The sequence below is a fragment of the Salegentibacter haimaensis genome, assembly GCF_054121495.1.
Map to the genome: position 1 here is coordinate 66,944 of NZ_JBSYGH010000005.1, position 57,671 is coordinate 124,614.

Consider the following 57,671-nt stretch of genomic DNA (forward strand, 5'->3'; position numbering starts at 1 on the left):
AAGAACTTGAAAGTCGCTTCGCTCTTTATTTGATTCAAAAAATCTCTTCCTGAAAAATTCCAAAGTCGCTTCGCTCTATATAAAAATACCGGAAAATTTCTTCCTGAAAAATCCCCTCTTCGCTCTTTGGAATTCACCTGACCTATTTGACAAAGAATTTGAAAGTCGCTACGCTCTTTATTTAATTCCGGAAAATCTCTTCCTGAAAAATTCCAAAGTCGCTTCGCTCTTTGGAATCTATTTAAGGGCTTTCTTTAGAGTTACAGCTTTTGAGTACTTAAGATCCCGATGTCGCTTTGCTCATCGGGATAAGCGATTCGCACACTTTACCAGGGCGCCGCGGGCGTCCTGGTAAAGTGGCTCTCTGCTTACATATTCCGTCTATACTGTCCTCCAACCTCAAACATAGCTTTGGTGATTTGTCCTAAAGAACAAACTTTGGTGGCTTCCATTAAAACTTCAAAGAGATTTTCGTTATTCACGGCTGCTTCTCTTATTTGATCCAGAGCTGCTTCGGCTGAAGTTTCTTTGGCTTTATGAAGGGTTTCAAGGGTTTTGATCTGATTTTGTTTTTCCTTTTCGGTGGCTCTTATCACCTCCCCGGGGGTTACGGTTGGAGAGCCGGTAGAGCTAAGGAAAGTATTCACTCCAATTATCGGGTAATCGCCATTGTGTTTCAAAGTTTCATAATACAGGCTTTCCTCCTGGATTTTCCCTCGCTGGTACATAGTTTCCATAGCACCCAGTACGCCACCTCTTTCGGTGATGCGATCGAATTCAGAAAGTACGGCTTCCTCAACAAGATCGGTTACTTCTTCAATAATAAATGCCCCCTGAATTGGATTCTCATTTTTAGTAAGTCCCAGTTCCTTATTGATGATCAACTGAATCGCCATCGCCCTTCTTACCGAAGCCTCGGTTGGAGTGGTAATCGCCTCATCGTAGGCATTGGTATGCAAAGAATTACAGTTGTCATAAATCGCGTATAATGCCTGCAAGGTGGTTCGAATATCGTTAAAATCGATCTCCTGTGCGTGTAGCGATCTTCCGGAGGTTTGAATGTGATATTTCAACATCTGCGCCCTTGGGTTAGCTGCGTATTTATGCTTTAAGGCCTTAGCCCAGATTTTTCGTGCAACACGACCAATCACGGCATATTCAGGATCTACCCCGTTTGAGAAGAAAAATGACAGGTTGGGACCAAATTTGTTGATGTCCATTCCACGGCTCAGGTAATACTCCACGTAGGTGAATCCGTTAGCCAGGGTAAAAGCCAGCTGCGTAATAGGATTGGCACCGGCTTCGGCAATATGATATCCCGAAATAGACACCGAATAAAAATTGCGCACCTTTTCCCTGATAAAATATTCCTGCACATCTCCCATTAATCGCAAGGCGAATTCTGTTGAGAAAATACAGGTATTTTGTGCCTGGTCTTCTTTTAAGATATCGGCCTGCACAGTTCCGCGAACCACGCTAATGGTTTTTTCTTTTATTTCTGAATAAACTTCGGCAGGTAGCACCTGGTCTCCGGTAAGACCCAATAGCATTAAGCCCAAACCGTTATTCCCATCGGGCAATTCCCCGCGGTACTGAGGTCTTTCAATGCTGTTATCGTCGTAAAGCTCTTTCAGTTTGGCTTCCACCTTATCTTCCAGGCCGTTTTCTTTGATATACTTTTCGCATTGCTGGTCTATGGCAGCATTCATAAAAAATCCCAACAGCATTGGCGCCGGCCCGTTTATCGTCATACTTACCGAAGTAAGCGCATCGGCCAGGTCAAAACCTGAATAGAGTTTTTTCGCATCGTCCAAACAGCAAATCGAAACTCCCGAATTACCAATTTTACCATAAATATCTGGGCGGTGATCGGGATCATTCCCGTAAAGCGTTACCGAATCGAACGCGGTAGAAAGTCGTTTTGCCGGAAGGCCAAGGCTTACATAATGAAATCTGCGGTTTGTACGCTCGGGACCACCTTCACCAGCAAACATTCGGGTAGGATCTTCGCCCTGGCGTTTAAACGGATATAATCCGGCAGCATAAGGAAACTCCCCGGGTACATTTTCCTGAAGACACCATTTTAGAATGTCACCCCAGGCTTTATATTTTGGTAGTGCTACCTTGGGAATTTGAGTATGCGATAGCGATTCGGTATGCGTATCGATTTTGATCTCTTTATCCCGAACCATAAAACTATAAATGGGCTCGCGGTACTTGGTCACTTTCTCCTGCCAGCCTAAAATCACTTCCCAGTGATGCGGATCCAAATCCATCTTCACTCTAACAAATTCAGCGAAAAGCAGGTTCAAAAGTTGTTTTTGAGCAGCTTCAGAATATTCTAAAATTTCATCCTGCTCAATCCCGTTCTTATTTAAGTATTGCTCCTGATTTTTATCCAGGTCAATTCCCGAAACCGATTCGATGGTTTTGAAAATTCCGTAAAGTTTTTGAGCCACTTCAGCCTGAGCTGAAGCTTTCTCGTCATAACTTCGGTTATTTTCAGCGATTTCGCTTAAGTACCTTGTACGCTTCGGCGGAATCACAAAAATCTTTTCACTCATTTCCGCAGAAACCTCATAAGTGGAATTTAGATCGGTACTGGTTTTTTCAACGATTTTATCCATCAAATTACGATACAGGGTATTCATCCCGGGATCGTTGAATTGAGAGGCAATGGTGCCAAAAACCGGCATCTCATCGGGGTTGGCATCAAATAACTGGTGATTGCGCTGATACTGTTTTTTAATGTCTCGTAAGGCGTCTTGTGCACCGCGTTTGTCGAACTTATTGAGAGCCACCATATCGGCAAAATCGAGCATATCGATTTTTTCCAACTGGGTAGCCGCTCCAAACTCAGGTGTCATTACATATAGAGAGACATCTGAATGGTCTATAATCTCAGTGTCGCTTTGACCAATTCCCGAAGTTTCCAAAATAATAAGATCGTACTGCGCCGATTTTAGAATGCTCACAGCTTCAGCCACGTGTTTGGAAAGCGCTAAATTAGACTGCCTGGTGGCTAAAGAGCGCATATATACCCTGGGGTCGTTGATAGAATTCATTCGAATTCGGTCACCCAACAAAGCGCCCCCGGTTTTTCGTTTAGAAGGATCTACCGAGATAATGCCGATAGATTTTTCAGGAAAATCGAGCAAAAACCTGCGCACCAATTCATCGACTAAACTCGACTTTCCGGCACCACCGGTTCCCGTAATTCCCAGCACAGGTGAAGAGGCCTCTCCATTCGAAGAAAAATCAAATCTATTCTGAAATTCTTCAGGATTATTTTCAGCCAGGGAAATAAGTCTGGCTATGCTGTTTACATCTTTATTTTTAATCTTTACGGTTAGTTCACTGGTAGATTGAGGAAGAGTTTCCCCGTCTGGGCTTAGGCTACCGGCTTTTTCTACCATATCGTTAATCATTCCCTGGAGGCCCATTTCGCGGCCATCGTCGGGCGAGTAGATTCGGGTAATTCCGTAGTCCATCAATTCTTTGATTTCTTCGGGAAGGATAACTCCGCCTCCGCCACCAAAAATCTTGATGTGACCTGCACCTTTTTCTTTCAGCAGGTCGTACATGTACTTGAAATACTCCATATGTCCACCCTGGTAAGAAGTCATAGCTATAGCCTGAGCATCTTCCTGAATGGCGCAGTTCACCACCTCATCAACGCTGCGGTCGTGCCCCAGGTGAATCACTTCTACCCCGGTAGCCTGGATAATTCGCCGCATGATATTAATGGCCGCATCGTGACCGTCGAATAAGGAGGCTGCAGTTACAATTCTAATTTTATTTTTGGGTTTATATGGGCATTGTTGTTCCATTTGTAATGATATCGAATTTTTGGTGCTGCAATTTACGAAAATCGCAATGAAAACATTGTTCTGCAATTCAATTAAAAACTTATTAGAGAAATTTAATAGCCGTGCCCCCGGGCTTTCTGCAGAATAATATTTTGATATCTTTACTTGAAAAATCTGCCTTAAATGAAAAAATTTCTATCCCTTTTTATATGTTTTAGTTTATTTTCCTGTGCCGAATTACAGGATATCGCAGGCCAACTTCCACAAGCCGGAGTTTCTGAAGCCGAAATCGCCTCAGGTTTACGTCAGGCTTTAGACTTTGGAATCGACAAGCAGGTTAGTAAACTCACCGAGGAAAATGGTTTTTATAGCAATGAGCTGGTAAGAATAGTACTGCCCCCCGAATTACAAAAAGTAGACAGAACTCTAAGAGATGTGGGGCTTGGTTCTCTTGCCGATGAAGGGCTCAAGGTTTTGAATCGCGCAGCAGAGGAAGCCGTGAAGGAAGCCACCCCGGTTTTTGTCAATGCAGTAAAGGGAATCACTTTTGCAGATGCTCGTAATATTTTGATGGGAAAAGACGACTCGGCTACGCAATACCTAATTACAAATACAGAAGCGCAACTTTACGAAAAATTTAGTCCTGTGGTTAGCCAAAACCTGGATAAGGTTGGTGCCACCAGAGTTTGGGAAGATATCATAGACCGCTATAATGCGCTACCCCTTACCACCAATGTGAACCCCGACCTACCCGATTATGTAACTACCGAAGCTTTAGATGGGGTATATACTATGATTGCCATTGAAGAAAAAGAGATCCGCAACAATTTTGCTGCCCGTTCTACTGCACTGTTAAAAAGGGTGTTCTCTCTTCAGGATTAAGGGTAATAAGCAGATTGTTTAAAGAATTTCTGCGAATTTTAACATTTAAAAGCTTTTTTTGATCAATTTTAAATCAAGCTTAACTGCTTCTTAGTAATTGTTAGCCCAGGCTCTGTCTACCTTTGTGGCTTAAGCCAAGAATATGTTTAAGATTTTTGAGACCAGAACGAAGGAGGAATGCATGTGTGATAAATATTCCCAGCTTATGCATCGTGCTTATAAGGTAGCGCTTACCGATAAGGAGGAAAGCGACCGCCTTAATGCCAAAGCAAAAAAGATTTTGGAAGAACTTCGCAGAATGCGCTATAACAAAATAGATTACTAAAGATCTAATTTTTCAAAATACTCCATTGCCTTTTCAAGCCTGGAACCATACCAGCTAAAAAATTCCCCGTCTACCAATTTTATTTCGGTACCCAGGCCCGAAAATATCTCTTTATGTTTTTCTGAAAACGGAAAAGGTTCTGAAGACAACATAAGCACATCGGGTTTTTTTTGCGATAATTCCTCTAAACTTGTTTCGGGATAGCGGGTTTTGGAAAATACATTATCAAGTCGATTTAACTGAAGTAGCTCATCGATAAAAGTCCCTTTTCCGGCCGCTATCAAAGGATCTTTCCAAATTAAATACGCGACTTTTTTAGGCCGCTTTTCTTTATTTTTCTGCTTTAGATCCTCAAGTTTCTGCTGAATATTATGCACTAAAATTTCTGCAGGTTTTTGTTTCTGAAAAATCTCACCATACTGCAGCATTAGCTCAAAAGCCTCTTGAAGATTGCTTATATCTGAAACGTGAACCGGAGCTATAGCCTCCAGTGCTGCGACCATTTCTTTCGTATTCTCTTCTTTATTGCACAAAATTATATCGGGCTTTAAAGCCTGAATTCTATCTAAATGCACCGATTTTGTGCCGCCTACATTTTTTTTGATCTTACGAAGCCTTTTGGGATGTACGCAGAATTTTGTGATTCCCAGGATATTTTCTTCCAGGCCAAGATCAACCAGCAGTTCGGTTTGGCTGGGCACCAAGGAAATTATGCGTTTGGGAGTTGACTTTAACTGAAGCTGTCTTCCAAGTTGATCCCGAATTTCCATTTTAAAGCTGGCTTAACTCCTCTGCCATTTGTTGTTGGAGCACTTCGGCCTTGGCAGCGGCAACTTCAGCAAAATTGGTGTTTTCTGAAGCATAAATGATTTGACGGGAAGAATTTACCAAGAGACCAACATCTTTGGTCATTCCGTATTTACAAACATCTTCCAGCTTACCGCCCTGGGCGCCAACCCCGGGAACCAGAAGAAAATTCTCTGGAATGATCTCGCGAACCTCCTTAACAAATTCGGCCTTGGTAGCACCTATTACATACATTAACCTATCGGCGTGCTCCCAGGTCTGGGAAGTGCGCAGTACTTTTTTGTATAACTCCTCACCATCGATTTTTTGGGTTTGAAAATCGAAAGCGCCTTCATTAGAAGTCAATGCCAGTAAAATCGCGTGTTTATTGTCTAATTCCAAAAATGGCTCTACCGAATCTTTCCCCATATAGGGAGCCACAGTTACCGAGTCGAAACCGAGATCCTGCAAAAAGGTTTTGGCGTACATTTTTGAAGTATTCCCAATGTCACCCCGTTTAGCATCGGCAATAGTGTACATTTCAGGATACTCCTTATGCAAATATTTTATGGTTTTTTCGAGCGCCTTCCAGCCGTCCAGGCCACAGGCTTCATAGAAAGCGATATTGGGTTTATAGGCAACACAAAATTTATGGGTAGCATCGATAATCGCCTTATTAAAACTGAAAATAGGATCATCTTCAGACAGCAAATATGTTGGGATTTTTTCCATATCCACATCGAGACCTACACTTAAAAATGATTTCTTCTTTAAAATTTGTTCAGTAAGCTCCCGATTGGACATAGTGCTGGTTTTTTCTGATTTATCTTTTTACCAAAATATAAAAAACCTCCGGACTTTCGGTTAAAGTACGGAGGTGATTTTTGTGTGTTTCTACTAAAATACGTCTGAGTTTTCCTTGAGTTTTTCGGTGTTTTCTACCAATTGCAACTCGTCGATAATCTTTTGAATATCCCCATTAATGATATTCCCCAGATCATAAAGGGTTAAATTGATTCGGTGATCTGTCACCCGGCCCTGTGAGTAATTATAGGTACGAATCTTGGCACTTCGGTCACCGCTGGAAACCATTGAATTTCGTTTGGCGGCATCGGCCTCCTGCTTTTTGGCCAATTCCATTTCGTACAAACGTGAGCGTAATACCCTAAAGGCTTTCTCTTTGTTCTTGTGCTGTGATTTTTGATCCTGACATTGCGCCACAAGTCCCGTAGGCTCGTGGGTTAATCGCACTGCCGAATAAGTGGTGTTCACCGATTGCCCCCCCGGTCCCGAAGAACAGAAATAATCTATTCGAACATCTTTTGGGTCGATTTCAACATCGAATTCTTCAGCTTCAGGAAGCACCATTACCGTAGCGGCCGAGGTATGTACCCGCCCCTGGGTTTCGGTTTGAGGCACTCTTTGCACCCGGTGTACCCCGGCTTCAAATTTTAGGGTACCATAAACATCTTCCCCGGTAACTTCAAAAATCATTTCTTTGAATCCGCCGCTGGTACCTTCGCTAAAGTCTACAATATTAGATTTCCAGCCTTTGCTTTCAATATATTTGGTATACATTCGGTATAGATCGCCTGCAAAAATACTGGCCTCATCTCCACCGGTACCGGCACGAATTTCCATCACCACGTTTTTGGCGTCTTCAGGATCTTTAGGAACCAGCATCATTCTAATTTTTTCTTCCAGCTGGGGCAGTTCCTCTTTCGCTTCTTCTAACTGCATTTTAGCCATTTCGGTCATCTCGGGGTCGCTGCCATCGGCGATGATCTCTTCGGCTTCTTTGATATTATTGGTGAGTTCAAGATACTTGGTACGCTCGTCCATAAGCGCTTTAAGATCCTTGTATTCTTTATTTAATTCAATATATCTTTTCTGGTCTGAAATCACATCGGGTTGAATAATAAGGTCGTTCACCTCATCGAACCGCTGCTTTACTATGTTAAGCTTCTCAATCATATAAATCTCCTGGATTTTAGGAAGACAAATTTACGATAAATTGAGGGATTTTCTGAGCACCCTGGTTTATCAAAAAATTCATTGAATTTTTCCCTTTCAACACGTATAGGGTTCTGGTGACAATAGGCATCAATCCCAAATTTGTTCTCAAAACCAGAAACTTTAAATTCGAATATATTCACCTTTGCACGCAGCTTTGCGCAGTAAAACATGAGGTTGAAGTTTTTTGGCAATAAAATGCTGGTTCTCTATTGGAAAATGCGATGATTCATAGTATTGTCACCCCGACAAAGGAGGGGTCTCACCTGAGTGAGTAAAGTAAATCCTCTTTCAACTCTTACAAAATTTTTGCCAGGTACATATTCTTTATTTGACGATTCTTTCCCTTGCATCATTTCGAATGGAACGCAGATTACGCTGATCTTTTGGATGAGTTAGGGATTAAAAGCTTAAGCACTGAAATTATATGAACCTGAATTTCATAGAATTCTAGAAATTGCTCTTATAAATTTTTATAACTTTAAAATAGCACTAAAACAATTAGCTTGATTTTAAAATTAAAAGTCTTTTTTATATTCTACAGAAAATTCCTTTTCCCCAGTCTTATTTTGAATGCATTTCTGGTGTTTATGGAAAACCCGCCGGAAGCAACCTTATTACTTAAGTTTATTCTTTTCGCGGGTTTATTTGCCTGGTTTAGATTCACTCCTGAAGATGATAAACTAATATTCTACAGAAACTTTGGAATTAGTCCTGGGTTTCTTTTCGTTGGAACTTTTATCACAGAATTCTTTCTTGCCGGGCTTTCATATAAATTATTTACACTGGTTTATGGTCTTTGAATTAGAAAATATAGAATTGAGTTTTGGCGGAAAAAATATCCTGTACGGCGTTTACCTAAAAGCCGAAACCGGGAAAGTTACCGGACTTTTAGGCCCCAATGGCTGCGGAAAAACCTCTTTGCTTAAAATTTTCTTCGGAAATCTCACTGCTAATAATCAATTGGTAAGAGTAAATGGGAAGGGTTATCTCAATAAATTTTATCGTACCAAATTGGTTAAATTTCTTTCCCAGAAAAACTATTTACCACCACATCTAAAACTGAAGAACCTGTTCAATATTTTTCAGGTAAACTGGCGTGAATTTGCTGAGACCTTTCCCACTGTGGCTTCCAGAAAAAATCATCGCGTAAAAGAACTTTCAGGAGGTGAAAAAAGATTGGTAGAAACCTGGCTCATTTTAAAATCAGACGCAAAATTGGTGCTGCTCGATGAACCTTTCACGCATCTTGCTCCGCTTTATATTGAGATTATAAAGCAGGAAATCCTAAAGGAAAAGCAACACAAAGCTTTTGTAATCACCGATCATCTTTATAGAGATATACAGCTAATAGCCGATGAGCTATATTTTCTACAAAAAGGTTGCACCCAACTTATCAAAAGCCCATCTCAACTTGAAGAATTTGGCTATATCACTCCAGATTATTCAAATTAGAACCTTATTAATACTCAAACTCCCCAAACTCACTTTGAATGCTAAGTTTTTTGGTTTCGGAAGCTTCTACCCTACCTACAATTTTGGCGTCTACATTAAAAGATTGGGAGATTTCGATGATTTCTGAAGCGATGGCTTCATCTACATACAATTCCATTCGGTGGCCCATATTGAAGACCTGGTACATCTCTTTCCAGTCGGTTTTGCTTTCCTGCTGAATCAACTTAAACAAAGGCGGAACATCAAATAAATTGTCTTTGATAATGTGCAGATTGTCTACAAAATGAAGAATTTTGGTTTGGGCGCCACCGCTGCAATGCACCATCCCATTAATTTCTTTATTGCTGAATTTCGATAAGATCTTCTGAATCACCGGCGCATAGGTACGGGTGGGCGACAACACCAGTTTCCCTGCATCAAGCGGAGAGTTTTCAACCTCATCGGTTAAGTTTTTGCTTCCGGAGTAAATCAATTCCTGCGGAATTCCACTGTCAAAACTTTCAGGATATTTTTCAGCCAGAATTTTCGAAAAAACATCGTGACGTGCAGAAGTGAGTCCATTGCTGCCCATCCCACCGTTATATTCCTTTTCGTAAGTAGCCTGCCCGAAAGAGGATAATCCCACGATCACATTCCCGGCTTTGATATTCGCGTTGTCGATCACTTCGCTGCGTTTCATACGTGCAGTCACAGTAGAATCTACGATTATGGTGCGCACTAAATCTCCCACATCGGCGGTCTCGCCTCCGGTAGAATGAATTTCTACTCCAAATTCCTTTAATTCAGAAATCAACTCCTCAGTGCCATTAATAATTGCCGAAATCACCTCGCCGGGTACCAGGTTTTTATTGCGGCCAATGGTAGAAGAAAGCATAATATTGCTGGTTGCCCCCACACAAAGCAGGTCGTCGATATTCATAATAAGCGCATCCTGAGCAATGCCTTTCCAAACCGAAAGATCTCCGGTTTCTTTCCAGTACATATAAGCCAGGGAAGATTTGGTCCCGGCACCATCGGCGTGCATAATCAGGCAGTGGTCTTTATCGCCGGTTAAATGATCTGGGACGATTTTGCAAAAGGCCTTTGGAAAAAGTCCCTTATCTACATTTTTTATCGCATTGTGAACATCTTCTTTCCCGGCCGAAACCCCTCTCCCGGCATAACGTTTACTGATTTCCTGACTCATAATTGTGTTGTTGTGAGGCCAAAGATAAGGAGATTGAAATTTGAAACGAAACCTAATAAAATAAAAAAGCGGCAGCCCAAAATAGGTGGCCACCGCTTCCCCCGCAATATAAACGAATGTTACTCCCAATCGGGCATTTTGGCATCCTGGTATAGTTCTACTCTATGCGAACCATCTAAATCCTGATCATCCAAATAAGCCGTATATATATCCTGTCTTGACAACCCATCATTCGAGGTATTCACAAAAATGACTTCTGCTTCGTTGGGAGAAAACCTGGGATCCAGATCATTTGTGCCCTCTAATTTTCCTCGACTAATATCTACCCTTTCTCCTGAATCTAAATAATAAATAAACATTCTGGAATTTAGCCGGCGATAATCGGGGCTTTCATAACCGGAAACATCCCTGGTATATAACAAGCGCTTATTATCTACCGATAAATTGAGACCTCCTAAAGCGCCTTCTATATTAGACATAACAGTATGAGTTTTGGACCCATTTTTATCAATTAAATATATCTCGGCCTTATAACCACTAGCATTATTTACAAGAAGGGCTATCTTTTCGTTATCGTTACTAACATCTACTTCGGTAATAAACTTTCCGGAAGGCTCCTGGTAAATAAGATGAGTGCCACTACCCTGAACATTTACTTTATATAATTTCTCAAAATTGGGATATACCAGGCTTTCCCCATCGTCGGACCAGGAATAATCAATTTGTTCTAAGTTAAATCCATTCACAGGTATACTTCCAGTAACCCGGTTTTGTTCAGAACCATCCAGGTTCATTATATAAAGATGAGTTTGATTATTTTCTGTTCGTAAAAATGCAATCTTATCAGTTCTATTATTTTTTCTAGGTCGGAAACTATTATGAGCTTCTGAAGTTAATTGATACTCCGCCTCATTAAAGTCTCTGGCAAAGATCACATTATTACCATTTATCTTTCTTGTATAAAAAATTCGGGTTTTAGGGTATGCGAGGGTTTTAAAGGAATAAATTTCGCTCATTACCGGCTCGTTAATACTATCGGAGGCCTTAATCTGCCAAAAGTATTTATATCCATACGACAACCCCTCTACATTAAAAACCGTATCTCGAATATTCGAATATCGAAGTACTTCATTATTCCTATCATTTCTAATCTCCAGGTCATAACTCAGGGTATCTCCATCGGGGTCATTAGCCTCCCATACCAGCTCAAGGTTAATATTTTGACCTTCACTATTATCTTCAGGGGAAATTAAACGTGGTGCATTTGGAGCCCTGTTATTACCCCGTCCCTCCTTCATTTCTATTACAACCTGAGAAGTATTATTAGATGTTACCGCCACACCCTGAAATGCAGTTACAAAACCTTCTTTTTCCGCCCTAACCGAATAAGAATTTACTAATACGCCTTCCAGCAAAAACACTCCATTTTCATCTGTAAAAGTAGTAGTGGAAGAAGGACTAGTAGTAATTTTCACCTCTTCAAGTGGAAGTCCATCAATTTCAGAAGTAACAACTCCACTTATCGAACCCGTTAATTCTTCCCCTATTGTATCTTCTGAACAGGAAGTAAACAAACCAAAAATAAGGCTTAAAATTATTGAATATAATGTTTTCATGAGTGATAGGTTTAAATTTAGAAGTATAGATTAAGGCCTAATCCAATTTGGTAATAATAATCATTGCGTTTACCCTGGACTATATTATCCAGTTTATCATTAAAAAGAATATTGTGTTCTCCAAATGCTTTTAAACCCACCTTAGGTGAAATAAAATATTGAAGCCCAATTCCATAATTAACTTTCAAAAAGTCTGAAGTTAAGTTGGATTCGACATTGCCTGAAGAAGTTAATTCCCTTAAAAAACCGGAGCCTCCGTATATATAGGGAGCCAGGTCATCATTAGGCAAAATATTTATTTGTGCATTTATATCTATGCTACCAAATTCACTTTTAAAGGCATTAGCATTATTTAATTGAAAATAACTTAAAGAGGTACCGATAGTAAATTGAGGAAATAGAGAATATTGATATTCAAACCTCGTCATAAAACCTGGAAGTTTTTTTTCATAATCTCCATCGATTATGGCCATCCCGCCACTTAAGGAAATATTACTCTTTTCTTCACGATTAACAAGCATTCGCTCATATAGGCCTGAATTTTCATCGGCTTCTTTTTCGTTTAAATATGTATTTACCAGACTTTGATTAACCTCCTGGCCACCCTGCGCATACCATAATCCATCCTTTACCCCCTCAACTACCAGATCATGCACAGCTTTTTCTATCGCATCCTGTATAGCCATTTGAATTGGTTCATTATGCGTTATTCCAGTTTCAGCTTCAAGTAAACGTTGAAATTTTACAAATCGGAAAAAATTCCCGTCCAAAGCCTGAGACAGGATGGTTTTCGAAACATATACTGTTTTTAAAATTTCTCCGCTACTGGTTGAAACTGCTCTGAGATAAACAGTGATTCTGTCCTGTCGGTATTTAGCTGATCCTCCTAACCCAAAATATCTCGCACCTATACCACCGGTAATAATGTTGGTATCGTAAGAAATTATTCCTCCCTCCAATATCAAGCCGGCATAGAGCAAAGCAGGGAGAGGAGGTTCATTGGGATTAAGGTTTTTGATATATTCCTGCTTGGTATTTCTAATAATATTCCTCTCTGTTGAAAGATTGCTTAGATTTTCTCTTTCAATAGGAATAAACCATCCTGAATCTTCCAGAGCTTTAATTAATATAGTTGTTCCACCCTGGGTTATGGCTGTACTAAATGTAGAGCCATTTTCTACCGATTTATACTGCCCGGTTTGGTCACTAAAATTGTACACCGCCACCTCAACCGGGTCCTGTGCCGGGGGCAAAGAGTGTAATATTTTTGTGTGGGAAGTAAATTCACCTGTACGAGCTGAAGCCTTTTGAAACGGCTGATTGAAATATGCTGCACAGGAACTTAAACACCATAAAAATGATACGGCGAAGAGAATTTTTAAAATTTTATACATAGCGCGGGGGGATTAAATTTTACGTATAGGGAATAACTATTTGGGTTTCTTCTCCGGTAGAGGTATCCAGAATATTAATAACCAAACCTTCGAGACTTCTATAAATTTCCAGATTTAAAGTGCCGTAAGTAAAAGTGCCTTCCTGATCAAAATTAAAACCTTCTAACTGGCTCTGTAAAAGACCTCGTGAAATCTGGCTAAGCAACTGCCGGTTTATATTTTCACCAAGGCGACTAAGCTCAGATTGTTGTTCTCTGGTTACTCCAGGAGCTTTAATAGAATTTTGTGCATTGGCAGAACTTATCATCCAGGAATAGTTATAAGGATTGCCGCCAAATGCCGGGTTTTGTGGAGTATAAGTTAATTGCTGTGCAATACCCGGGCTGCTTATAATTCCAAGGAATAAAATGAGTACAAATTTTTTCATCTAATAATGTTTTATGGTGGTGGTTTGTTGTTCAAGTCTTCGCAATTGTATTAAACTGCGTTGCAAGGCAACTTCTGCCATTTGCTTTAGATAATCTCTTCGGGGTTGTGCAAAAAATCTCATCACAAGCTGATCCTGAACATATACCGAGATTCTTGTCATTCTTCCCCTTCCGGGATCTTCATCTATCTTAATATCATAAGGAGTGGTAATTTGTTTATTGTAGTAGTCTGAATAAAAAAAACGATAAAAATCTCTACCAGCTTTTGTCATGGTATTTTCAATTACTAACCCATTTAGTACGAAACCATCCTGGGGTTTCGCTTCATCGGTACTTACTTTTATGACTTTTTTTTCTGATACATCTTTAATTCCCTCCTCGGTAAATTCGAATTCAAGCCGGTCTCTTCCTACGGGATTTCGATCGTCATCATAAATTAAATGCATTATTATTATTCTGCCATTCACAGCTCTGTTAACCTGTGTAGAGGAGAGGATCATTTTTTCATATGCTTTGAGAAAAAATCTATCCCCCTGGCTGGTTCTGGAGCTATTCCCCTGAGCATCGACTTTTAATACTATAAATTCATATTGAAGGTTTCGATCTGCTGAATTCAAATTCTCAGCTACTGCCTGAAAATTCAAAAATTCTCCTTTATCTTCAATTTGAATAGAGGCCTTAATGAACTCATTTAAAATTTGTGCATTGGATGCATTGAAGCTTATCAGGAAAAGAAGTGGTAAATAATATTTCTTCCCGAACTCAATCATAATTAGTAACTGTTAATAATAATTACCGGTGTAGCATTGGTTTGGTTAAACCTGATAGATCTGGTAAGCTCGTTTATTCCATTACGTTCAAATAACTGATCATTCCCGCTTTGTTGAAGCTCCAGGGAAATATCTTCACCGGGTGCATTTACGAAATCTCTAATCACATTATTATCACCGAATTGGCCGAGTTCAGCAAAAGCAGTTCTGGCCACATAGTTTAACTGAGTGTTATTTAAATTACCATTCTGTTCAACCCGAATTTCACTGTTTAGAGTTTGGGTCGCAATATTTACCCGGTTCATATCGCCCACCTGTTCGAGAAAAACTGAATTGCCTCTAATTTCAGCAATACGAGGGTTCATCTCTGTGAAAATACCCAGCTGGGATAACACAACCGGACTTAATTCTTTTCCTTCTTCAACCAAATCTTTATCGGTAGGCTCGATATAAGTTTGAGCCTTGAGATGAGATGTTAGTAAAATAAAAACCCCTAATAATATATAGCTTGCTATGTTCATAGGCTTATGGTTAAAAAGGGGAGAGTAATTGTAGAAATTTCTCTCCCCAATTGAGATTGCTAACCTTTAATTAATTGCAATCCGCACAAATTTCGGGAGTGTTAGGGGCTCTAAAGTTAGTCCAGTTCTGTGGAGTCATCATGTCGATATCACAATCTTCAGCCAACCAATCATTAATAGATTGACTGCCGTCAGTTTGAACAACATCTATTTGATTTCCTCCATTAGGATATCCATCAGTTAAATTTTGTTCGGCTATATAACTTTGCCCATTATGTTGTGAAACAACAATGGCATTATCAAGACCTCTTTGAGCCGTGCTCACCCAGTTGTCATCTCCATATTGGAATGTGAATGCCTTATTAGATTCTCCTCTTTGAGAAGTTAATGTAATATTGTCATCTCCATTTTGATATTGTCTGGCTTTATGACCACTACCGCTTTGTACAATTCCGGCATTGTTATCATTTCCTATTTGTAATTGCTGAGCTTTGTTTCCACCGCCAGCAGGATTACCATATAAGTTTTGCACGATAAATGAGTTGTTATCATCTCCTTGCTGATCTTGCTCTGCGTAGTTTCCAGCGGGCGGAATTCCAGCTAAAACTCCATACTGTCCAATATTAGCCTGGTTATCATCTCCATCTTGTTTTTGGAAAGCCTGCGCTCCTTCTGAATATACAGTGGGACCTGCAGCAGGTTGTGTAGCCACTCCATAAGTAGCATCTCTTAAGTCACCCATTTCTGAATTAAATCCTACAATGGTATATGGTGCATTAGTTCCCTGAGCAATTCTGGCTCTGTTCGCATCACCTGATATAGCATCAGTGGTTTGATATTGATCGGCATAATTACTTAAACCGTCTTGTGCAGTATGCGCATAGTTACGGGCACCAGCGCCTTCTTGTAAAACCCAGGATTCATTATCTTCACCATCTTGATCCACAAATGCCCAATGCCCTTCAGAACCATCTGGAGAAGCTATCTGCCGTATTCTCGATCTTAAATTTTCACCATCCTGATCAGTATAGGCATCATTATTATCATATGTTTGCCGTGTCATTGCCTGGTTATCACTTCCGTCCTGATCTATAGCAGCATAGTTGTCCTCGGCATTACCATTATTTCCTTGTCTAATAAATGCCTGGTTTCGTGCACTGGCATCATCAGTTTCACCCTGCCTGGTAATAGCATTATTTCTATCCCCTTCCTGTATGGTTAAAGATAAGTTTTCATCACCAGTTTGGAATACATCTGCTGCATTTCTACGACCACTATTGGCATTGATGTCACCCGATTGAAGTATTTCAGCTCGGTTAGCCCCAATTAGACCAGAACCATTAGCCTGATAGGTATAAACAGACTGCTGTGTCCCCGCTTGTCTTACCCTAACTCGATGGTCGTCACCAAATTGCTCAGACTTACCCTTGTTAGCCTGAGTATTACTGTTATTTGGAACAGTACTTTGAGATTGAGCTGTCGGAGCCCCGCTCACCTGGGCAAATCCAATTGCCCCAAACATTAGCGCCGCAGCGCTTAAAATCACTTTTTTCATAATACATGAATTTTAAAAAATGGTTAATTAATAAATGAACTTTCAATTTCGATTGGGGCAATAGAAATTTTAGTGTTTTTCAACACAATGCAGGGGAATTAAAATGCAGGGTATGTAGGTGTAGAGATTTGGATTTGAAGAAATAATAGTAGGGTTATCATTTGATCTTCACGGCTAATATAAAAACAATTTAAATCGTTTTTAATATTATTCTAATTTTTCGATGAAATGCATAGTCTTAATTTTCAATATATTAGAGGTAAGCTCAGAAATAGTGATACATTTCCATAAATGTTAAAATTTTAAATTTTATTATAAGGGGTAAAACACCCCCTATAAAATTCCTACAAATGTTAAAACAAAAAAACCACGCCTTTTACAGCGTGGTTTTACTAACAGAAATTTATTTCAAATTATCGGGTAAACAAAAGTTCTCTATACTTGGTTAAAGGCCAAAGCTCATTGTCTACCAACAGCTCCAGTTTATCACAGTGATATCTGATTTCATCAAAAAATGGTTTCACATCATTACAGTAGGCATAAGCTTTCTTTTCAGAATCTTCCATCTTATTGGCTACTTTTCTAGCTTCGATCATTTCGTTTACCTTAGAGTTGATCTTGGCGATATGAGCTGAAATCTTTTCGATAATATCCAGTTGTTCTCCAGAGTGCTTTTTGAAATCTTCGTTGTAGATATGTTTTAGACCTTCCACATTTTCAATAAGCACGTTTTGGTAACGCACTGCCGTAGGAATAATATGGTTTCTGGCGATATCTCCCAGAATTCTTCCTTCAATTTGAATTCTCATCGAGTATTCTTCAAGCTCAATCTCGTGACGGGCGGTGATCTCGGTTTCGTTCATCACATCCATCTCCTTGTAAAGCTCAAGAGTTTTCTTTTCTATCTGAACTTTTAAAGCTTCAGGAGTAGAGCGGTTATTGCTCAGGCCACGTTTTTTAGCTTCTTTTTCCCAGGCTTCCCCGTATCCGTCTCCTTCGAAACGAATCTTCTTGGATTTCTTGATGTATTCACGAAGCACGTTAAAGATCGCATCATCTTTCTTCATCTTCTTGCTCTTGATGAGCTTATCTACTTCTTTCTTGAAATCCTTCAGCTGCTTGGCCACTATGGTGTTTAAAACCGTCATAGGATTGGCACAGTTAGCCGTAGAGCCTACCGCACGGAACTCAAATTTATTCCCGGTAAAGGCAAAAGGTGAAGTTCGGTTTCTATCGGTATTATCCAGCAGAATTTCAGGAATTTTCCCAACCACATTGAGTTTCAATTCGGTTTTTTCCTGCGGAGATAATTTCCCGTCGGTTACTTTTTCAAGTTCATCGAGTACAGCGGTTAACTGACTTCCAATAAATGCTGAAATAATTGCCGGTGGAGCCTCGTTGGCACCCAGTCTGTAATCGTTAGATGCACTGGCAATTGCAGCTCTTAGCAATTCTTCATTATCGTGTACCGCTTTTAGGGTATTGATAAAGAAAGTTAAAAACTGAAGGTTTTTCATCGGGGTCGATCCAGGCCCTAACAGGTTTACCCCTGTATCGGTACTTAGCGACCAGTTATTATGTTTTCCGCTACCGTTAATTCCTGCGAATGGTTTTTCGTGGAAAAGCACACGGAAGTTGTGTCTTTCTGCAACCTTGGTCATCACGTCCATAATCAGGGAGTTGTGATCTACCGCCAGGTTAGCTTCTTCAAAAATAGGAGCAAGCTCAAACTGGTTTGGTGCTACCTCATTATGACGGGTTTTCACCGGAATTCCAAGCTTCATACATTCGATTTCCAGATCACGCATAAAGGCTAAAACTCTCGATGGAATAGAGCCGAAATAATGATCGTCTAACTGTTGCCCTTTGGCTGGAGAGTGCCCTAATAAAGTTCTTCCGGCCAGTTGTAAATCGGGACGGGTAGCAAAAAGTGCTGAATCTATAAGAAAGTATTCCTGCTCCCAACCTAAAGTTGCATTAACTTTAGTTACGTTTTTATCAAAATATTTAGCCACATCGGTTGCTGCGTTATCTACAGCCTGCAGGGCTCTTAGCAATGGTGTTTTATAATCTAAAGCTTCTCCTGTGTAAGACACAAAAATGGTTGGGATACATAAAGTGGTTCCCCAAATAAATGCGGGAGAAGTTGGATCCCAGGCGGTATAGCCACGGGCTTCAAAAGTATTTCTAATTCCACCGCTGGGGAAACTCGAAGCATCGGGCTCCTGTTGTACCAGCTGTCCGCCACCAAATTTTTCGATGGCCTGGGTGGGGCTTATAGTTTCAAAAAATGCATCGTGCTTTTCAGCCGTAGTTCCGGTTAGAGGCTGGAACCAGTGGGTGTAGTGGGTAACTCCTTTAGAGATGGCCCACTCTTTCATCCCGGTAGAAATATGATCAGATACTGTGCGGTCGATACGTGCACCGGTCTTAATTGCGTCCATCACCGAATTAAAGGCTTCTTTGGTAAGAAATTGGCGCATCACATCTTCATTGAACACATTGGTTGCAAAGATTTCAGATCTACGTGCCGGTTCCTCCACCTGCAGAGGCTTTCGGTTCATGGTTTGTTTAAGTGCTTCAAAGCGTAAAGTTGACATATAGTGCTATTTGTAAGTTTAAAACAGCCCCAAATGTATAATTTTTTATCTACACCCCCTTCGAAAATAGGGGTAAGATTACAAAAATTTAACTTTCATTAATATGACCCCATAAAATTACCCCAAAAATGCGAATCCGATAAAAATTACATAACCTACAAATAATACTGCACCTTTATACCTTCCCAGGATGTATTTTTTAGGAATAAATGCCAGCGGAATTAGCACAAATGCATAGGCCAACATCCAGAATATGTCGCTGGTTAAGATGGCTTTAGACTGAATAGCGATAGGTTGAATAATTGCGGTAAGACCAAGCACCGAACCTATGTTAAAAATGTTGGAACCTATCAGGTTTCCAAGCGATATTGCCTTCTCCTGTTTTAACGCCGCTATAACAGATGCAGCCAATTCTGGAACACTGGTTCCTATGGCGATCATGGTAACCGAAATCACTCTTTCGCTTACTCCCAACATCATGGCCAGGTCTACAGCTCCGCTTACCAGCAATTCAGAACCACCCCATAAAGCCACGCCACCAATCACCAGCCAGATGATCATTTTGAAATTTGAAGTTTTTGCCAGGCTTTCATCTACGCCATCAATCGCGGTATCGGCACTTCGGGAACGCCGAATTAAGATTATTAGATACAATACCAGGGCCAGCAGAAATGCTATACCTTCTATACGGGAAAGATTTTCACCGGTTAAAAGAAAAACATACAAACCAAGCGAAAAAAGCATCATTACGGGCCAGTTGAATTTGTAGAAGTCCTGGTCTACCATTAACGGACTAATAAGCGCCGTTATTCCGAGTACCAACCCTATATTGGCGATATTCGAACCTATCACGTTACCCAGGGAGATATCTGAAAACCCGCTGAGGGCAGCCTGTAAACTCACCAGAAGTTCGGGAGCCGAGGTGGCAAAAGAAACCACGCTAAGCCCAATAACCATTCGTGAAACATTGAGTTTAAAAGAGAGCGCTACCGATGATCTCACCAAAAACTCCCCTCCTACTACAAGTAAAACCAATCCAATCAGGATAAAAACTATGCTCATAAATGCTGCTTTTGGGGCGAAGATAAAGGTTTATGCTGTGCCTGATAAAAGCATCAGAAAAATTTTAACAACTACATAATTAGTTTGAGAACTATTTTTTTCGTTATATTTGAATTCAGAAAATAATTTCGGAAATGAAAAAACTAACCAATAAAGAAGAAGAGATTATGCAAATTATCTGGAAACTCGAAAAAGCTTTCGTAAAAGAAATGCTACCCGAGGTTCAGGATAAAAAATTGCATTACAATACCGTATCGACCATTGTTCGCAAGCTTGAGGACAAAGGATTTGTAGGCCACGAAGCCTTTGGGAAAACCCATCGCTATTATCCTTTGGTGAGTATGGAAGAATACCGCAAAAATTTTATGAATCAGGCTACGCGTAAATTTTTTGATAATTCTTTTAAAAACGTGGTTTCTTTTTTCGCCAAAGAAGAAAAAATAAGCGCCCAGGAGTTAAAAGAAATCCTGGACCTCATCGAGAAAAAGAAATAGTATGGAAAGCTTACTCGTATATCTATTAAAAAGTGCCGCAATTTTGAGCATTTTTTATTTGCTCTACTGGGTTTTACTGAGAAAAGACACCAGTTTTCAGGAAAACCGAAAATTCCTGGCTGGCGGTATCCTTGCTTCAGCAGTACTTCCTGCGATCACTTTCACAAGGACCCTGTACCTCGAGCTGCCTGGAAATCCATCAAATATGCTTGCTTCAAACCCCGAGATTTCAGCAGTCGAAAGCGGATTCTCCCCTGGCATTTGGGAAATTCTCGGCGGAATCTATTTTTTGGTCGCAGCATTTTTTGTGATTCGCCTGCTGTATCACCTAATCTGTATTTCGAAATTGATTTCTTCGGAAGTCTACACCAAACAGGATGCGCTAAAATTTATTGAAACCGAAAAACCGCTTAGCCCTTTCTCGTTTTTCAGGTACATTATTTACAACCCTGAATTACATACAGAAAAAGAACTGCAACTTATTCTACTGCACGAAAAAGTGCACGCCCGGCAGTGGCATTCGCTTGATAATTTACTGGCTAATCTCTGCTGTGCTTTATTATGGTTTAACCCTATAAGCTGGTGGTATAAAAAACACATAGAACAAAACCTGGAATATATCGCCGATCATCGGGCAGTACAGGTTGCAGGTCAAAGAACCGAATATCAAAAAGCCCTGGTAAAAGTCTCTACAGGAAATTTTCAACCTGCGCTTAGCAATCAATTTTATCAATCATTAATCAAAAAACGAATCATTATGTTGAATCAAAAACAAAACAAAAATCAGATCTGGAAAATGAGCCTAATTTTTCCATTATTGCTCGCATTTTTGCTAAGCTTCAATACGAAAACTGAAGCCAGGATTTTAGAAAAACAAGCACCTCAGGAGTCAAAAAATCAGGCTCAGGAGTCAAATGCTTCTGAAGAAAATTCGCAGAACCCCGAACCCCTGTACATCCTTAATGGCGAAAAAACCACCAAAGAAATTGTTGATCTTCTGGATAAAGAAAAAATTGAAAATGTAAAGGTGCTGAAGGGTGCAGATGCCACTGCGCTTTACGGCGAGGAAGGCCGCAACGGAGTGGTGATAATTACTACGAAGAAGACTGAAAAAGCCCAGAATACTTCAGAAAAAGTCCAGAAAAAATTATCTGTTAAAAAGGACACCGCAACCTCAAAGGCTGAATTGAAGACGGAATATAAAATTGTAGCGGTCGAATATATTGTAGGAGATCAGGATATTCCTGCCTTCCAAAGAACAGATTTGTCAGAAAAGAAAAAACACCTGGTTGGAGAAGCCTATAAGACAAACCCTCAAATCATCATGGGTGGCCCGGGTCAGCCCTCTCCTCTGGTTGTTATTGACGGAAAAAAAGAAACTGCTGAGGCTATGAAAGCGCTTAAACCCAAAAATATTAAAGGCATAAAGGTTTTAAAGGATGAGGCTGCCATCGAGAAATATGGCGAGGACGCCCTGGAAGGGGTGATTGAAATCACAACCAGAAAACAGGAAGAAAAAGAATAATTTTCACCTCATCAGAATCAAAAAAAGCAGGTTTCGGCCTGCTTTTTTGATTTTACTGATTTTCAATATCTTTGAGAGAAACCAACTAACCACCTATGAAAAAGAAATTTTTCAAAATGCTCTCGAAACTCAACAAGAAAGTTTTGCCAAGTTATTCGAAACAACAATTAGATCTTCAAAAAGCCAGCAAACTGCAAATGGCAATTATCGGCTGGAAATTATGGGTGACCAAAAATTCGCTGGATTAGAATTTCAGCAAAGATTCTACCTGTTGTTCCTGCAGTTTTTCCCTGCCTTTTAAAAATTCGAGTTCTACCAGGAAATTGCATTGAACGATCTCGCCGCCCAGTTTTTCTACCAGATTACAGGCCGCCAAAGCGGTACCGCCCGTAGCCAGCACATCGTCGTGAATTAGAACTTTCTCTCCGGGCCTAATAGCATCCTGGTGAATTTCAAGCGCATCATTACCGTATTCCAAACTATAACTCTCCTTATGTGTTTTATAGGGAAGTTTTCCCGGTTTACGAATTGGGACAAAACCCGCATTCAACTTTTGGGCTAAAAGGGTAGCAAAGAAGAATCCGCGGGATTCAATGCCTACCACCTTGTCTATTTTGGCTCCCTTCAATCTTTCCAAAAAAGCATTTACTGCCAGTTGCATCGCTTCAGGATCCTGAAGCATTGGAGTGATATCTTTATACACCACCCCGGGTTTTGGAAAGTTGGGGACATCCCGAATAAATTTTTCCAGTTCTTTCATAAACGCAAGATAAGAAGATTGCGCTTTTGACTTAAGAACTACTCACTCATTTTTTCGGCCTGCTTTTCGAGTTTTTTCACATCGGTAGGGTATGGATTTTCCCTGAGTGTTTTAGCCAGGTGCACCAGGTTGTGAACCATAAGCAACATCATATTATTCGTAAATTCGTGTTTCCTGCCTTCGGCTTCGATATAGCTCGGGCCCGGGCCTGCTTCCCCAACATAGTAACAAAATCCGTTTACCGGAATGCTAAATCCGTGTTCAGAAAGATCGAACACCATACTGGAAATAGCCTTTTTTGCACCATCCTCATTCCCGTCTACCATCACCCCGGCCACTTTATTATAGGTGGGATATTGGCCGTTTTCTTCATTGCCTTCTTCCATAATTCCGTCGAAACGTTCCCCAACCAGTTTTGCAACCGCGCTGCGGTCACCTCTCCAAATTGGAGTTGCCAGTATCAGGATATCGGCAGCTTTTACTTTTTTGAGAATATCGGGCCATTCATCGGCATCTCCTTCATCTGAAGTGACTCCAAAACTCACCTCGTGATCTACCACCCGAACGATATCGGTATCGACCCCTAGATCTTTAAAGATTTTTTCGGCCTCTTCAATAAAGGCTTCGGTATTGGAAGTTTTGGGAGATTTTTTTAGTGTACAGTTCAAAAATAAAGCTTTCAATTTCATAGCGTCAATTTTTCTTTCCTGCAAGTTCCAGAATTTTAGGCGCTAATGCCGTTAAAGGCCGGTTAAAGAAAATTAAGCATTTGTTATTTAATGAAGCTGAAAATTTACTCCTCCAACCAATCTTTAAATGCCTTAACCCGCTCCCTGCTTACAACAAGCTGTTCCTGTGAAAAATTTTTAAGCTTTAGCTCGAGCCGCTGATTGCTATACCTAAGTATATCGGCTATATCATTCAGTTTTATAATAAACTTCCTATTAATTCTGAAAAATTGAGAAGGATCTAATTCTGTCTCCAGTTTTTCCAGGCTGCAATCGAGCAGGTAACTTCGGTTTTGGGTGGTGTGCAAATAAGTACCTTTATTTTCTGAATAAAAACAACTTATGTTTTCAACTTCAATGAGTTTTATATGTTGGCCTAATTGAATGCTAAAGCGCTTTTTATAATTCTGTTCGGGTTGCTGCAGTAAATTCCTTAAACCCGCAATATCCAGTCGCTCAGTAACCGACTGGTGATTTTGTTTGAATTTCGCCAATGCGGCCTCCAGTTCTTCATCGTCTATTGGCTTCAGCAAATAGTCTACACTGTTTAGTTTAAAAGCTTTCAAAGCATACTCATCATAAGCTGTAGTGAATATTACCGCTGCCTTTACCCTGGTTTTTTCAAAAATTTCGAATGAAAGTCCGTCGCTTAGTTGAATATCAAGAAAAATAAGTTCGGGGTGTGGATTGTTTTCAAACCAGGCCACCGCTTCCTCTATAGAATGCAGGTTAACCAGCACTTTTACATCCAGTTTTTCGAGCATTCGCTGCAGGCGCCTGGCAGCCGGCTTTTCGTCTTCTATGATTACGGCCTGTATCATTTAAATAGTTACTCCCAGGTGCGGGTTTTATCTTTTTCCATTAGTTCTTTGATCTTGCGCTCTTCCCAGGATTTTCCGAAGAAAATATTGGGACCAAAAACCCCGGCCCAATGCGCCATTAGTCCTATTCCCCAGAAAAATGCGGTGCTGTAATTCCAGAAATTACGACCTTCCCAAAAAAACAGGCTGCCAGAATTCATAATTAGTATAGCCAGGTTTACAAAGAGATATACCAGTAAATGAACATAAAAACCTTTGATATCCTTTACTTTTTTCTGGGCATTTTTATAGCGAATGCTGTTTTTATAATTGGTTTCCATTAGTTCCAGTTTTTAGATTGTTGTTCTTCTTTTTCCATCAATTCTCTAATTTTTCGCTCCTCCCAGTTATTTCCGTAGCCAAAAACCGAAAAGGCGTGGATGCTTAGTCCCAGACCCCAGCCAAATAAAGGGAACCAGAACCATTTAAAGTCCCAATAGGTATAATAATTAATAAAGATAATAAAAGGCATCACCAGCGCATAGGTGATAAGATGCCCGTAAAATTCCTTAATTTCTTTTACCCTCTGCTGGGCCTTGAAATAAGAGTTGCTTTCTTCTAATTCTTCTGTTTTCATAATTGATACTTGTTTGGTTAATATGGGAAGTTTTACTTTAAAATTATTTGAGGTTTCTTCAATATACACCTGTCGCCGGGTTAAATGCCCGTATCGGTTAATGATGTTCTGAAGCCCAAGCCCTTTTCTTTGCTGCAGCACTTCCTTCTTCTGAAGATTATTCTCTACCTCCAAATAGCCCTCACTTTGGTGAATTCTTATCTTTAAAGGCTTGCTTTCATTGGCAATATTATGCTTTACCGTATTTTCGAGCAGCAGTTGCAAGGATAGGGGGATGATTTTGGCATCGGGGTTTGAAATCTCTTCTGAAATCTCTAAACTCACCCCATTCTCAAAACGCATTTCCAGCAATTTTACGTAAGTCCTGGCAAAATCGAGTTCCTCCTGAAGCGCTACCAGTTCCTTATCTTTTTGTTCCAACACATAGCGATAAATTTTAGAGAGCGAGGTAGTGAATTTTTGAGCTTTTTCGGGATTTTCTTCAATTAAAGAACTAAGCACATTTAAACTATTGAATAAAAAATGCGGATCTAACTGATTCTTTAAACTTTCGAACTTTGCTGAAGCGGTGCCTGCAATAATCTTTTGCTCGGTAACTTTTTGCTCCTGCAGGGCCTTGTAAAAATAAATGAGATGAAAAAACAGCGAAATTATGGTTGTAAACAAAAGAGGAGCCAGGTAATATTTTAAACTTTCATTCTGAAGAAAAACCTCGATGGCCACTCCCTGAAACACTACCGCATCTACAAGTCGGCTGAAGAAATACCCCAGCATAGTTAAAATTATAGAGCCGGCCGAGGCGATTAAAATTCTCTTTATACCGGCATTCTCCCAGCCTATCTTCGAATTAAAATATGAGAAATAAGCCCAGTTAATCGAGGTTAAAACAAAGGAGTAAAAGAAAAACAAACCAAGCTTGCCTAAACTAAACAGCTCGTCCCAGGGCTCGCTTCCAAAAATGAGATTGAGAAAAGCAACTACCAGGGCGATGATCACCGAGATTTTAAGGATTTTAAACAGATGCTTCATAATCGAAATTTTTGATGTGATGACAAACCGGGTTCGTGAAAAGCTTCTCATCAAACTTAACCTCTGTGTGTTCTGGTTTCAGGATTACCTCAGCAGGCTTAAGCTCAGCTTCCAAACCAAAGATATTACAAAGCAAATAAAGCACGAACAAGATCATAAACTGTTGATTTTATGACCTCAAAATTGAAATAATTCAGGCAAGCTATAAATTATTACTTACCGAGTTGTAGAATTTAAAGGATGAATTGAAGTGGGGAGGTCTTAGTCGGTGACAAAAATTACGGGTTTTCCCTAGTTTCTTTTGGACTAGGTAATTCTTAAATTATAAGCTGACTAAAAATTCTAAACAATAAGGCCTATGCTGCAACATTACTAAATTAAAAGTTATTGTTTTTTTCGGTTTAGAGACGCTTCAGCTTGAGCGATTGATTGGATTTTATAGTCCTGGTGGGAATTATTAACCTTAAAAACCCTGAGCTATGAATCCTCTTTTAATGTTTTTCGAAAATTACCGAAGGGCACTGGCAGGCTTGCATATCGCCGCCAAAATTTTTGTGACCCTGGTACTGGCAGCCATTATCGTTGCCGCCATTTTTGCAATTATCGGTTGGCTAAATATGATTTTCTAAATCTCTGGAAGCATCATACTTTCAATTTCTACCGGGGCAAAGAAAAGGCTTGCCTGAATGTAAATTCAGCGCTTGCAAAAAAACCGTTTTCCAGGCGCAGGCCAGGAGAACGGTTTTTCTGGTTTATAGCTCTTTCATGATTTCCGAAAATATCCTGTAGGAATTCAAACGGGCCTGCTGTTCATAAATATGAGACACCACAACCAGTTCATCTACGCCGGTTTTCTCTAAAAATTCACGGGTTTGGGATTTTACAGTTTCCTTGCTTCCGCTAAAGGAAAATTTCATCATTTGTCGAACTGCGGGATGCTCTGCAAGTTCGCTTAATTCTTCATTCATTTTCACCGGCGGTTGCAGGTAATCGATATTTCCCGTAAGAACTCCAAGAATCATTTTTAAAAGTGAGGTGCTTAGTTTCTCTGCTTCCCTATCGGTTTCAGTAGCGATCACATTGATCCCGGCCAGCACGTAAGGCTTTTCGAGATTTTCTGAGGGCTTGAATTCGTTACGGTAAATATCCAGGGCTTCGAAAAGCTGTCCCGGGGCGAAATGACTGGCAAAAGCATAGGGCAAACCTAATTTGGCAGCCAGGTGTGCACTATCGGTACTCGAGCCTAAAATATAAATAGGCACCTCTACTCCTTCGGCAACTGCAGCTCTTACTTTTGCATTTTTATTATCTTCAGAAAAATACTGCTGAATTTGCTGCACCTCTTCAGGAAAGGCGTAGGCAGCTTTCATTCGATCGCTTCTAATGGCCTGTGCGGTATGCTGGTCGGTTCCCGGGGCCCGCCCCAATCCAAGATCAATACGCCCGGGGTACAAATTCCCAAGAGTCCCAAATTGCTCGGCTACGATGAGGGGAGAATGATTGGGCAACATCACCCCGCCCGAACCTACCCTAATGCTTTCGGTGCCCGCGGCGATATAGCCTATAAGCACAGCCGTGGCCGCACTGGCGATACTTTTCATGTTATGATGCTCGGCAAGCCAAAATCGGGTATAGCCCCAATCTTCGGCCATTTGAGCGAGTTCAAGGCTTTTCGCAAAGGTTTCGGCTACACTGCTATTGCTGGCCACGGTGGCCAGGTCCAGTATGGAATAGGCGGATTTCTTTTTCATAGATTTCAAATTTAGCACAAAACTTGCAACCACTATTTTATAAAGGATTGCTTTTATCTATAGGCTTTATAGAAAAATGCTTCTGAATATAAACCAGAATTTCCTTATTTTTCAGCCTCAATTTTTAATTTATCATGAAAAACCTGTTTTCCCTAATTTTGTTTTTAGCATTTCCGGCAGCCCTTTTGGCCCAGGAAAATTTACCTACCGATTATCTTTCGGCCGATTTTCATAAAGAACGCCGGCAGGCTTTGAGAGAACAAATGCCTGAGAACTCTGTAGCGGTATTTTTTGCCAATCCTGTGCGCAACCGTGCCAACGATGTAGATTTTATCTACCACCAGGATCCAGATTTTTATTATCTCACCGGTTATAAAGAACCCCATTCGGTTTTGGTTATTTTTTCTGAAGACCAGACCGGGGCTCAGGGCCAATCCTACAATGAAATTTTGTTCGTGCAGGAGCGCAATGCCAGGGCCGAACAATGGAACGGCTACCGCCTTGGAGTTGAAGGTGCTCAGGAAAAGCTGGGTTTTGAAACCGCTTATAACGGAAAGGAATTTTTGAATTCAGGAATAGATTTTACCGGTTTTGACCGGGTTTTGTATAAGGAATTCTTCAACGATTATCGCGATAATCCGAGAGACCCGGCCGATCTTTTTAGCCTGGTAGAAAGCTTTAAAACCCAAACCGGTTATTACCTGGAAGAAACTTCAGCTGAAAAACCCAACCGGGAATTGAATTCCGAAGGAAAAATGCCGGTGAAAAGAGCAAAATTAGACAACCGAAGCCTGCGCACTTATATGGCAGGTTTGCGCCAGATCAAAACCGAAGACGAGATGAAATTGCTTAAAAAAGCGGTTCGTATTTCGGCGATGGGCCAGCGCGAGATTATGAAAGCTATGCATCCCGGGATGTCTGAAACCGAAATTCAGGGAATTCACGAATATGTGTACAAAAAATATGGTAGTGAGTATGAAGGCTACCCCAGTATAGTGGGTGCAGGAAACAACGGCTGCATATTACATTATATAGAGAACAATAAAACGAAAGTAGATAATGAGCTGGTCTTAATGGATCTTGGTGCCGAATATCACGGATATACCGCCGATGTTACCCGCACCATTCCTGCAAACGGAAAATTTAACCCAGAACAAAAAGCAATCTACGATCTTGTTTACGAAGCTCAGGAAGCCGGAATCGCTGCTTCTACAGTAGGAAATTCCTTTACCGCCCCCGATAGAGCTGCCAGAGAAGTGATCAACAAAGGCCTGGTAAAATTGGGAATTGTGGCCACCGAAGAGGAAGCAAGACAATATTTCCCCCACGGCACTTCCCACCATATAGGTCTCGATGTTCACGATCCAGGCCTTGGCGGCCCATTTGAACCCAATATGGTGATCACCGTTGAGCCGGGAATCTATATTCCTGAAGGCAGCGACTGTGACCCCAAATGGCACGGAATTGCCGTGAGAATTGAAGACGATATTTTGATTACCGAAAACGGCCCGGTAAATCTTTCGGCTGAAGCGCCGAGAAAATCTGAAGAGATCGAAGCTTTGATGAAAGAGGAAAGTCCGCTGGGTCATTTCCACCTTCCTGAACTGGATTAAGAGAGTTCCAGAAACAACAAAAACCGGCAGAGATTTTATCGCAAAATCCTGCCGGTTTTTTGTTTTTAAAAAAAATTTCGGCGTTTAGGCCAGGCCAGTTGCGGTTTTTGAAAAATCCTTACTTATTGTAAGGAAAATTTTAAGGTGGTATGAAATATAGGTTTTAAGTTTGAACATCTATTAACCTTTTAACCTTAGTTTTATGAGATCATTTCAAATTTTTGGAGTTTTCATTGTATTTTTTCTGGCATGTACTTCGTGCCAGAAAGAAGAATCATATTCGGCCGAAGATTACGACCAGATATATGAAAATTCTGGTGCAATCGATGAAGAAGTATTGAGTAAAATTGAGGACCTGTTCTTTAATACCATCGATGCCGAAGTTACCGAAATCACCCTGCCCGATGGTTCAACCAAAAAAACCTATAAGGTAGAAGGCGATATTTTGCTGGAACCCGAACATTTAAGAAGCCTGCGGCCGGCCGATATTACCAGCAAGCAGTACCGAACCTATAACCTGGTTTACAGCCCCAGGTACATTCATGTAATTGGTTTTACCGGTGGTAACGGCCAGGGTTTAACCGCAAAGCAGCGAACAGCTTTAGAAAGAGCAGTTCAAAACTTTAATGCGCTGGAAATCGGTCTTTATTTTACCCTAAATTTCGGAACCAACTATGATCCTTACGATATAGTGGTATATCAAAATCCGAATGGAGAGGCAGGAGGTGTCGCGGGTTTTCCCAGTGGCGGCGACCCATACAAATGGGTTCAGATCTTCTCGGGGATGGAGAATTACAGCACCGCGGTGAACGAGCACGTTCTAACCCACGAAATTGGGCACAGCCTGGGCCTACGCCACACCGATTGGTACAGCCGTCAAAGCTGCGGACAAAATACCAATGAAGGAAGTTCACCATACGGAGCATTACATATTCCCGGCACACCCACCGGTTATGATTCCAGCTCTTTGATGTCAGCCTGTTTTAATACGAGTGTTAGCGGAAACTTTGGGTATTATGATAAAGTAGCCCTGGAGTATTTGTATTAAATAAAAATTGTTTTTTACTGTTTGTTAATTTGATCTATTAACCACCCTGATAAGGATGTTGCCTCAGGGGAGCATCCTTATCATTTTTTAAATGAAATTAATACTGAAGAGCTTTTATAAAGCTTTTCAAAACCTAAATAAAAAGTCAAACCTAAAACCACAACAAGATGAAAATTTCAAAATTCTTTTTAAGTCTAGCCTTTGTAGCCGCAATGATGATCTCCTGTGAGCCGGAAGAACTTCCACAAGATGAGCAATTAATTGAACTAGACCAGGTGAACCCGGTTAGTGATAATGGAGAAGAATCTAATCCACCAGCCAAGAGAGAAGTGAAGGACTAATAATAAAAACTTCCTTTGTGAAGTTTTTATTATTTTTATTCAAATTTTAAATCTAATTCCAATTAGAGTCCTTTTCCTTTTTTATATTCTAATCATTTTTAGCAGTTGCAAAAATGATCGCTATTTAGTAGAAAAAAATGAAAATAAAATTCGTTTTCAGGAGCAATTAGATTATTATGTAAATTCTAATTTAAGTAATTCCCAAAAGCTAAATAAAGTAATTTCTACTGAACCCGATAGTTTAAAGGAGAAGCTACTTTCCAGATTATCTTATCATTATTTAGAAAAAAATGACTCTATAGATTTTAAATTTTGGAATAAATCTGCTTTAAAAGAGGTGAAAAATCCTCAAAAATTAGGTGAGTTGCATTGGGATCTCGCCTATTATTTTCACGACAGGTATATCCTAGATAGTGCCTTCTACCATTATTATTCAGCATATAAATTATTTTCAGAAAGAAACGAAAATAATAATATGGCGAATATGCTATTGAATATGGCAATCCTACAGGAAAAAATCAATGACCATATTGGAAGTGAAGTATCTACGATCCAGGCACTTTCACTTATAGAAGACTCGAATGACTATGCGTTATTATATCGCATATATAATACTCTAGCAATCATAAATAATGGACTAAAAGATTATAATAAATCCTTAGAATATCATTTTCTGGCAGAGAAAGTTGCAAAGCAAATGAATGATAGCATCTTGCAATCTCGAAATCAAAATAATATTGGGGTCGTATATAAGAATTTAGGTGATTTCGAAAATGCTAACAGATTTTATCAGGTTGCGTTGAATATTGGAGAGATACGAAAAAATGCTCCAGAACTCTACGCCAAAATTCTTGATAACCAGGCTTATGCCGAGTTTCATTTAGATTATGAGCCTGAGGTTTTTTATCCGAAGAGTTGCAACGCCCTGCAGCTAAGGGATAGCCTTAATGATATTCCGGGAAAAATCATCAATCATATTCATTTGGGTGAATTCGACCTGGCAGGCAAAGACACTTCCAGCTCCAAAAATCATTTTTTGCAGGCCTATGAAATGGCGAAAAACACCCGAAACCTGGAGTATCGCCTGGAAAGTCTGCTCTGGCTTTCCAAAGTAGACGAGCAGGCCGGTAAATCTTATCTCGAAAATTACATCGCCCTTAGTGACAGCCTTAAACACGAGGAAAGGCTTATTCAGAATAAATTCGCAAGAATTCGCTTTGAAACCGATAAATACATCGAAGAAGCGGCGATCCTTAGCGGACAAAAAATATGGATAAGCATCGTAGCCGCAGTCACCGCGCTTGGTTTATTGTTGCTTTATCTTTTCAGTGTTCAGCGCGCACGTAACCGCGAATTGAGCCTGGAAAAAGATCAGCAAAAGGCGAATGAAAAGATCTATAAGCTGTTGCTCAAACAACAAATTAAGCTCGAAGAAGGAAGACAGGAAGAGCGCGCCCGAATTTCGCGCGAACTTCACGATGGGGTGCTGGGCAAACTTTTTGGCACCCGAATGAATTTTGGCCTGCTTAAGGAAAAATCGGTTCCCCTTAATGGCGAACAGGATAAACTTCTTGAAGAATTGCAGAATATTGAAGAAGAAATTCGCGATATCTCCCATAACCTTATTTCACAGGTAGGCTCAGAAAACCGTAATTTTCAGAATCTGGTCAAAGAACTGGTGGCGCAGATAAGGAAGCACTCGCCTATTAAAATCAAGCTGCATTTTTCAGATTCTTTGAGTTGGGATTCAATAGACGAAGAAGCGCAGATCAATCTTTATAGAATTTTACAGGAGGCTTTGCACAATATCATCAAACATTCCAAAGCTACCAAAGCCAGGGTTTGCTTTTTGACTGAAGATGAGAATTTACTGCTCAAAATTGAGGATAACGGTCGCGGATTTGACAGCACCAAAAAATTTAAAGGTATCGGGCTTCGAAATATGAAGACCCGAATCGAAAAAATTGACGGAAATCTTGAGATCGATTCAGGAAATAAAGGCACAACTTTTATCTTTAGGCTGAAATTAAAAGAAATCACTTGAAAGAGACCCGGGTTTTAATTGTAGATGATCATCCTATCATCACCAGCGCATACGAGAATGCTATTAGCCGATTTGTAGAGCTAAATACGCAGTACAAATTTGAAGTCACTACCCTGCACAGCCTCGACGAGGCGGTAAAGTTGCTGAAGGATGACGAATTTATCAAAAACCTGGAATTGGTTTTTCTCGATATTCGAATTCCTGAGAGCAGCGACGGGAAATTTAAGTCGGGAGATGATTTAGGGCGGGCTCTCAAAGAGAAAAAACCGCAGATAAAAATCATCATTTCCACCACTTTCAACGACAATTATCGCCTGCATAATATTATGCACAACCTGGATCCCGAAGGTCTTATCGTAAAGAACGACCTTGTACCCAAAAATCTACTCGACGCCCTGCAAACCGTTTTGGAAGGCTCTCACTACTACAGCAAAACCGTGATTGCCTTGCTTCGCAAACAGGTACTTTCAGACTTTCATCTCGACGAGACCGACAGGCAATTGTTGTTTGAACTAAGCATTGGGACCAAATTGAGAGATTTACCTAAAATTCTTCCGCTTTCTACCGGGGGTGTGGAAAAACGCCGCCGCCGGCTCAAGGAAATTTTTAAGGTTGAAGGAAAGGAAGACCGGGAGCTTATACTGGTTGCCAAAGAAAAAGGCTTTCTCTAATCTTCCTCTGCTTCAGCCCGCATTGTTTTGCGATAGCTGAAAAACATTTTCGAAATAGGAATAAACATTAAGGCTGAAATTAAAAACAGCACAAATGAAACCTTCAAATTTGAGAGGTGGGCGATATATCCCACCAACGGAGGGCCCAGCAACATTCCTGCAATGGCATAGGTTGAAATAATTGAAATCGCCATCCCTGCCGAATATTTTTCAGAAGAACCCGCCAGTAAAAAGGTCATGGGGAATATCGCTGCCACGCCAATTCCCACCAGGCAAAACCCGATAATCGCCGGCCAGAAATATGGAAAAACAATCATTAGCAATACTCCTGAAGCCACCAACAGGGATGAGAAAACATAGGTTTTTGGCATCCCGATTGCCTCGATCACTTTATCGGTCGTGAAGCGGGAAAGGGCCATAAATATCATAAAAATAAGGTAGCCCAGGGTAAAAAGATCTTCTCCCACCACTTCCTTAAAAAATACTCCGCTCCAGTCGAACATTCCGCCTTCGCAAATGGCAGCGAAGAAAACCAGCAAGCCCAGGTACAGGATGAATTTATCGGGTTTTCCCAGCCTTAGTTTGTTGCCGGCCGTGGCCCGGTCCCGCTTCAGCAGGTAGGGATAGGAAATCCCGCCCGCCATCAGGCAGATGATGCTTACCAATAGCATATGAACTTCCATAGAAACATTTAATTTCAGCATTAAGGTTGAAAATCCGACCCCGGTTACCCCGCCGGTACTCCAAAGCCCGTGAAAGGAACCGATTATCTTCTTCTCATAGGCCTTTTGTAAGGTGATAGACTGGGTGTTTACGGCGATATTAAAGATTCGCATCGCAAAGGCAAAAAGTGAAATCGATGCAATAAGCATCCAGATAGATTGAGAATAACCTATCCCAACCAGGGAAGCCGAAAGCAGGAAAAAAGCGGCCAGCAAAGGATGCCGGCTTTCGAATTTAGCCACCAGCCATCCCGATATGGGTAAACCTATAAGCGAACTGATGGGCATTGTGAGCAGCAAATTCCCTAGTTGAGCTTCATTTAGATCAAAGGTTTCCTTTATACTGGGAATTCGCGAAGCCCAGGTTGAAAAAAATAACCCGGTGATAAAAAAATAAGTGCTTAAGGCAATTCGCTGATGCTTTCGTGATTCCATAAGCTGCAAAGATGTTCGCTAAAAATGGAATCTGAAAATACTTTTGGAAATAATTATGCAGACTTATCCCGGTCTTTTGTCAAAGCCGGTACGGGTCATTTCACCCCAGCTCTTTTTACCCCGCAATTTTTCCCAATTTCCTTTTATAGCCGCATAGACCGTAAAGGGATGAAAATATAAAGGCTCGAGCAAGGCCATTAAGCTAAGTTTTCTAAGATCGGCCAGGCTTTCGTAGCGCTTAAAGGTAGCTTCTTCGGCATAAAGTGCCATAAGTGAAAACATCACTGCAAAACAATACACCAGCAACAAAAACAGGAAGAAAAATTTCCAGGAAATGATTCCGAAGGCAGCCAGCACAAAGGTGATTATAATTCCAAGGCTTTCAATAATAGGCGCATAATATTCACAAAACAGCCAGTAAGGATAGCTAAGCATTCCCAAAATTCGATACTTCGGATTAAAAAACATTTTGCGATGTGTCCAAAGCGTTTCAATGGTACCCCGCATCCAACGGCTGCGTTGTTTTCCTAAAATCTTCAGAGATTCGGGAGCTTCGGTCCAGCAAAGGGGATCGGGGATATATTGTACCGTATAGGGGCGTTTGTGTTCGATCATATATCGCCTCATTCTCACGATAAGCTCCATATCTTCCCCCACCGTATTGGTATCGTAACCTCCGGCCTCAAGGGCTATATTCCGGTCAAACATCCCGAAGGCACCAGAGATAATAAGTAACCCATCTAGCTTGTTCCAGGCCATTCTTCCAAGGATAAAAGCTCTTAAATACTCGATCACCTGGGAACGCGCCAGCAAATTGTCGGGGGCTTTTACTTCGATTAATTTACCAGATTTTATCACGCAGGAATTCGCGATGCGCACTACCCCGCCGGTCGCGATAATTTTTTCATCAGATTCTTCCAAATAGGGTTTTGCGAGCTTCAGCAAAACATCTTTATCCATAATACAATCTACATCGATACAAACCACATAAGGATTTTCAGAAATATTGAGGCCGGTGTTAAGTGCATCGGCTTTCCCTCCATTTTCCTTATCTACAACAATTAACCTGGAGTATGCAGCATTTGAAGAGCGGTAAATTCCTCTAACATTCTTAGTAGGAATCCCGGCTGTGTATTCCTGCCCGCTAAGTTGCAAATCGAAAGCTTTGGTAAGAACTTCCATAGAATTATCCTTGCTCCCATCATTGACTACAATCACATTAAAATTATTATAGTTGATGCTAAGCAGGGATTTTACATTTTCCTCTATGGTCCTGGCTTCGTTATATGCCGGGGCGATAAGCGACACTCGCGGGGCCGATTCTAAAGATAACAACGCATTATAATTCACAAAGCGGTTTCGCTTTAAGTAGGCCTTAAGTGAAAACCCTGAAATGGCAGCTAAAATGAGATAAGAAAACATCACAAAAACCGCAAATATCAGGATGAGATAGTTGAAAATGCTAATAAAAAGGTCGAGGCTTTCAATACCGGTCATATCAGGAAATTTGTTCGGTCTTTCTTAATGCTCTTTTTAGTTCCACCCGAATTTGCTCATTCTTCGTTTTTGAAAAATATTCTGAAAGCAGGCTGTAATGTTCGGGTTTGTTATAATGATTTATAAGCCGCACGGCCATTAGCAAGAGAGACTGATTTTTAGTGTTGAGCAAATCGGCTATATTTTCGGGTGCCGGGATATGGTGGCGTTTCACGGTATAAAGAATATTACTCTGCACCCAATCGTTTAGATAGAGTTTAGATTTATTGAATTTCGCCAATTCGGTAATACCTTTAAGCTTTATCATTCCCAACAAAACCTCGGTTCGCACCAATTCGTGCTCGTGATTCTTGTAACTCACAATTCGCGGATAAGCCTTTACATAATTCATATTCGATAAATCCCGAATCCCCTCAACAATATCAGTCCATTTTTCCGAATTCAACTTTTTCAAGGAATAATCGGCAAGTCCCGATTGGGCATAAAAATCTTCCAGGCGTTTGCTATAGGCACCACTGTAGCTGTAGTGCAGCGAAATAATTGACTTTACGCAAAGCCTTTTAAAAAATCCCGATTCAAAATTTTTGCTGAAGCTTACTTCTTTTGTGATCTCCTCGATTTTTTTGTCATCAAATAAAAAGCTGAATAAGGCTGCATCTATTTGCTGCTGAAAGATTTCCTTTTGCCGTGACTCTTTTAACCTTTTTGTACGTTTTACCAGGGTTACGATAAAAAAGCCCATACCTGTGAGAATGAGAACAGCAATGCTAAACAGCAAAACCTGCTCAAAATATGGTTGATGATATGGCAAGGAGTTTTGCTGCATTAATTAAATCGCCAAAAGTATTAGCCAAAAACAAAATAACCTATTTGCCAGGGGTCTGAATATAATTTTAATAAGTCTCAATTTTTAGGAAGCAATTTATCGATTCGTCTCAATAAAACCTGCGGGCTAAAAGGCTTGGTAATAAATTCATCGGCGCCGAGATCGAAGATTTCAAGTTCGGTAGCTTCAACCCCCGAAGAGGTTAAAACAATGATGGGCAAATCGCTTTGTTTGTTTTTCCGAATATCCTGAATTACCTGTTGCCCCCCGGCAAAAGGTAGATTTAAATCGGTGATTACCAGGTCTACATTTTCGATTTCTGAATTGAGGTAATTTAAGGCATCAAGACCATTATCAAAATCGGTTACCTTGAATTCATTGGCTCTCAGGAAATAGCTTAGCGATTTCTGAAGCATTGCATCATCTTCTACTAACAATATATTCATACTAATTGGGGCAAAATCTTCTGGTTTAAAATATAAGAAATTTCTGATAGCTGTTCCAACAATTTTTCAAGGTATAATTTGGCTGAAGTCAATTCGCCAGCCAGGGAGGCCTGCTCCAATTTATCAAGCCTGGTTAAATCGGCCCCTAAAATTCCAAAAGAGGCTTTGAGTTTATGAGCTTCGGCTGCCAGAAGAGAGAGGTTATTTTCGGCCAAAGCCTGGGTCATTTCGGCTTTAGTCTGGGCAGATTGCTTCAGAAACAGGCTTATCATCTCCTTTTGGAAATCTTTATTTCCCATAGAAAGCTCTTCAAGATTTTCAAGCTTTAAAACAGAGTTTTCCGGCAGATTCTTTTGGGTGTCTCCCCTTTTAATTTGTAACTGAAGATGCCTTTCAATTTTACTGAAAAGCTCTTCCTTTTTAAATGGCTTAGACAAATAATCATCCATCCCGGCATCAAAACAGGCCTGTTTCTCCACCATTAAAAAATTCGCGGTAAGGGCTACTACCGGAATATTTATATTTTTATTTCGAAGCAATCTTGTAGCCTCCAATCCGCCCATTTCGGGCATTTGCAAATCCATAAAGATCAAATCAAAATCTTTCTCAGCTACTTTTTGCAGGGCCAGGCGACCATTCGAAACGATTTCAAGATTAAAACCCTTTGCTTCCAACAGGGCCCGCATCAATCTTTGATTCAATTCGTTATCCTCACAAAGCAAAATATTTCCTTCTAACAAATTGGAATTTAAGTCTGATTCCGCCACTTCATCATCGCCGGTTTGGTTGGCCTTCTTAAAAACCAGGTTAAAGCTGAATTCAGAGCCTTTTCCTGGTTTGCTTTTAACCTCAAGGCTCCCGCCCTGCTTTTCGATAAGTTGGCGCGAAATATTTAAGCCAAGACCTGTACCTCCATATTTTCGGCTGGTATCTTCAGTAGCTTGCGTAAAGCGATCAAAAATGTGTTCCAGCTTATCTTTTTCGATTCCAATTCCGGTATCGATGATTTTGAAATTCAATTCGGACCCGGATTTAGAACCCGGTTTTGCCTGCACCTTCAACTCAACCTTACCTTCAGAAGTAAATTTTAGAGCATTCCCCAAAAGATTGATCAGGACCTGGGCCAGGCGATTTTTATCTCCTACCAGATACTCCGGAATTTCGGGATCAATTTCGAACCGGAAATCCAGATTTTTCTGTTCGGCCTTTAGGCGAAGTATAGAAAATACGCCGCTCACCACTTCCCGAAGGTTAAAAGCAGCTTCTTCAAACTGAAGCACCCCGGCTTCCATTTTTGAAAGGTCTAATAGGTCATTGATAATAAACAACAACTTATCTCCGGCGGTGCGAATAGCCTGTAGATGACCTTTTTTAAGTTCATCTACTTCTTTGTGCATCAACAAATCGGCAAAGCCTAAAACTGCGTGAATGGGAGTGCGCAGCTCGTGACTTATGTTGGCCACAAAATTATCTTTTTGAATATTAAGCTCTTCAGCCGATTCTTTAGCGCGGCGCAGGGCTTTTTCAGCTTTTAGTTCTTTGGTGATATCTTCTGAAATTTTGATCACCTTCACCACTTTATTTCCGGAATCCAGAATCGGGTTATAAGTGGCCTGCAACCAGATATCTTTCCCCTTCCTGTTCTTACGCCTGAATTTCCCAAACTGAAATTTTCCTTTTTTAAGCTTTTTCCAGAAGAGTTCCAGCTCGGGCCAATCTTCTTCTGGCACCAAAGTTTTATGGTGTTTTCCCTTAAGCTCCTCAACCTTATAACCCAGGCAATGGGCAAATCTTTCATTTGCTTCAAGAATTTCACCTTCGGGTGAAAACTCCACCACCGCATTCGACTTTTTTATGGCTTCCAGAAGGTAATTATACTCGGTCTGTTTTTGAAAAAGCTGGCGCTGGGTATTCTGAATCTTTTCCTGTAAAACGGCCTGTAACTCATCTCCCAATTCCCTATTGAATTTTCTGGCTTCAATGAGCTTCATAGCCTGTCGGGACAACAATTTTAAAGCCTTACGCTGTTGGGGATTTAGCTCTTTAGGCTGGGAATCGGCTACGCAAACTGTACCTATGTTCTCTCCTTCGGGGCTTTGAATAGCAACCCCGGCATAAAACCGAATTCCCCCCGGTGAAGTAACGTGTTTACTGTCTTTTACCCTATCGTCGAGCAGCGCATTTGGAATTTCTAAAATTTCATCCTGAAAAACGGTATGCTGACAAAAGCTTTCCTCACGCGGGACTTCATTTTGCTCTACTCCAATTTTGGCTTTGTACCATTGCCGCTCCTCATCGATTAAAGAAATTATGGCCACAGGTACATCGCAAATAATAGCCAGGATTTGAGCCAGTTCATCGAATTCTTCTTCGGGAGCTGTATCTAAAATATTGTAGCTAAGCAAACTGCGAAGGCGCGCAATTTCCTTATTCTCATCAATATGATCGGGTAATTTGTAGGGCACGGTCTAAAAATAAAAAATTCCACAATTCTGTGACAAAAATAGTCAAGTTTGAATTGCAGAATTAAAAAGCTAGCCAAAAGCTGATGAGTATCAGCTTTAACTCTTGCCTGTGGGCTTTATCAGCAGCTCGTTTACATTCACCGAATCGGGTTGAGAGAGCGCATAAAATACGGCATCGGCGATATTACCGGGTTCAAGCTTAGGTTCATCGCCACCATAATCTTTATCTTCCAGTAATTCCTTATCGGTTATATCTTCGCGAAGGTCGGTTTCTACGGTTCCCGGTTCTATGGAGGTTATTCTAATATTGAATTCTGGTGAAAGCTCCATTCGCATTGCCCGTGAAAGCTCGATCACCGCAGCTTTTGAGGCGCCGTAAACCGCTCCGCCTTCAAAGATCTCCTTTCCGTCTACCGAGGCTATATTGATAATATGACCACTTTTTTGATCTTTCATGAGCGGCAAGACCTCATAAATACAGCGCAGGGTTCCCTTTACATTCACTTCTATGGTTTGTAACCATTCATCGAGGTGGCGGTTTTTGAGGTAGGTAAGCGGCATTATCCCGGCACAATTCACCAAAATATCAATTTGCCCAAATTCCTCTTTAATTTTTTCAAATGCAGTATTTACACTGGCGGTACTGCTTACATCAAGGGCTGCTATAAAAGCCTCGTTGGGCAGTTCTTTTTTGATTTTTGCCAGTTTTTCAATGCTTCTGCTGGTAAGGGCCAGCTTGCAGCCGGCTTCAGAAAGTTTTATCGCAATGGCTTTCCCAATTCCGCTGCTGGCACCGGTGACCACAGCTACTTTATCTTTTAAATTCATATTTAGTGTTTTTTTCAAGTTCTTATTATTCTGAAGAAACCTGCGTTAAGAAGAATTGAAATAACAGACTTTTAAGACTTGACAGAAAGCCTTATTTTTAAACATAACAAAGAATTATGTGCTACCGAACCAAACTAAGTTCAAAACTTACCGATATCGAAAAAGCCTTCGAGGCGCGGTTTATTGAACCCGAAGCTTATACTCCCCAAATGGAGATCAACGCATTTACTTTTTCCAAAACCCCGGTGATCACCGATGAAAATTCGGGTGAAGTTCAAATGTTTCAGTGGGGTTTGGTGCCGTTTTGGGCTAAAGATGATTCGATTAAAAAAATGACGCTCAATGCCAAAATTGAAACTGCCAGCCAAAAACCGGCTTTTAGAAATTCAGTAGAAAACAGATGCCTGATTATTGCCGATGGCTATTACGAATGGCAATGGCTGGATGCCAAAGGAAAACAAAAACAGAAATATCTCATTCATCCCATCGAGCAGGAAATTTTCGCTTTCGCAGGATTCTATTCCACCTGGAAAAACCCGGAAAACGGTGCGCTAATAAATTTTTACAGCATCCTCACCACCCAGGCCAATGACCTGATGAGCGAAATTCATAACAATAAAAAACGAATGCCGGTGGTTCTTAAAAAACAGGACCGGAGTCGCTGGCTGGCAGGTAGCGAAATCAATGAGTTTGCCTTTCCTTACGAGGTTGCACTGGAGGCCGAAAAAATCTAAAATCTTAGCACTTTTTAAGGCTGCCCTTAAGGCCAAATTAATATTTTAGCCGCGATGAAATTAAAGTTTCTTACATCGGTTTTACTGGTATTTCTCTCTTCCTGCCAGGTTTCAGAACCCTATTTCCAGATGGAACCCGGCGTGGAACTGGTGGGAATTCCCAGCGCTTCAGGGATAGTTAACTACAAATCCTATTTCTACATTATAGGAGATGACACTCCTTACCTGTTTAAACTGAATGATAAATTTCATCAAATCACCCAGCTGGAGTATTATGAAACAAGCATAGATTTCGACAGCATTAGTTTAAAGGTTCCCAAAGCCGGCAAACCCGATTTTGAAGCTATGGAAGTGCTGGACGATGAACAGTTTCTCATTATGGGTTCGGGTTCTTTGAGCCCTGAGCGCGACAAAATGATCCTCATAAACCCCAATCCAGAAGTGCCCGAAATCGAGGAGTATTCCCTGGCCGGTCTCTATGATCAGTTCAGAAAAAATCCCGGTGAAGATGGAAAAACCCTCAATATTGAAGGCCTGGCAGCTATGGAAAATATCCTGCTGCTATTGGACAGAGGCTCGAACCGCATTTTTAAATTCAGGCAGGATGAGTTTTTAAAGAGGGTGAAAAATAAATCATCAACATTCGATTTTGAAAGCCTGGAATTTGAACTTCCAAAAATACAAGACGTGGAAGCCCGATTTTCGGGAGCCTGTTTTTATCCTGCTGAAAGAATTTTACTTATTACCGCTTCAGTTGAAGCCACGCCCAATGCTTATGACGACGGTGAGATTCTGGGTAGCTTTTTGGGGGTAATTGCTCTTGATGATTTGGCTTCAGAAGCCAATATTGAATGGCACCCCATTGTGCTAGACGGCCCTGCCCTGAAGATAGAATCGGTTGCCCTGGGGAAAAAACGAGGCAGCCGCAGCACCGAAATTCTAATGGTGAGCGACAGTGATGGCGGAAGCTCTTATATAGTTAAGGGAATTATTAGTTGGTAATTTTCGTATTTTTTTTACTTCAAAATCCATATAATGTACTGTGCTTCAATTTATTCTTTATATTTATTCCTACATAAATCCGGTATTCCCTACACTAACTAACCGGTATTTAAACCGGAATCTATGAGGAAAATTCACATTTCCCTGATCCTGTTATTGCTTTTTTTATCTACCCCTCTTCTGTCTCAGGATAGTTTGAGGGTGGGGGTTTACGACAATGCCCCAAAAATTTTCCTGGATGAAAAGAATAAACCCCAGGGGATATTCATAGACCTCATTGAAAAAATAGCTGCAGAAGAAAATATCTATCTCGAATACAGAACCGGGGCCTGGAGCGATCTTTTGGATGCCCTGGAACAGGGAAAAATCGATTTATTGCCCGATATGGCCTACTCTGCAGAACGGGATTCGATATTTAAATTAAGTGGCCTACCTGTAATTGGTTCCTGGTTGGAGATCTTTACACATACGCCAAATGCGATAAGCAGTATGCAGGACCTGGATGGAAAAAGAATTGGCCTTCTTGCAGGCTCGGTGCAGGCCGATTATTTTGCACAACAAGCTGCCAACGATTTTAATATAAGTTATAGGCTGCGCACCTACGAGACCCAACCTGAACTTGTTGAAGCCTTAAAAGACAAAAAACTGGATGGAATTGTTGCCGACAGGTTTATGGCTTTTTCAACTTATATGAATAACAGCCTGTTTCCTTCAGGCATAGTTTTACGCCCAATTGAATTATACCTGGGATTTTCGCCTCAAACCCCGGCATCGGTTGTGAGTGTATTCGACAGCCATATTTCTGCCCAAAAAAATGACCCGGGCTCGGTTTATTATAGTTCTCTAAAATACTGGTTCGATGAACACTTTCGCAATCCCATTCCGCAATGGTTAATCTGGCTGCTCTACGCTCTAACCGGCGGTTTAATCTTAAGCCTGTTTTTTGCCTTTTTACTCGACTTAAATGTACGCCGTAAAACCCGTGAATTACAGGAAGCCAAGGTGAAAGCTGAAGAAAGCGACCGCTTAAAATCGGCTTTTCTCCAGAATATGTCACACGAAATAAGAACCCCTATGAATGGGATTATAGGCTTTATGCAGCTTTTAAAAGAGCCAGACCTGGAAGCCTCGAAGCGACAGAAATATATCAATATTGTAATTAAAAGCGGGAATCGCCTGCTTACCACCATCAATAATATCATTGAATTTTCAAAAATTAATTCAAAGCAGGTAGAGGTGAATTTACAGCCGGTTTCCCTGCCTGAAGTGATGGAATTCCAGTATAATTTCTTTAAGCTGCACGCCGCCGAAAATAATATACAGCTTAAAATAGGCAACCAGATTATGGGCCCTGGTAGCAGCATTAAAACCGACCGGCATATTTTAGAAGGAGTGCTCACCAACCTCATCAATAATGCGATTAAGTTTACTACAGAAGGCAGCATTAGTTTTGGGAATTATGTAAAGGAAGATCGCATTATATTTTATGTAAAAGATTCGGGGGTGGGCATTCCGCAGGAAAAACTGGATACCATATTCAAACCTTTTGTTCAGGGCCACGTAAATATGAACAGACCTTACGAAGGTTCGGGCCTTGGCCTTTCTATAGTAAAAGAGCACCTGCGGCTGCTTGATGGCAATATTTGGGTTAAACAGAATCCCAACAAAGGCAGTAGTTTCTATTTCGATTTACCTTATAATCCTACTGAAATTCCTGAAACAGAGTTGGAGTCTGCACTTAACCCGCTGGTAGAAAGCTTTAAGCAAAAAGCTCAAATTCTGGTAGCTGAAGATGACAACATTAGTTATTTTCTCCTGGAGCGAATTTTAAAGAAAGCCGGCCTGGAAGTAAAGCGCGCCAGAAATGGGCAGGAGGTTATTGAAATCTTTGAAAAGCAAGCAAATTTTGAGCTGATCTTAATGGATATGAAAATGCCTGAATTAAACGGGATTGAAGCCACTAAAATAATTCGTGAAAAAAATTCAGAAATTGCAATTATTGCCCAAACCGCCTATACTCAGGCCAGTGATAAGGATAAAGCCATAGAAGCCGGTTGTGATGACTTTATCACCAAACCCATAGAGCCGGCCGAATTACTTCAAAAAATAAGCAAATATATCCCCGAACCCAGTGTAAAATAAAAAACCGCCAATTGTGGTAGGGCACAGTTGGCGGGTAGTCATTTAGGCTATATTAAAATTCCCGGGGCAAAAAAGGTCGAAATTTTATTGAATTCGGGATATTTTAAGCCTGTTTGAAAAAACAGTTATTTCTGAATTTTCCGGTTATCCTTTCAATGTTATACATTGAATTTTAACCGGGGCCCAATATAGGCCCGCAAAAAATTTATAAGTCTTAATTAATTCTAAAATATCTGAACTTTAACTAGTTAAGCCTAAAACGTTAAGGATTTTTACAGATAAGGCGATCTAACCTGCTCCTGAACATAGATTTCTTCTCCGTTTATGGAAATTGAAATTTTAATCTGGTTTTAAAAGTCTTTAGGTAATTATTAGCAGCCTTTTGAGATTATTTTGGGAATTTGGCAATTATCTTTGATTTCAAATAAACGCAAGTTTATTAACCATTCTAAATTCACCTGTTATAAGTTATATTTCAAAACCCGGGATATACCGGGAATAATATAACTCAAAGAGGCCGCTTTAAATTCCATTTAAAACGGCCTCTTTTTTATTGAAATTCTCTGTTGCTATTTATTATACATCACAGAACCCTTCGGCGGATACTCTACGGTATCATTTAATTCCTTTATTTGTTCTTCACTAAATTTAGGAACGGGAAACTCTCCTTTCTCCTGCCAGGATTTCACCTGATTTTTAGCAACCTCTCCCCGTTCTTTTGAAAGCCCGCCGTCTTTAGCGAAATATAAAGTTTGAGAAGGGAAGGCGAAGCCGCTGCCGCTTTTTTCAACCACATCCATCATTCGAAGCAGAAGGTCTTCCCGTACTTCCAAAAACTCACTCCAGTCTACGGCATTTACAAAGGCAAAGATTTCGATATCCAGCGAACTGGGTCCAAAACCAACAAATCTTACCCGGGCCGGTTCATCGAACACCCGGGGATGCGCATACAGGATCTTTCGAAGTTCAGCCAGTAAATATCGCAATTGATCGGGGCTGGTTTCGTAACGAAAATTGATGGTGGTTATAAATCTGAATTTATCCCTGTGCGCAAAATTTTCAATGGTATCTGAAGAAAAGGCTCCGTTGGGAATGGTTACCAGCGTCCTGTCTAAAGTCCTTATTCTGGTTGAGCGTATCCCGATTTTTTCAACCGTTCCCGTGATCTGGCCTACCCGGCAAAAGTCACCCACCCTAATGGGCCTGTCGGCTATAAGGGTTACACTTCCTACGAAATTCTCAATGGTTTTTTGGGCTCCCAGAGCCAGGGCAATACCTCCAATTCCCAAAGCCGCCAGCCCCGTGGTCACGTCTATCCCGATAGCCCCAAGAATCGCGATGATTCCAAAAACTACGATAGCAATTTTAGCGGCCCGCTGCAGGAAAAGCACGATTGAAACTCCGGCGGGATTGCCGCGCATTACCATTTTTTCCTGTGAGAATTTTCCGAGGAAATCAGAAAGGCGCCAAAGCAAAATCACAAGGGCCAGAATTCCTACAATCATATTAAGCGCACTGAATTTTTGCCTTAATATGATAGACATTCCTATGTTTTGAGAAATGGCGACAAAGATCCAAACCGCCATATAAAGCATCAGCGGAATTTTAATCGCATTAATAATCCCCGCCGCCGGGTCCTGGCCGGCCCCTTTCCAGATTTTTGGCAGGAACAGGCTAATTAGATTAATAATTCCCCAGGCCAGGCCATAGCAAAGAAACAGCAGCAAAACAGCGACTATCCACTGCCCTGCCGGCACCCCGCTCCAGATATGGTCTTTTAAAAATTGTGGGATTATCCGGTTTACCAGTGCCGAATCATCTAAACTTAAACTCTCTATAGCGCTTATGGTTTCTTCAGAAAAAAGCCAGATGGGATGATCTTTTTCATCGCGGGTTTTAATCACAAAAATCTCGATATACTCTCCATCGGCCGAGATACTTCCAATTCGTTCGAGATTGGCTTCCAAATCGTCGTCTACCTTTCCCTGTGGCGAATTGCTTATTAGGGAATAGGGCAAAATATCCCCGCCTGTATCCAGTAAACTCTGCAGCACCCGTACCAGGTTTTCTTTCTCATCCTTATCATAATCGTCTGCGGGAAATTGCAGGTACCTGGCGGCCCGGCTGTAATTAAGCCCTGCCATTGAGTTTATAAAACCGGTTACTGTGCCCCGGGGCGTTCTTCTTCCCAGCGCATCTTCAGGAATTTCTTTTTGATCTGTTTCTTCCTGTTTGGGGCTCAACCCCGGTATTTGAGCCTGTATTTCTGCGGAAAGAAAGAGGCATAGAAAGACACTAAAAATCAAAAAACGAATGTGGGAGCGCGAAAATTTAGAGATCATACTTCAGAAGAAATTATTTTAAATAAAACGTGAAGGTAAAAAATTCCTGAATTTAAACGTCCCAGGGCAATAATAACAATTGTTGAGACTTCTAATTGATGCGGTTTTGAAAGCTTTCCTTAAATTGAGGCCAAAATAAAATCTATGCTTAAAAAATTACCTGTTCTGGGGCTGGCGACACTTCTTGCCGTTGGCTGTGGAAGTGAAAAATCTGTCTTCGACGGCAGCGATAAACCCGTCGAAAACAACGCAAAAAAATCAAAAAACGGCCTGAAACCCTATGCTGAAGTGATATCTGGCGATGCCATTTCTGATGAGGGCCTCTTCACCACCCATTTTGTAGATGATAAACTGTATTTCGAAATCCCGGTAGAGCTGCTGGAAAAAGATATGCTGCTGGTAAGCCGAATTGCCGGGGTACCCGATTCCTACGGCGGCGGCTATGTAAATGCCGGCTCGAAGGTGAATGAACAGGTGGTGCGCTGGAGTAAACGCAAAGGCAATATCGATGTGCGGGTGATTAGTTTTGAGAATCAGAGCGACGAAGAATCGCCTATAAGCCAATCGGTACAGGCCAATAATTATTTCCCTATACTTTTCAGCTCAAAAATTGAAACCTACAGCCCCGATTCCAGCAGTGTGGTAATCCAGGTTAATAATCTTTTCGAAAAGGAAATACAGGCCATCAACGGACTTTCGTCCAGGCTTCGGAAGGAGTATAAGGTAAAAAGACTTGATGAAAGCAGGTCGTATATCGAATCGGCGAATTCCTATCCCGAAAATGTGGAAATCAAGCACGTGATGACCTACGAAGCCGAAGAGCCACCATCGCGCGACCAGGCCGGGACCATCTCGATGATGATGAATCAGTCTATGGTGTTATTGCCCGATGAGATGATGCAGCCCCGGCTGGCCGATCATCGCGTAGGCTGGTTTACTATTAACAAATATGATTATGATTCAGAAGAATTAAAGGCCGATGATTATAAACTAATCCGTCGCTGGAAGCTGGTTCCCAAAGATATTGAAGCCTACAAACGTGGGGAACTGGTTGAACCGGAAGAGCCTATAGTTTATTATCTTGACCCGGCTACTCCTAAAAAATGGCGACCCTTCTTCAAACAGGGTATCGAAGACTGGAATGTGGCCTTCGAGGAAGCCGGATTTAAAAATGCGATCATCGCCAAAGACCCTCCCAGCAAGGAAGAAGATCCTGAATTTAGCCCTGAAGATGTGCGTTACTCAGTAGTGCGTTATGTAGCCAGCACCACCCGAAATGCCGTGGGGCCATCGGTTACCGACCCGCGAACGGGTGAAATTATCGAAAGCGATATTATTTGGTATCACAACCATCTGCGTTCTTACCGAAACCGGTTTATGATCGAGGCGGGCGCCCAGACCGAAGATGCAAGAACGTTGAACACCCCCGAATCGGAAATTGGCGAAATGATGCGAATGGTGATCGCTCACGAGGTAGGGCACGCTTTGGGCTTGCCTCACAACATGAAGGCCAGTGCCGCCTATCCTACCGATTCGTTAAGATCGGCTGAGTTTACCCAAAAATACGGGCTTACCCCTTCTATTATGGACTATGCACGGGTAAATTACGTCGCGCAGCCCGAAGATGAAGGGGTGCGGTATATTAGAATGATGGGGCCCTATGATCTTTACGCGATTAACTGGGGTTATCGTTATATTCCCGAAGCAGATTCTCCAGAGGCCGAAAAACAAACTTTGAATGAATGGATTCTAGAAAAAGCAGGAGATCCCTGGTATGAATTTGGAAGCGGGTATGGCGGCATAGACCCGCAGTCACAGCGCGAAAGTCTGGGCGACGACCAGGTAAAAGCCAGTGAATATGGCCTGGCCAATTTAAAGAAAGTTGTTCCTAATTTGATTGAATGGACCTCTAAAGACGGTTATGGCTATGATGATCTGGAGGAAGTTTATCGCGAATTAACCTATATGTGGCGTGGTTATACCTCGCACGTCGTGGCCAATGTTGGTGGAGTCTACGAAACCCGAAAAACAGCCGAACAGGATGGGGTGGTATATGAACACGTCCCAAAGCAGAAACAGGAAGAAGCCGTGAATTTTTTGGTAAACGAGGCCTTTAGCACCCCCGAATGGCTGCTAGACCGGGAGATTCTAAACCGCATTGAAGCCAGCGGCGCAATCGAACGCGTGCAAAACCTGCAGGGTCGTGCGCTGAGCAGTTTGCTGGATGAAGATCGCCTAAACAGGATGATCGCAAATGAAGAAGTAAACGGTCCTGATGCCTATACTACTATGAATTTGATGCAGGACCTTCGCCGCGGAATTTTCAGCGAGCTTTATAACCGTAAACAGGTTGATGCTTACCGCAGAAATTTACAGCGAACTTATGTAGATATCGCTTCAGCATACCTTATGAAGTTGAAAGAAGCAGATAACGATAAATTATTAAAATCGGATATTCTACCGCTGATGCGTGGCGAAATGCAGGCGCTGAAAAGCGAACTCAACCGCCGCAAGGCCGGGGTAAATCACTCCCTAACCCGTTACCACTGGGATGACCTCATTGCCAGGATAGATGCGGCTTTAGCCACAGAGGCATAAGTCAATTTCAAGATTTGAAAAAAGCCCGGGGAACAAGGTTCTTCGGGTTTTTTTTGTGGGTTACATAGAGCGGGAGCTGAAGAAAGGGGTAGGTTGATTTAGAATGGGAATTTTTATTTGAAACTGCAAACCCCTCCGGCCTGCGGCCACCTCCCCTTGAAAATAAGGGGAGGAGCTTTTATAAGGTGTTTTGAATCTAAACAAAATTCAGAAAAAACAGAAAACCGAGAACCGAGAACCGAAAATAAGAGTCTTCGTCGCTCCTACCTCGTACCGTCGGATGAAAAACCGGAGAGCCCCAAGCCTAGGAATTGTCATTTCGACCGCAGGGAGAAATCTCACCCGAGTAAGGGGAAGAGATAAAACCCCTCCGGCCTGCGGCCACCTCCCCTTGAAAATAAGGGGAGGAGCTTTTACTAACTCCTATTTCGCTTTGCAGGAATTACAATCGAAGACGGTATAATAAAAGCCTAAAGCCCAGAATTGTCATTTCGACCGAAGGGAGAAATCTCATAAAAGGGGGCAAAGAAGCCACCCCTCCGGCCTACGGCCACCTCCCCTTGAAAATAAGGGGAGGAGCTTTTGCTAACTCCTACTTTGATCTGTAGGAATGAAATTCTGGACGGATTAAAAAAAACAGAGAACAGAGAACCCACAACCGAGAACCGAAGTGAGATGCTGCACTGCTCTTTTTTATTCCGGAATTTCTGACCCACTAAGAAGGTTGATTAAAAAGAATTAGCATTCCTTAAACAACTTATTTTCTAATGCTTCTTTAATTTTAAGCTTCAACAAATCAAAAATTCATGAAATTCCTCCTGATCGCTGCCGGCTTGCTGGTGCTTTTGGTAGTACTGGTAGACATTTTTAAAACAATTTTATACGTTCACGGGGGCGGCCGACTTTCGACCTGGATTTCCCGCTCGGTTTGGAAATTCTACTTTTTACTGGGGCGAAAAAACGCGCGAAACCCTATCCTAAACCTGGCCGGGGGCAGTATTCTTATGCTGCTGGTCTTTAGCTGGAGTATGCTCATCTGGCTGGGTTATAGTCTCATTTATATCTCAGAACCCGGCTCGGTGGTAGATACGGCCACGGGGCAGCAAACCGATATCATCGGAAAGATCTATTATGTAGGTTACACGCTCACCTCCCTGGGAAACGGCGATTTGAAATCGGGATCTGATACCTGGCGGCTGGTTTCGAATATTATGGGGATGAATTCTATGGTATTTATCAGTTTGGGAATTTCGTACCTATTGCCGGTTTTACAGGCAGTGATCGACAAGCGCAGCCTCGCGGCACATATTCAGAAGATGGGGCGTACCCCGCAGGAGATCATCGAAAACGGATATAACGGCGAGAATTTCGCTCCGCTTTATGACCGGTTTAGCAACCTGGAGACTTCTATAATTAAGCACGGGGAGCGCCACCTGGCCTATCCCATTTTGCATTTTTTCCACTCCAGCGATAGGTCTCACGCCCTGCATATAAGCCTTGCGGTACTCGATGAAGCTATTAGCATTCAGGAGACCTATAAATTAGACACTTCAGAAAAGGCCTATTCCTGGGAGATCCTGCGCAAAGCCGTAGATCATCTCAAAGACAGGCTCACCACGGGATTTATGCCAGCAGACTGTGATCCACCCGGCTTTGAATATTATGAAAGTTTGCCGGAAGCCTTCAGAAAAAATTTAAAGCCGAACGATTCGCACCTGGATGCTGATTTGCGCAACGAGCGCCGCGCCCGCCTGCTGGAATTCGTAACCCGCGATGGCTGGGAATGGGAAGATGTGGTAAAAGTGAGGGAATGATGAATTTCAGCTAAAGCAACTTTCTAATCATAATGAAATTTACATTGCAAGTACATCTATCTTCTGCTAGGCAGTTTGCAACAAATTTAATCCGCTCAATTCCTGGCCGATTTGGTGAATCCCGTTCAATATTTTCTCGGTTTGTTTTGCAGAAGGTTTTTTAGTGCCTGAAACATATTGAGATAATAAGGTAGCATTCATTCCAATTTTTTCAGCAAGAAATTTCGCGTTTATTACTTTATAAAATTTAAAAAACTGTTTAAAGTCAATTTCAAATCGAATATCACTTGGCTCAACTTTTACCTTTTCATCTTCAAAGTGTAATTGAGTTGCTTCATAGGTATTGTTAATCAACTCGGGAATTGATTGTGCGGTCGTAAATATTGGATAATCTGCTGAAAATGCTGAAAACCCAGTATTTGTCTTCTCAACCGTCATTATTATTTTCTTCTTTTTTTTCATAATCCAACTATTTAATTCCAGCGTCTTTAAGAATTTTCTTTTCCAACCCTTTACCCATTTCCTGACTCCCATGATTTGGAAAAATGATTGTTCCTTTTTTGATGTCGTGTTTCATTTTCACGTGGGAACCTTTTTGGGATACAGCATACCAACCATCTTTAATTAAAATTCGTAAGAGTTGGGAACATTTCATTCAAATACGCTTTTGCCCAAGAAACAAAAGTAAATTATTATTTACTTTTTACAAACTAAATTTTCATTCGAGAACGGCCTTTTTGCATTTTCCAAAACGTATAATATAAATATAAGAAATGAAGCCTGGAATTTTTACCTGGCCTTAAATTTCTTGAGAATGCTTGGAAGCTCATCTGTATACCTAATTTTAAATTACTGCTTCGGGGCAAAGTGCGAATAGTACTTTCTGGATCCAGGTACTCCAGCTTCAGATTTTTAAAATTGCATACTAAGCGACAACCTAATCATATGAAAATAGGTATTATACTCAACTTTATCATCAAATTGCAGACTGGCATCCATCCAACCCAGGCTGGTTTCATTTCTAAACTGATTAATTTCATAGCCGAGTTTCAGCATAGGCTTATATTTTCCAAAATCTTTACCTATTCCAAAATCTAATGCAGCCAGGTAACCACCTTTTTCGATGAACTCATAACCTTCTGGCGAGCGTCCATACCTGAAATCACTAAACTGGTAGCCGGCATCAAGATCGCTTAAAAAACTCCAGGTTTCAGATAAAGCTGTTTCATATCTCAGCTTTATAAAAACCGGAAATAAAATATTGTCGTAGTGCTCCCGATTAACCCCCGGATGCCGCTGATTCATAACAGCATTTATTCCCGTTCCCAGACCACTGCTAAAATGTTCTGAAAGCCGATAATTTATCGAAAAGTTCAAGCCAATAACCATAGAGTCAAAGCGCGACCTATCTGGCACATTAACATTTACATTTTCCCGGTATTGAATATTTTCCCTGGTTTTATCACCTATTGAAAATTTTGCCACTGTGCTGCCTTCTAAAAAGAATTTTTCAAAATCCTGGGCAGATAATGAGCAGGTTGAAATCAGGAAAAGGCCGATAAAAATCAGGTGTTTGTTTGAAAAAACAGAATAAATCATAGAGAAATTTTTAATTAGAAGCTCCGCTTATTTTGAAGATGGAAGAATTTCTAATTGGTTGCGTAAAATTTGCTAGTTTTTAAAAATAAGGGTGTGGGATGGGTTTAATTCGAATTATTCTGCCAAATCTTCACTTAACCCCTATTCATAGGCCCTGCAATCAATCCCTTAAAAAAAGACGAAACCATCATGGCGCCAGAATTCTCTGTGGCATCTTCATTAGATAAGATTACAATGGTATAGGCAGATTCCGGGAAATAGATCAATTCGCCACTAATGCCATACCAGCCCCCGCTATGCCCCAGTATTTTTTCACCATACCTTTGGTCGATATCAATTCCGTAGCCTAGATGGGTGTTATAGCCTTTTACCCTGGGCTCAATCATCAACTCCAGACTTTTTGCTGAAATCAATTGATGCTGAAACAGCGCCCGGTTGAAATTATAAAGATCCTCTACCGTAGAATAATGAAAACCTCCCGGGGAAGCTTTTGACAGGTAAAAAATATTGTTTTTTAAAACCCCGGTAGTATCTCCCGCATAGGTGTAGCCACTGGCTTTATTGGGAATTAAGGCATCTACTTCGTAGGCGGCCGATTTAGACATCCCGGTCATTTGAAAAATATTCTCTTCGAGGTAAGTGTAATAATCGGTTCCGGAAACTTTTTCGATGATGAGTCCGAGCAACACATAGCCGGCAGCATCGTAATGATATTCTTCGCCGGGAGCTGCAAGCAGACTGTCATTTTCAAACAAAGCCGAAAAATCACTCACTTCTTTAAATTTGAATTTACACTGCTCTAAAAAATTCGTGACATAGAAATTCGGCAGGCCGGCAGTGTGAGTTAATAAATGTGAAATCGTAGCAGAATTTCTAATTTCTGAATTCGGATAATCTTCCAGATACTTCCCAATGGGTACATCGAGTTCTATTTTTCCCTGATCGTACAGCTGCAGAACCGCTACGGCGGTTAATGTTTTGGTAATCGAAGCAATATTGAATTTAGTATCTGTTTCATTCTTTACTCCAAATTCCTTACTCGCCAGCCCATATGCCCGTTTTTGAAGAATACTATCCTCTTTCGCCACCAGAATCGCTCCTGAAAAATCTGCTTCAGATAAATTATTCAGGAAAGTTTCGATCTCTTTCTCTGACTCTGAATTTTGAGCTGAACAGATCGCAAAGGCAAACATCAGAAAGGGAAAATAGAGCAGGTTTTTCATAGGAGTAAATATTGGCAATCTTGTCATGATTCCCTGATTTAGCAAGGTTTATTGTATGGCAATAACATCATTTTTTAAATTATAATCACTTCCCAGGCCTCCAATAATCCATAGATTATCTTTAAACCAGGTAACCGTGTGGGAATGCCTTCCAATAAATGGAATTTCATCTTCTATTTGACTCCAGACTTCTCCATCTTCACTATACCAAACATCATTTCGCCAATCTGGCCCACTAGCGCCACCAATAACCCAAAGTTTATCACAAAAAGCTACAGAGCCATGTAAACTTCTAGGTGTAAATGGAGCGTTATTTGTTACTTCATTCCAGTTAATGCCATCTTCGCTTGACCAGACATCATTTTTTCTATTGCCTTCAGCGTCCCGACCACCTATTAACCAAAGTTTATTATTTAAAATAGTTAAGGAATGGGAGACGCGCCCAGAAAATGGAGTTGATGCAGCAATTTGATTCCAGTTCTTTCCATCTTCACTTGACCAGACATCATTTAGATATTCCCCATCAAATCCTCCCACCATCCACATTTTGTTCTGAAAAACGACCACTCCCTGACCAAATCTTTTTGAAAAATTACTGGAATTGGTTACTTCTGTCCATTCTACACCATTTTTAGTGTTCCATACATCATTTCTATCAATATTTTCAGAATTACCTGAAACTCTACCAGCGATAATCCATAATTTATCTTTGAATACCAAAGCAGAATGGTCGCTTCTGGATTCAAAAGCTGGTGCGTCATTTATTTCTTCCCAAACAAATCCATTATTACTTGACCAAACTGAATTGGTCTTTTGAAGTGCCCCCACATCGCCCCCAACAATCCATAATCGATCTTTAAATACAGAGGTTGAGTGGCCTCTTCTACCTGAAAAAGCAGCATCATTGGAAACAGTAAAATTTTCAAAGTTTATGGCATAGGTCTGAAATTCAAATATTTCTGATTTGGTTTGATTTCCATTTGAATCGGTAGCTATAACCTGCCAATAGTAGGTCTTGCAATTTTGCAAAGGTTCTTCAACCGTAAATGAATTAGAATTAATATTTTCAACTATCGCTCTTGACGGGGGGTTACTTTCATCGATTAATACAGAATAATTTACGGCGTCCCCATCTGGATCTATAGCTTCGCTCCAGGATAATTCTGGATTTAAAGCAACTTCCAATTTTTTATTCTCAACTTTCAAAAGATTAAAATCCTCAGGAGGGAAATTTACCACCTCATTACCGGGATTTTCCTCAGTTGAACAGGCGTTAATTGCTATAAGAGCTAGAGTTAGTAATAATCTATTTTTCATTATAAAAAATTTGTTATGATTGGGGTTAACCGAAGTTACGGCATTAGCTATCGGGTTGTCGTCTTAGTATTGTTTGTTAGTCAAGTTAATTATTTTCTTTCGAAGGCTGCTGACTATTGGCGATGAGCCGTTATTGTGTACAATAATTTTTACTCGGTAATTTTGTAAGAAATAACTATATAATTTGGGGATGAATTTAATAACTCATTAGTCTGTTTATCGTCATCCTTTAATTTAACAACACCACAAAATCTATGAAAATTATTTTTTTTATCTAACCAAGAAGACGCAAATATTAATAACGGAATTTTCTTATTTAATTCCCACGTTGTATCTGCATACTTACGCCAGATATAAAATTGCCGATGATCATTCTTAGCAAGATTGATCTGAGATTTTGAACTCAGAGCATATGTCCGAATATCTAAAGTACTGTTGTTTTCCTCAGTTTTAGTAAAAATTTTAATCTGATCAATAAATCCTTGATAAAACTCGTCGTCGACCACAAAATCATAATCATTAGTATAATCTAATAACGTGTCTGTTTTAATGTTTTTGCCATTAACATATTCTTCTGCAAAAATCTGAAGTTTATACTCTCTTTCAAATTCACCAATATTGAATTTATGTATTCCAATTGAGGCTAATTCTAAAGCTTCTAACAAATCTAGCTTCGATATATTTTCTTGATTATATAAATTATCAGGATCTTCCTTTTCTAACTGACTTTGAGGATCTTCAATTCTAATTGATTGAGAATAAATATTTATTGAAATTAGAATCAATAATATTGAAAGTAGTTTATTCATCTTTAAAATTATTGTACACAACGCTTACGGTTATCGCAAGTTACGGGATTTTAAAAACGGATTTGTCAGCTTAATTAAAAAATAATTAACTACTGAAATCTAATACTTAAAAAAAATTACCCGTTATTTGCGATTAACCGATGTTGGCAAACGTTTTGATCTAAATCAATAAATTTTGTATTTTTAGTTATTATTGAATCAGTATTGCTAATTAATTTTTTAAATCTAACTTTGCAAAAGTTTTCAAATAGAATATTTTTTAGATTATTTTAAATTGAAAACATCTTTCATATGGTGGAAAATTCAGGAAATCAATTAAATCTTTTAGATTTTGGCATTGTAGGAGAGCAATTATCTATTAGTGAATTGTTACACTCTTCTTATGTTCGTGGAAGAGAAGATTTTCAAAAAGAAATAGAAATTGATTTTAAGAAAAATCTGCAATCAGCCGCCCATTCTTCATCTTTACTAAAATCTAAACTTTTAGAAGTAGGTGTTGAAGTAAAAGAGATGTATCTTAAAATTATTAATTTCAATGCATTCAAATGCTTAGTTGTAATTAAAAAAGAGGATTATTATTCAAAGGAGAAGAGATGGAAATCATATAAAATCTCCGAACATATTAATAGCACTAATAGTAGAATAGATTTGACTTTTTCTTTTATGTCTTATTCGGAAGAATTAGTTGTAGATAATATAACCTCTGACGGATTCATATTTAAATATGGGACAGAAAAAGTATGATCCATTTGATCACGCCTCACACAATTTAAAAGCTCATAATTATATAAAGAAATCTGGTGAATTTCCTGATTGGGAAATTACCACAGCTTTTTATTGCTCCTTAAAATTTTTTGAAGGTAGTCTTTTTCCATCTATATATTTACAACCTGGAAAGGAGGAAGAGAACATTGAAAGAGAATTCAAATCTTATAATGAATATAAACAGGTTTTTTCAAGATTTTGTCAGGGAACTCCTCACGATATAATGAAAAGATTTGTGAAATATAATACTACAGAAGAGATTTG

The 57,671-nt window shown here is 40.6% G+C and carries 52 protein-coding genes (1 of these 52 cut by a window edge); 19 read left to right on the forward strand and 33 right to left on the reverse strand.

Translation table 11 applies throughout. The features are described from left to right. Positions 1-368: 368 nt before the first annotated feature. Positions 369-3,830, reverse strand: a complete 3,462-nt coding sequence (locus ACW6QP_RS06660; RefSeq protein WP_457910078.1) for a methylmalonyl-CoA mutase family protein — start codon at positions 3,828-3,830, stop codon at positions 369-371. 162 nt (positions 3,831-3,992) lie between these two features. Here ACW6QP_RS06660 and ACW6QP_RS06665 point away from each other — a divergent pair, with 162 nt between their 5' ends. Next, positions 3,993-4,691 (forward strand): DUF4197 domain-containing protein, encoded by a 699-nt coding sequence (locus ACW6QP_RS06665; RefSeq protein WP_457910079.1) that lies wholly within the window; start codon positions 3,993-3,995, stop codon positions 4,689-4,691. A gap of 142 nt (positions 4,692-4,833) precedes the next feature. Further along, positions 4,834-5,016 carry a Lacal_2735 family protein gene (locus ACW6QP_RS06670; protein WP_457910080.1) on the forward strand — a complete coding sequence of 61 codons (183 nt, stop codon included), beginning with the start codon at positions 4,834-4,836 and terminating at the stop codon, positions 5,014-5,016. On the opposite strand, the gene ACW6QP_RS06675 is transcribed toward ACW6QP_RS06670, so the two are convergent. From ACW6QP_RS06675 to prfA, 3 genes are all read right to left on the reverse strand, one after another. Then, positions 5,013-5,786, reverse strand: coding sequence for an ABC transporter substrate-binding protein (locus ACW6QP_RS06675; RefSeq protein ID WP_457910081.1), 774 nt, complete (start codon positions 5,784-5,786; stop codon positions 5,013-5,015). The genes ACW6QP_RS06670 and ACW6QP_RS06675 overlap by 4 nt on opposite strands. 1 nt (position 5,787) lies before the next feature. Beyond that, on the reverse strand, positions 5,788-6,606 hold the full coding sequence (pyrF, locus tag ACW6QP_RS06680; protein ID WP_457910082.1) for an orotidine-5'-phosphate decarboxylase: 819 nt from the start codon (positions 6,604-6,606) through the stop codon (positions 5,788-5,790). Positions 6,607-6,699: 93 nt separating this feature from the next. Next, entirely contained in the window at positions 6,700-7,776 is a 1,077-nt protein-coding gene (prfA, locus tag ACW6QP_RS06685; protein ID WP_457910083.1) for a peptide chain release factor 1, read from the reverse strand. An 831-nt stretch (positions 7,777-8,607) separates the two neighbouring features. Here prfA and ACW6QP_RS06690 point away from each other — a divergent pair. Beyond that, entirely contained in the window at positions 8,608-9,270 is a 663-nt protein-coding gene (locus tag ACW6QP_RS06690) for an ATP-binding cassette domain-containing protein (protein WP_457910084.1), read from the forward strand. A 7-nt stretch (positions 9,271-9,277) separates the two neighbouring features. On the opposite strand, the gene ACW6QP_RS06695 is transcribed toward ACW6QP_RS06690, so the two are convergent. The 9 genes from ACW6QP_RS06695 to ACW6QP_RS06735 form a co-directional block, all read right to left on the reverse strand. Continuing rightward, positions 9,278-10,456, reverse strand: coding sequence for an AIR synthase related protein (locus tag ACW6QP_RS06695; protein ID WP_457910085.1), 1,179 nt, complete (start codon positions 10,454-10,456; stop codon positions 9,278-9,280). A gap of 119 nt (positions 10,457-10,575) precedes the next feature. Continuing rightward, positions 10,576-12,072, reverse strand: coding sequence for a carboxypeptidase regulatory-like domain-containing protein (locus ACW6QP_RS06700; RefSeq protein ID WP_457910086.1), 1,497 nt, complete (start codon positions 12,070-12,072; stop codon positions 10,576-10,578). A gap of 17 nt (positions 12,073-12,089) precedes the next feature. Then, entirely contained in the window at positions 12,090-13,466 is a 1,377-nt protein-coding gene (locus ACW6QP_RS06705) for a CsgG/HfaB family protein (protein ID WP_457910087.1), read from the reverse strand. 19 nt (positions 13,467-13,485) lie between these two features. Beyond that, complete coding sequence (locus ACW6QP_RS06710; RefSeq protein WP_457910088.1) at positions 13,486-13,893, reverse strand: curli production assembly/transport component CsgF; 408 nt, start codon at positions 13,891-13,893, stop codon at positions 13,486-13,488. Continuing rightward, positions 13,894-14,664, reverse strand: a complete 771-nt coding sequence (locus ACW6QP_RS06715) for a CsgE family curli-type amyloid fiber assembly protein (RefSeq protein WP_457910089.1) — start codon at positions 14,662-14,664, stop codon at positions 13,894-13,896. A gap of 2 nt (positions 14,665-14,666) precedes the next feature. After that, a complete protein-coding gene (locus ACW6QP_RS06720) occupies positions 14,667-15,185 on the reverse strand; it encodes a hypothetical protein (protein ID WP_457910090.1) in 519 nt (172 codons plus the stop codon). 70 nt (positions 15,186-15,255) lie between these two features. Beyond that, entirely contained in the window at positions 15,256-16,740 is a 1,485-nt protein-coding gene (locus tag ACW6QP_RS06725) for a curlin (RefSeq protein WP_457910091.1), read from the reverse strand. 413 nt (positions 16,741-17,153) lie between these two features. After that, positions 17,154-19,340 carry a glutamine synthetase III family protein gene (locus ACW6QP_RS06730; protein WP_457910092.1) on the reverse strand — a complete coding sequence of 729 codons (2,187 nt, stop codon included), beginning with the start codon at positions 19,338-19,340 and terminating at the stop codon, positions 17,154-17,156. Positions 19,341-19,457: 117 nt separating this feature from the next. Further along, on the reverse strand, positions 19,458-20,402 hold the full coding sequence (locus tag ACW6QP_RS06735) for a calcium/sodium antiporter (RefSeq protein WP_457910093.1): 945 nt from the start codon (positions 20,400-20,402) through the stop codon (positions 19,458-19,460). Between the two features lie 134 nt (positions 20,403-20,536). Here ACW6QP_RS06735 and ACW6QP_RS06740 point away from each other — a divergent pair, with 134 nt between their 5' ends. The 3 genes from ACW6QP_RS06740 (at position 20,537) to ACW6QP_RS06750 (ending at position 22,669) form a co-directional block, all read left to right on the forward strand. Beyond that, entirely contained in the window at positions 20,537-20,896 is a 360-nt protein-coding gene (locus ACW6QP_RS06740) for a BlaI/MecI/CopY family transcriptional regulator (protein WP_457910094.1), read from the forward strand. Position 20,897: 1 nt separating this feature from the next. Then, positions 20,898-22,421: a M56 family metallopeptidase gene (locus tag ACW6QP_RS06745; RefSeq protein WP_457910095.1), complete on the forward strand. Its 1,524-nt coding sequence runs from the start codon at positions 20,898-20,900 to the stop codon at positions 22,419-22,421. Positions 22,422-22,516: 95 nt separating this feature from the next. Next, entirely contained in the window at positions 22,517-22,669 is a 153-nt protein-coding gene (locus tag ACW6QP_RS06750) for an SsrA-binding protein (RefSeq protein ID WP_457910096.1), read from the forward strand. Here the strand turns inward: ACW6QP_RS06750 and ACW6QP_RS06755 are convergent. From ACW6QP_RS06755 to ACW6QP_RS06780, 6 genes are all read right to left on the reverse strand, one after another. Further along, positions 22,666-23,181: an adenine phosphoribosyltransferase gene (locus ACW6QP_RS06755; RefSeq protein ID WP_457910097.1), complete on the reverse strand. Its 516-nt coding sequence runs from the start codon at positions 23,179-23,181 to the stop codon at positions 22,666-22,668. The genes ACW6QP_RS06750 and ACW6QP_RS06755 overlap by 4 nt on opposite strands. Before the next feature lie 38 nt (positions 23,182-23,219). Next, on the reverse strand, positions 23,220-23,870 hold the full coding sequence (locus tag ACW6QP_RS06760) for a flavodoxin family protein (protein ID WP_457910098.1): 651 nt from the start codon (positions 23,868-23,870) through the stop codon (positions 23,220-23,222). A 104-nt stretch (positions 23,871-23,974) separates the two neighbouring features. Further along, complete coding sequence (locus ACW6QP_RS06765) at positions 23,975-24,727, reverse strand: LytR/AlgR family response regulator transcription factor (protein ID WP_457910184.1); 753 nt, start codon at positions 24,725-24,727, stop codon at positions 23,975-23,977. Positions 24,728-24,738: 11 nt separating this feature from the next. Then, entirely contained in the window at positions 24,739-25,050 is a 312-nt protein-coding gene (locus tag ACW6QP_RS06770; RefSeq protein ID WP_457910099.1) for a 2TM domain-containing protein, read from the reverse strand. Beyond that, entirely contained in the window at positions 25,050-26,375 is a 1,326-nt protein-coding gene (locus ACW6QP_RS06775; RefSeq protein ID WP_457910100.1) for a 2TM domain-containing protein, read from the reverse strand. The genes ACW6QP_RS06770 and ACW6QP_RS06775 overlap by 1 nt, the downstream gene beginning before the upstream one ends. Beyond that, entirely contained in the window at positions 26,359-26,532 is a 174-nt protein-coding gene (locus ACW6QP_RS06780; RefSeq protein ID WP_457910101.1) for a hypothetical protein, read from the reverse strand. The genes ACW6QP_RS06775 and ACW6QP_RS06780 overlap by 17 nt, the downstream gene beginning before the upstream one ends. Before the next feature lie 322 nt (positions 26,533-26,854). Here ACW6QP_RS06780 and ACW6QP_RS06785 point away from each other — a divergent pair, with 322 nt between their 5' ends. Further along, positions 26,855-27,004 carry a hypothetical protein gene (locus tag ACW6QP_RS06785; RefSeq protein ID WP_457910102.1) on the forward strand — a complete coding sequence of 50 codons (150 nt, stop codon included), beginning with the start codon at positions 26,855-26,857 and terminating at the stop codon, positions 27,002-27,004. Between the two features lie 123 nt (positions 27,005-27,127). Here the strand turns inward: ACW6QP_RS06785 and ACW6QP_RS06790 are convergent, their stop codons facing one another. Next, complete coding sequence (locus ACW6QP_RS06790; RefSeq protein WP_457910103.1) at positions 27,128-28,126, reverse strand: LLM class flavin-dependent oxidoreductase; 999 nt, start codon at positions 28,124-28,126, stop codon at positions 27,128-27,130. 134 nt (positions 28,127-28,260) lie between these two features. Between ACW6QP_RS06790 and ACW6QP_RS06795 the strand changes: the two genes are divergently transcribed. The 5 genes from ACW6QP_RS06795 to ACW6QP_RS06815 all read left to right on the forward strand — a co-directional run bounded on the left by ACW6QP_RS06795 (position 28,261) and on the right by ACW6QP_RS06815 (position 33,843). Further along, complete coding sequence (locus ACW6QP_RS06795; protein WP_457910104.1) at positions 28,261-29,739, forward strand: aminopeptidase P N-terminal domain-containing protein; 1,479 nt, start codon at positions 28,261-28,263, stop codon at positions 29,737-29,739. 202 nt (positions 29,740-29,941) lie between these two features. Next, the gene (locus ACW6QP_RS06800) at positions 29,942-30,787 is read left to right on the forward strand and encodes a M57 family metalloprotease (protein WP_457910105.1); all 846 of its coding nucleotides are present in this window, start codon (positions 29,942-29,944) and stop codon (positions 30,785-30,787) included. A 167-nt stretch (positions 30,788-30,954) separates the two neighbouring features. Beyond that, positions 30,955-31,128, forward strand: a complete 174-nt coding sequence (locus tag ACW6QP_RS06805; protein ID WP_457910106.1) for a hypothetical protein — start codon at positions 30,955-30,957, stop codon at positions 31,126-31,128. Positions 31,129-31,465: 337 nt separating this feature from the next. After that, a complete protein-coding gene (locus ACW6QP_RS06810; RefSeq protein ID WP_457910107.1) occupies positions 31,466-33,172 on the forward strand; it encodes an ATP-binding protein in 1,707 nt (568 codons plus the stop codon). Next, complete coding sequence (locus tag ACW6QP_RS06815) at positions 33,169-33,843, forward strand: response regulator (protein WP_457910108.1); 675 nt, start codon at positions 33,169-33,171, stop codon at positions 33,841-33,843. Before ACW6QP_RS06810 ends, ACW6QP_RS06815 begins: the two co-directional genes overlap by 4 nt. Here ACW6QP_RS06815 and ACW6QP_RS06820 read toward each other — a convergent pair. The 6 genes from ACW6QP_RS06820 to ACW6QP_RS06845 form a co-directional block, all read right to left on the reverse strand. Further along, entirely contained in the window at positions 33,840-35,000 is a 1,161-nt protein-coding gene (locus ACW6QP_RS06820; RefSeq protein ID WP_457910109.1) for an MFS transporter, read from the reverse strand. The genes ACW6QP_RS06815 and ACW6QP_RS06820 overlap by 4 nt on opposite strands. 63 nt (positions 35,001-35,063) lie before the next feature. After that, positions 35,064-36,497: a glycosyltransferase family 2 protein gene (locus tag ACW6QP_RS06825; protein WP_457910110.1), complete on the reverse strand. Its 1,434-nt coding sequence runs from the start codon at positions 36,495-36,497 to the stop codon at positions 35,064-35,066. Position 36,498: 1 nt separating this feature from the next. Beyond that, complete coding sequence (locus ACW6QP_RS06830) at positions 36,499-37,323, reverse strand: hypothetical protein (RefSeq protein WP_457910111.1); 825 nt, start codon at positions 37,321-37,323, stop codon at positions 36,499-36,501. Positions 37,324-37,400: 77 nt separating this feature from the next. After that, entirely contained in the window at positions 37,401-37,769 is a 369-nt protein-coding gene (locus ACW6QP_RS06835; protein ID WP_457910112.1) for a response regulator transcription factor, read from the reverse strand. Next, positions 37,766-40,234 (reverse strand): ATP-binding protein, encoded by a 2,469-nt coding sequence (locus ACW6QP_RS06840; RefSeq protein WP_457910113.1) that lies wholly within the window; start codon positions 40,232-40,234, stop codon positions 37,766-37,768. Before ACW6QP_RS06840 ends, ACW6QP_RS06835 begins: the two co-directional genes overlap by 4 nt. Positions 40,235-40,330: 96 nt before the next feature. Next, positions 40,331-41,062 (reverse strand): SDR family oxidoreductase, encoded by a 732-nt coding sequence (locus ACW6QP_RS06845; protein ID WP_457910114.1) that lies wholly within the window; start codon positions 41,060-41,062, stop codon positions 40,331-40,333. Positions 41,063-41,178: 116 nt separating this feature from the next. Here ACW6QP_RS06845 and ACW6QP_RS06850 point away from each other — a divergent pair, with 116 nt between their 5' ends. From ACW6QP_RS06850 to ACW6QP_RS06860, 3 genes are all read left to right on the forward strand, one after another. Next, positions 41,179-41,796 (forward strand): SOS response-associated peptidase, encoded by a 618-nt coding sequence (locus tag ACW6QP_RS06850; RefSeq protein ID WP_457910115.1) that lies wholly within the window; start codon positions 41,179-41,181, stop codon positions 41,794-41,796. Between the two features lie 54 nt (positions 41,797-41,850). Then, positions 41,851-42,798 (forward strand): DUF6929 family protein, encoded by a 948-nt coding sequence (locus tag ACW6QP_RS06855; RefSeq protein ID WP_457910116.1) that lies wholly within the window; start codon positions 41,851-41,853, stop codon positions 42,796-42,798. A 123-nt stretch (positions 42,799-42,921) separates the two neighbouring features. Next, a complete protein-coding gene (locus ACW6QP_RS06860; protein ID WP_457910117.1) occupies positions 42,922-44,940 on the forward strand; it encodes a response regulator in 2,019 nt (672 codons plus the stop codon). 569 nt (positions 44,941-45,509) lie between these two features. On the opposite strand, the gene ACW6QP_RS06865 is transcribed toward ACW6QP_RS06860, so the two are convergent. Next, positions 45,510-47,183 (reverse strand): mechanosensitive ion channel family protein, encoded by a 1,674-nt coding sequence (locus tag ACW6QP_RS06865; protein ID WP_457910118.1) that lies wholly within the window; start codon positions 47,181-47,183, stop codon positions 45,510-45,512. 243 nt (positions 47,184-47,426) lie between these two features. Between ACW6QP_RS06865 and ACW6QP_RS06870 the strand changes: the two genes are divergently transcribed. Together ACW6QP_RS06870 and ACW6QP_RS06875 are read left to right on the forward strand one after the other, a co-directional pair. After that, positions 47,427-49,880 carry a zinc-dependent metalloprotease gene (locus ACW6QP_RS06870; RefSeq protein WP_457910119.1) on the forward strand — a complete coding sequence of 818 codons (2,454 nt, stop codon included), beginning with the start codon at positions 47,427-47,429 and terminating at the stop codon, positions 49,878-49,880. A gap of 806 nt (positions 49,881-50,686) precedes the next feature. Further along, positions 50,687-51,694: a hypothetical protein gene (locus ACW6QP_RS06875; protein ID WP_457910120.1), complete on the forward strand. Its 1,008-nt coding sequence runs from the start codon at positions 50,687-50,689 to the stop codon at positions 51,692-51,694. A 66-nt stretch (positions 51,695-51,760) separates the two neighbouring features. Here the strand turns inward: ACW6QP_RS06875 and ACW6QP_RS06880 are convergent, their stop codons facing one another. The 6 genes from ACW6QP_RS06880 to ACW6QP_RS06905 form a co-directional block, all read right to left on the reverse strand. Further along, positions 51,761-52,156 (reverse strand): helix-turn-helix domain-containing protein, encoded by a 396-nt coding sequence (locus ACW6QP_RS06880; protein WP_457910121.1) that lies wholly within the window; start codon positions 52,154-52,156, stop codon positions 51,761-51,763. Positions 52,157-52,163: 7 nt separating this feature from the next. Continuing rightward, the gene (locus tag ACW6QP_RS06885) at positions 52,164-52,349 is read right to left on the reverse strand and encodes a type II toxin-antitoxin system HicA family toxin (protein WP_457910122.1); all 186 of its coding nucleotides are present in this window, start codon (positions 52,347-52,349) and stop codon (positions 52,164-52,166) included. 257 nt (positions 52,350-52,606) lie between these two features. Further along, positions 52,607-53,293 (reverse strand): hypothetical protein, encoded by a 687-nt coding sequence (locus ACW6QP_RS06890; RefSeq protein ID WP_457910123.1) that lies wholly within the window; start codon positions 53,291-53,293, stop codon positions 52,607-52,609. A gap of 134 nt (positions 53,294-53,427) precedes the next feature. Next, complete coding sequence (locus tag ACW6QP_RS06895) at positions 53,428-54,543, reverse strand: serine hydrolase domain-containing protein (protein WP_457910124.1); 1,116 nt, start codon at positions 54,541-54,543, stop codon at positions 53,428-53,430. Between the two features lie 21 nt (positions 54,544-54,564). Beyond that, positions 54,565-55,833 carry a Kelch repeat-containing protein gene (locus tag ACW6QP_RS06900; protein ID WP_457910125.1) on the reverse strand — a complete coding sequence of 423 codons (1,269 nt, stop codon included), beginning with the start codon at positions 55,831-55,833 and terminating at the stop codon, positions 54,565-54,567. A 149-nt stretch (positions 55,834-55,982) separates the two neighbouring features. Next, positions 55,983-56,642 carry a DUF5041 domain-containing protein gene (locus ACW6QP_RS06905; RefSeq protein ID WP_457910126.1) on the reverse strand — a complete coding sequence of 220 codons (660 nt, stop codon included), beginning with the start codon at positions 56,640-56,642 and terminating at the stop codon, positions 55,983-55,985. 291 nt (positions 56,643-56,933) lie between these two features. Here ACW6QP_RS06905 and ACW6QP_RS06910 point away from each other — a divergent pair, with 291 nt between their 5' ends. Both ACW6QP_RS06910 and ACW6QP_RS06915 read left to right on the forward strand, forming a co-directional pair. After that, the gene (locus ACW6QP_RS06910; protein WP_457910127.1) at positions 56,934-57,386 is read left to right on the forward strand and encodes a hypothetical protein; all 453 of its coding nucleotides are present in this window, start codon (positions 56,934-56,936) and stop codon (positions 57,384-57,386) included. Beyond that, a protein-coding gene (locus ACW6QP_RS06915; protein WP_457910128.1) for a hypothetical protein crosses the window boundary here: on the forward strand, positions 57,367-57,671 show its 5' portion. It continues 139 nt past the right edge of the window; only the first 305 of its 444 coding nucleotides appear in the window; the start codon lies at positions 57,367-57,369; its stop codon lies beyond the right edge, outside the window. The genes ACW6QP_RS06910 and ACW6QP_RS06915 overlap by 20 nt, the downstream gene beginning before the upstream one ends.

What these genes read in the sequence shown, in the direction of transcription:
- ACW6QP_RS06660 (WP_457910078.1), bottom strand. Translation starts at nt 3,830, where the DNA reads ATGGAACAACAATGCCCATATAAACCCAAAAATAAAATTAGAATTGTA.
- ACW6QP_RS06665 (WP_457910079.1), top strand. Translation starts at nt 3,993, where the DNA reads ATGAAAAAATTTCTATCCCTTTTTATATGTTTTAGTTTATTTTCCTGT.
- ACW6QP_RS06670 (WP_457910080.1), top strand. Translation starts at nt 4,834, where the DNA reads ATGTTTAAGATTTTTGAGACCAGAACGAAGGAGGAATGCATGTGTGAT.
- ACW6QP_RS06675 (WP_457910081.1), bottom strand. Translation starts at nt 5,786, where the DNA reads ATGGAAATTCGGGATCAACTTGGAAGACAGCTTCAGTTAAAGTCAACT.
- pyrF (WP_457910082.1), bottom strand. Translation starts at nt 6,606, where the DNA reads ATGTCCAATCGGGAGCTTACTGAACAAATTTTAAAGAAGAAATCATTT.
- prfA (WP_457910083.1), bottom strand. Translation starts at nt 7,776, where the DNA reads ATGATTGAGAAGCTTAACATAGTAAAGCAGCGGTTCGATGAGGTGAAC.
- ACW6QP_RS06690 (WP_457910084.1), top strand. Translation starts at nt 8,608, where the DNA reads ATGGTCTTTGAATTAGAAAATATAGAATTGAGTTTTGGCGGAAAAAAT.
- ACW6QP_RS06695 (WP_457910085.1), bottom strand. Translation starts at nt 10,456, where the DNA reads ATGAGTCAGGAAATCAGTAAACGTTATGCCGGGAGAGGGGTTTCGGCC.
- ACW6QP_RS06700 (WP_457910086.1), bottom strand. Translation starts at nt 12,072, where the DNA reads ATGAAAACATTATATTCAATAATTTTAAGCCTTATTTTTGGTTTGTTT.
- ACW6QP_RS06705 (WP_457910087.1), bottom strand. Translation starts at nt 13,466, where the DNA reads ATGTATAAAATTTTAAAAATTCTCTTCGCCGTATCATTTTTATGGTGT.
- ACW6QP_RS06710 (WP_457910088.1), bottom strand. Translation starts at nt 13,893, where the DNA reads ATGAAAAAATTTGTACTCATTTTATTCCTTGGAATTATAAGCAGCCCG.
- ACW6QP_RS06715 (WP_457910089.1), bottom strand. Translation starts at nt 14,664, where the DNA reads ATGATTGAGTTCGGGAAGAAATATTATTTACCACTTCTTTTCCTGATA.
- ACW6QP_RS06720 (WP_457910090.1), bottom strand. Translation starts at nt 15,185, where the DNA reads ATGAACATAGCAAGCTATATATTATTAGGGGTTTTTATTTTACTAACA.
- ACW6QP_RS06725 (WP_457910091.1), bottom strand. Translation starts at nt 16,740, where the DNA reads ATGAAAAAAGTGATTTTAAGCGCTGCGGCGCTAATGTTTGGGGCAATT.
- ACW6QP_RS06730 (WP_457910092.1), bottom strand. Translation starts at nt 19,340, where the DNA reads ATGTCAACTTTACGCTTTGAAGCACTTAAACAAACCATGAACCGAAAG.
- ACW6QP_RS06735 (WP_457910093.1), bottom strand. Translation starts at nt 20,402, where the DNA reads ATGAGCATAGTTTTTATCCTGATTGGATTGGTTTTACTTGTAGTAGGA.
- ACW6QP_RS06740 (WP_457910094.1), top strand. Translation starts at nt 20,537, where the DNA reads ATGAAAAAACTAACCAATAAAGAAGAAGAGATTATGCAAATTATCTGG.
- ACW6QP_RS06745 (WP_457910095.1), top strand. Translation starts at nt 20,898, where the DNA reads ATGGAAAGCTTACTCGTATATCTATTAAAAAGTGCCGCAATTTTGAGC.
- ACW6QP_RS06750 (WP_457910096.1), top strand. Translation starts at nt 22,517, where the DNA reads ATGAAAAAGAAATTTTTCAAAATGCTCTCGAAACTCAACAAGAAAGTT.
- ACW6QP_RS06755 (WP_457910097.1), bottom strand. Translation starts at nt 23,181, where the DNA reads ATGAAAGAACTGGAAAAATTTATTCGGGATGTCCCCAACTTTCCAAAA.
- ACW6QP_RS06760 (WP_457910098.1), bottom strand. Translation starts at nt 23,870, where the DNA reads ATGAAATTGAAAGCTTTATTTTTGAACTGTACACTAAAAAAATCTCCC.
- ACW6QP_RS06770 (WP_457910099.1), bottom strand. Translation starts at nt 25,050, where the DNA reads ATGGAAACCAATTATAAAAACAGCATTCGCTATAAAAATGCCCAGAAA.
- ACW6QP_RS06775 (WP_457910100.1), bottom strand. Translation starts at nt 26,375, where the DNA reads ATGAAGCATCTGTTTAAAATCCTTAAAATCTCGGTGATCATCGCCCTG.
- ACW6QP_RS06780 (WP_457910101.1), bottom strand. Translation starts at nt 26,532, where the DNA reads ATGATCTTGTTCGTGCTTTATTTGCTTTGTAATATCTTTGGTTTGGAA.
- ACW6QP_RS06785 (WP_457910102.1), top strand. Translation starts at nt 26,855, where the DNA reads ATGAATCCTCTTTTAATGTTTTTCGAAAATTACCGAAGGGCACTGGCA.
- ACW6QP_RS06790 (WP_457910103.1), bottom strand. Translation starts at nt 28,126, where the DNA reads ATGAAAAAGAAATCCGCCTATTCCATACTGGACCTGGCCACCGTGGCC.
- ACW6QP_RS06795 (WP_457910104.1), top strand. Translation starts at nt 28,261, where the DNA reads ATGAAAAACCTGTTTTCCCTAATTTTGTTTTTAGCATTTCCGGCAGCC.
- ACW6QP_RS06800 (WP_457910105.1), top strand. Translation starts at nt 29,942, where the DNA reads ATGAGATCATTTCAAATTTTTGGAGTTTTCATTGTATTTTTTCTGGCA.
- ACW6QP_RS06805 (WP_457910106.1), top strand. Translation starts at nt 30,955, where the DNA reads ATGAAAATTTCAAAATTCTTTTTAAGTCTAGCCTTTGTAGCCGCAATG.
- ACW6QP_RS06820 (WP_457910109.1), bottom strand. Translation starts at nt 35,000, where the DNA reads ATGGAATCACGAAAGCATCAGCGAATTGCCTTAAGCACTTATTTTTTT.
- ACW6QP_RS06825 (WP_457910110.1), bottom strand. Translation starts at nt 36,497, where the DNA reads ATGACCGGTATTGAAAGCCTCGACCTTTTTATTAGCATTTTCAACTAT.
- ACW6QP_RS06830 (WP_457910111.1), bottom strand. Translation starts at nt 37,323, where the DNA reads ATGCAGCAAAACTCCTTGCCATATCATCAACCATATTTTGAGCAGGTT.
- ACW6QP_RS06835 (WP_457910112.1), bottom strand. Translation starts at nt 37,769, where the DNA reads ATGAATATATTGTTAGTAGAAGATGATGCAATGCTTCAGAAATCGCTA.
- ACW6QP_RS06845 (WP_457910114.1), bottom strand. Translation starts at nt 41,062, where the DNA reads ATGAATTTAAAAGATAAAGTAGCTGTGGTCACCGGTGCCAGCAGCGGA.
- ACW6QP_RS06850 (WP_457910115.1), top strand. Translation starts at nt 41,179, where the DNA reads ATGTGCTACCGAACCAAACTAAGTTCAAAACTTACCGATATCGAAAAA.
- ACW6QP_RS06855 (WP_457910116.1), top strand. Translation starts at nt 41,851, where the DNA reads ATGAAATTAAAGTTTCTTACATCGGTTTTACTGGTATTTCTCTCTTCC.
- ACW6QP_RS06860 (WP_457910117.1), top strand. Translation starts at nt 42,922, where the DNA reads ATGAGGAAAATTCACATTTCCCTGATCCTGTTATTGCTTTTTTTATCT.
- ACW6QP_RS06870 (WP_457910119.1), top strand. Translation starts at nt 47,427, where the DNA reads ATGCTTAAAAAATTACCTGTTCTGGGGCTGGCGACACTTCTTGCCGTT.
- ACW6QP_RS06875 (WP_457910120.1), top strand. Translation starts at nt 50,687, where the DNA reads ATGAAATTCCTCCTGATCGCTGCCGGCTTGCTGGTGCTTTTGGTAGTA.
- ACW6QP_RS06880 (WP_457910121.1), bottom strand. Translation starts at nt 52,156, where the DNA reads ATGAAAAAAAAGAAGAAAATAATAATGACGGTTGAGAAGACAAATACT.
- ACW6QP_RS06885 (WP_457910122.1), bottom strand. Translation starts at nt 52,349, where the DNA reads ATGAAATGTTCCCAACTCTTACGAATTTTAATTAAAGATGGTTGGTAT.
- ACW6QP_RS06890 (WP_457910123.1), bottom strand. Translation starts at nt 53,293, where the DNA reads ATGATTTATTCTGTTTTTTCAAACAAACACCTGATTTTTATCGGCCTT.
- ACW6QP_RS06895 (WP_457910124.1), bottom strand. Translation starts at nt 54,543, where the DNA reads ATGACAAGATTGCCAATATTTACTCCTATGAAAAACCTGCTCTATTTT.
- ACW6QP_RS06900 (WP_457910125.1), bottom strand. Translation starts at nt 55,833, where the DNA reads ATGAAAAATAGATTATTACTAACTCTAGCTCTTATAGCAATTAACGCC.
- ACW6QP_RS06905 (WP_457910126.1), bottom strand. Translation starts at nt 56,642, where the DNA reads ATGAATAAACTACTTTCAATATTATTGATTCTAATTTCAATAAATATT.
- ACW6QP_RS06910 (WP_457910127.1), top strand. Translation starts at nt 56,934, where the DNA reads ATGGTGGAAAATTCAGGAAATCAATTAAATCTTTTAGATTTTGGCATT.